Annotated in this window: 48 protein-coding genes (1 of these 48 only partly in view); 25 read left to right on the top strand and 23 right to left on the bottom strand. The window is 62.1% G+C overall.

All coding sequences use genetic code 11. The features are described 5' to 3' along the window. Positions 1–30 precede the first annotated feature (30 nt). Complete coding sequence (locus IB279_RS24680; RefSeq protein WP_034800180.1) at positions 31–852, top strand: lytic transglycosylase domain-containing protein; 822 nt, start codon at positions 31–33, stop codon at positions 850–852. 79 nt (positions 853–931) lie between these two features. Here the strand turns inward: IB279_RS24680 and IB279_RS24675 are convergent, their stop codons facing one another. Continuing rightward, on the bottom strand, positions 932–1,585 hold the full coding sequence (locus IB279_RS24675) for a carbonic anhydrase (RefSeq protein ID WP_034800167.1): 654 nt from the start codon (positions 1,583–1,585) through the stop codon (positions 932–934). Between the two features lie 129 nt (positions 1,586–1,714). After that, a complete protein-coding gene (gene pdxY / locus IB279_RS24670) occupies positions 1,715–2,596 on the bottom strand; it encodes a pyridoxal kinase PdxY (RefSeq protein WP_112773320.1) in 882 nt (293 codons plus the stop codon). A 285-nt stretch (positions 2,597–2,881) separates the two neighbouring features. Between pdxY and IB279_RS24665 the strand changes: the two genes are divergently transcribed. After that, positions 2,882–7,675: an NAD-glutamate dehydrogenase gene (locus IB279_RS24665; protein ID WP_112773318.1), complete on the top strand. Its 4,794-nt coding sequence runs from the start codon at positions 2,882–2,884 to the stop codon at positions 7,673–7,675. 132 nt (positions 7,676–7,807) lie between these two features. After that, positions 7,808–9,235 carry an MFS transporter gene (locus tag IB279_RS24660; protein WP_112773317.1) on the top strand — a complete coding sequence of 476 codons (1,428 nt, stop codon included), beginning with the start codon at positions 7,808–7,810 and terminating at the stop codon, positions 9,233–9,235. Positions 9,236–9,291: 56 nt separating this feature from the next. On the opposite strand, the gene purH is transcribed toward IB279_RS24660, so the two are convergent. The 4 genes from purH to htpX form a co-directional block, all read right to left on the bottom strand. After that, positions 9,292–10,902, bottom strand: coding sequence for a bifunctional phosphoribosylaminoimidazolecarboxamide formyltransferase/IMP cyclohydrolase (purH, locus tag IB279_RS24655; protein WP_060583754.1), 1,611 nt, complete (start codon positions 10,900–10,902; stop codon positions 9,292–9,294). A gap of 223 nt (positions 10,903–11,125) precedes the next feature. Then, positions 11,126–12,811: a heparinase II/III family protein gene (locus IB279_RS24650; RefSeq protein WP_060521510.1), complete on the bottom strand. Its 1,686-nt coding sequence runs from the start codon at positions 12,809–12,811 to the stop codon at positions 11,126–11,128. A 213-nt stretch (positions 12,812–13,024) separates the two neighbouring features. After that, complete coding sequence (locus tag IB279_RS24645; protein ID WP_112773316.1) at positions 13,025–14,437, bottom strand: RsmB/NOP family class I SAM-dependent RNA methyltransferase; 1,413 nt, start codon at positions 14,435–14,437, stop codon at positions 13,025–13,027. Continuing rightward, entirely contained in the window at positions 14,437–15,396 is a 960-nt protein-coding gene (gene htpX / locus IB279_RS24640; RefSeq protein WP_034800156.1) for a zinc metalloprotease HtpX, read from the bottom strand. The genes IB279_RS24645 and htpX overlap by 1 nt, the downstream gene beginning before the upstream one ends. Positions 15,397–15,521: 125 nt before the next feature. On the opposite strand from htpX, the gene IB279_RS24635 reads away from it, so the two are divergent. Next, complete coding sequence (locus IB279_RS24635) at positions 15,522–15,722, top strand: DUF1674 domain-containing protein (RefSeq protein ID WP_034800155.1); 201 nt, start codon at positions 15,522–15,524, stop codon at positions 15,720–15,722. A 124-nt stretch (positions 15,723–15,846) separates the two neighbouring features. Here IB279_RS24635 and acs read toward each other — a convergent pair whose 3' ends face one another. Further along, the gene (gene acs / locus IB279_RS24630; protein WP_060583722.1) at positions 15,847–17,796 is read right to left on the bottom strand and encodes an acetate--CoA ligase; all 1,950 of its coding nucleotides are present in this window, start codon (positions 17,794–17,796) and stop codon (positions 15,847–15,849) included. Positions 17,797–18,023: 227 nt separating this feature from the next. Here acs and IB279_RS24625 point away from each other — a divergent pair, with 227 nt between their 5' ends. Continuing rightward, a complete protein-coding gene (locus IB279_RS24625; RefSeq protein WP_034800153.1) occupies positions 18,024–18,725 on the top strand; it encodes a DUF1013 domain-containing protein in 702 nt (233 codons plus the stop codon). Positions 18,726–18,800: 75 nt separating this feature from the next. Here IB279_RS24625 and IB279_RS24620 read toward each other — a convergent pair whose 3' ends face one another. Further along, positions 18,801–19,187, bottom strand: coding sequence for an ectoine synthase (locus tag IB279_RS24620; protein ID WP_043624205.1), 387 nt, complete (start codon positions 19,185–19,187; stop codon positions 18,801–18,803). A gap of 140 nt (positions 19,188–19,327) precedes the next feature. Here IB279_RS24620 and IB279_RS24615 point away from each other — a divergent pair, with 140 nt between their 5' ends. Next, positions 19,328–20,197 (top strand): LysR substrate-binding domain-containing protein, encoded by an 870-nt coding sequence (locus tag IB279_RS24615; protein WP_210338699.1) that lies wholly within the window; start codon positions 19,328–19,330, stop codon positions 20,195–20,197. Positions 20,198–20,240: 43 nt separating this feature from the next. Here the strand turns inward: IB279_RS24615 and IB279_RS24610 are convergent, their stop codons facing one another. Both IB279_RS24610 and IB279_RS24605 read right to left on the bottom strand, forming a co-directional pair. Continuing rightward, a complete protein-coding gene (locus IB279_RS24610; protein WP_112773167.1) occupies positions 20,241–22,148 on the bottom strand; it encodes a propionyl-CoA synthetase in 1,908 nt (635 codons plus the stop codon). 112 nt (positions 22,149–22,260) lie between these two features. Beyond that, on the bottom strand, positions 22,261–22,920 hold the full coding sequence (locus IB279_RS24605) for a YggS family pyridoxal phosphate-dependent enzyme (RefSeq protein ID WP_060583727.1): 660 nt from the start codon (positions 22,918–22,920) through the stop codon (positions 22,261–22,263). A gap of 223 nt (positions 22,921–23,143) precedes the next feature. Here IB279_RS24605 and leuS point away from each other — a divergent pair, with 223 nt between their 5' ends. Genes leuS through holA form a run of 3 tightly spaced genes read left to right on the top strand, consistent with a single transcriptional unit; the run spans position 23,144 to position 27,328 of the window. After that, complete coding sequence (leuS, locus tag IB279_RS24600) at positions 23,144–25,771, top strand: leucine--tRNA ligase (protein WP_112773166.1); 2,628 nt, start codon at positions 23,144–23,146, stop codon at positions 25,769–25,771. Then, complete coding sequence (gene lptE / locus IB279_RS24595; RefSeq protein WP_034800148.1) at positions 25,758–26,282, top strand: LPS assembly lipoprotein LptE; 525 nt, start codon at positions 25,758–25,760, stop codon at positions 26,280–26,282. Before leuS ends, lptE begins: the two co-directional genes overlap by 14 nt. 11 nt (positions 26,283–26,293) lie before the next feature. Next, complete coding sequence (holA, locus tag IB279_RS24590) at positions 26,294–27,328, top strand: DNA polymerase III subunit delta (RefSeq protein WP_090295177.1); 1,035 nt, start codon at positions 26,294–26,296, stop codon at positions 27,326–27,328. A 208-nt stretch (positions 27,329–27,536) separates the two neighbouring features. On the opposite strand, the gene IB279_RS24585 is transcribed toward holA, so the two are convergent. From IB279_RS24585 to hemE, 8 genes are all read right to left on the bottom strand, one after another. Beyond that, positions 27,537–28,427 carry a ParB/RepB/Spo0J family partition protein gene (locus IB279_RS24585; RefSeq protein WP_192339895.1) on the bottom strand — a complete coding sequence of 297 codons (891 nt, stop codon included), beginning with the start codon at positions 28,425–28,427 and terminating at the stop codon, positions 27,537–27,539. Between the two features lie 35 nt (positions 28,428–28,462). Continuing rightward, the gene (locus tag IB279_RS24580; RefSeq protein WP_060521519.1) at positions 28,463–29,257 is read right to left on the bottom strand and encodes a ParA family protein; all 795 of its coding nucleotides are present in this window, start codon (positions 29,255–29,257) and stop codon (positions 28,463–28,465) included. 14 nt (positions 29,258–29,271) lie between these two features. Further along, positions 29,272–29,913: a 16S rRNA (guanine(527)-N(7))-methyltransferase RsmG gene (gene rsmG / locus IB279_RS24575; protein ID WP_034800144.1), complete on the bottom strand. Its 642-nt coding sequence runs from the start codon at positions 29,911–29,913 to the stop codon at positions 29,272–29,274. Then, on the bottom strand, positions 29,910–31,793 hold the full coding sequence (gene mnmG / locus IB279_RS24570; RefSeq protein WP_112773164.1) for a tRNA uridine-5-carboxymethylaminomethyl(34) synthesis enzyme MnmG: 1,884 nt from the start codon (positions 31,791–31,793) through the stop codon (positions 29,910–29,912). The genes rsmG and mnmG overlap by 4 nt, the downstream gene beginning before the upstream one ends. Positions 31,794–31,883: 90 nt before the next feature. Further along, positions 31,884–33,212 (bottom strand): tRNA uridine-5-carboxymethylaminomethyl(34) synthesis GTPase MnmE, encoded by a 1,329-nt coding sequence (gene mnmE, locus IB279_RS24565; RefSeq protein WP_192339893.1) that lies wholly within the window; start codon positions 33,210–33,212, stop codon positions 31,884–31,886. A 369-nt stretch (positions 33,213–33,581) separates the two neighbouring features. Next, positions 33,582–34,847: a transcription termination factor Rho gene (gene rho / locus IB279_RS24560; protein WP_089044254.1), complete on the bottom strand. Its 1,266-nt coding sequence runs from the start codon at positions 34,845–34,847 to the stop codon at positions 33,582–33,584. A gap of 194 nt (positions 34,848–35,041) precedes the next feature. Beyond that, complete coding sequence (gene hemJ, locus IB279_RS24555) at positions 35,042–35,584, bottom strand: protoporphyrinogen oxidase HemJ (protein WP_089044253.1); 543 nt, start codon at positions 35,582–35,584, stop codon at positions 35,042–35,044. Beyond that, a complete protein-coding gene (hemE, locus tag IB279_RS24550) occupies positions 35,581–36,612 on the bottom strand; it encodes a uroporphyrinogen decarboxylase (RefSeq protein ID WP_112773162.1) in 1,032 nt (343 codons plus the stop codon). Before hemE ends, hemJ begins: the two co-directional genes overlap by 4 nt. Positions 36,613–37,019: 407 nt before the next feature. On the opposite strand from hemE, the gene IB279_RS24545 reads away from it, so the two are divergent. From IB279_RS24545 to dnaQ, 5 genes are read left to right on the top strand one after another with little or no spacing between them, the layout of a single operon-like run. Further along, positions 37,020–37,841 carry a pyruvate, water dikinase regulatory protein gene (locus IB279_RS24545; protein ID WP_034800138.1) on the top strand — a complete coding sequence of 274 codons (822 nt, stop codon included), beginning with the start codon at positions 37,020–37,022 and terminating at the stop codon, positions 37,839–37,841. Between the two features lie 31 nt (positions 37,842–37,872). Beyond that, positions 37,873–38,472 (top strand): Maf-like protein, encoded by a 600-nt coding sequence (locus tag IB279_RS24540; RefSeq protein WP_112773168.1) that lies wholly within the window; start codon positions 37,873–37,875, stop codon positions 38,470–38,472. Continuing rightward, positions 38,465–39,322, top strand: a complete 858-nt coding sequence (locus tag IB279_RS24535; protein WP_112773161.1) for a shikimate dehydrogenase — start codon at positions 38,465–38,467, stop codon at positions 39,320–39,322. The genes IB279_RS24540 and IB279_RS24535 overlap by 8 nt, the downstream gene beginning before the upstream one ends. Then, positions 39,323–39,925 carry a dephospho-CoA kinase gene (coaE, locus tag IB279_RS24530; protein WP_090295168.1) on the top strand — a complete coding sequence of 201 codons (603 nt, stop codon included), beginning with the start codon at positions 39,323–39,325 and terminating at the stop codon, positions 39,923–39,925. Beyond that, the gene (gene dnaQ / locus IB279_RS24525) at positions 39,918–40,622 is read left to right on the top strand and encodes a DNA polymerase III subunit epsilon (protein WP_060521525.1); all 705 of its coding nucleotides are present in this window, start codon (positions 39,918–39,920) and stop codon (positions 40,620–40,622) included. Before coaE ends, dnaQ begins: the two co-directional genes overlap by 8 nt. Positions 40,623–40,684: 62 nt before the next feature. On the opposite strand, the gene secB is transcribed toward dnaQ, so the two are convergent. Next, complete coding sequence (secB, locus tag IB279_RS24520; protein ID WP_060521526.1) at positions 40,685–41,182, bottom strand: protein-export chaperone SecB; 498 nt, start codon at positions 41,180–41,182, stop codon at positions 40,685–40,687. 181 nt (positions 41,183–41,363) lie between these two features. After that, a complete protein-coding gene (locus IB279_RS24515; protein WP_112773159.1) occupies positions 41,364–41,861 on the bottom strand; it encodes an FxsA family protein in 498 nt (165 codons plus the stop codon). A gap of 130 nt (positions 41,862–41,991) precedes the next feature. Here IB279_RS24515 and IB279_RS24510 point away from each other — a divergent pair, with 130 nt between their 5' ends. The 5 genes from IB279_RS24510 to gyrB all read left to right on the top strand — a co-directional run bounded on the left by IB279_RS24510 (position 41,992) and on the right by gyrB (position 47,322). Continuing rightward, the gene (locus IB279_RS24510; protein WP_034800130.1) at positions 41,992–42,696 is read left to right on the top strand and encodes a Tim44/TimA family putative adaptor protein; all 705 of its coding nucleotides are present in this window, start codon (positions 41,992–41,994) and stop codon (positions 42,694–42,696) included. 15 nt (positions 42,697–42,711) lie between these two features. Then, entirely contained in the window at positions 42,712–43,815 is a 1,104-nt protein-coding gene (locus IB279_RS24505) for a murein transglycosylase A (protein WP_090295165.1), read from the top strand. Then, a complete protein-coding gene (locus tag IB279_RS24500) occupies positions 43,808–44,377 on the top strand; it encodes a Smr/MutS family protein (RefSeq protein ID WP_060583750.1) in 570 nt (189 codons plus the stop codon). Before IB279_RS24505 ends, IB279_RS24500 begins: the two co-directional genes overlap by 8 nt. Next, on the top strand, positions 44,374–44,751 hold the full coding sequence (locus tag IB279_RS24495; RefSeq protein WP_034800122.1) for a helix-turn-helix domain-containing protein: 378 nt from the start codon (positions 44,374–44,376) through the stop codon (positions 44,749–44,751). Before IB279_RS24500 ends, IB279_RS24495 begins: the two co-directional genes overlap by 4 nt. Before the next feature lie 135 nt (positions 44,752–44,886). After that, positions 44,887–47,322: a DNA topoisomerase (ATP-hydrolyzing) subunit B gene (gene gyrB / locus IB279_RS24490; protein WP_034800121.1), complete on the top strand. Its 2,436-nt coding sequence runs from the start codon at positions 44,887–44,889 to the stop codon at positions 47,320–47,322. Between the two features lie 64 nt (positions 47,323–47,386). Here gyrB and IB279_RS24485 read toward each other — a convergent pair whose 3' ends face one another. Further along, the gene (locus IB279_RS24485) at positions 47,387–47,983 is read right to left on the bottom strand and encodes a nitroreductase family protein (RefSeq protein WP_192339891.1); all 597 of its coding nucleotides are present in this window, start codon (positions 47,981–47,983) and stop codon (positions 47,387–47,389) included. 246 nt (positions 47,984–48,229) lie between these two features. On the opposite strand from IB279_RS24485, the gene gabD reads away from it, so the two are divergent. Then, complete coding sequence (gabD, locus tag IB279_RS24480; protein WP_064817012.1) at positions 48,230–49,684, top strand: NADP-dependent succinate-semialdehyde dehydrogenase; 1,455 nt, start codon at positions 48,230–48,232, stop codon at positions 49,682–49,684. A 127-nt stretch (positions 49,685–49,811) separates the two neighbouring features. Further along, the gene (locus IB279_RS24475; protein WP_112772872.1) at positions 49,812–50,618 is read left to right on the top strand and encodes an aldolase/citrate lyase family protein; all 807 of its coding nucleotides are present in this window, start codon (positions 49,812–49,814) and stop codon (positions 50,616–50,618) included. Here the strand turns inward: IB279_RS24475 and IB279_RS24470 are convergent. Together IB279_RS24470 and IB279_RS24465 are read right to left on the bottom strand one after the other, a co-directional pair. Continuing rightward, positions 50,612–51,700 (bottom strand): mannitol dehydrogenase family protein, encoded by a 1,089-nt coding sequence (locus IB279_RS24470; RefSeq protein ID WP_192339889.1) that lies wholly within the window; start codon positions 51,698–51,700, stop codon positions 50,612–50,614. The two genes, IB279_RS24475 and IB279_RS24470, sit on opposite strands and share 7 nt — an antisense overlap. Positions 51,701–51,720: 20 nt before the next feature. Then, positions 51,721–52,599 (bottom strand): GntR family transcriptional regulator, encoded by an 879-nt coding sequence (locus IB279_RS24465; protein ID WP_060608961.1) that lies wholly within the window; start codon positions 52,597–52,599, stop codon positions 51,721–51,723. 219 nt (positions 52,600–52,818) lie between these two features. Between IB279_RS24465 and IB279_RS24460 the strand changes: the two genes are divergently transcribed. The 4 genes from IB279_RS24460 to IB279_RS24445 all read left to right on the top strand — a co-directional run. Beyond that, positions 52,819–54,324: a UxaA family hydrolase gene (locus IB279_RS24460; protein ID WP_112772874.1), complete on the top strand. Its 1,506-nt coding sequence runs from the start codon at positions 52,819–52,821 to the stop codon at positions 54,322–54,324. 35 nt (positions 54,325–54,359) lie between these two features. Next, on the top strand, positions 54,360–55,379 hold the full coding sequence (locus tag IB279_RS24455) for an aldo/keto reductase (RefSeq protein WP_112772875.1): 1,020 nt from the start codon (positions 54,360–54,362) through the stop codon (positions 55,377–55,379). 167 nt (positions 55,380–55,546) lie between these two features. Then, positions 55,547–56,536 carry an ABC transporter substrate-binding protein gene (locus IB279_RS24450; protein ID WP_034801640.1) on the top strand — a complete coding sequence of 330 codons (990 nt, stop codon included), beginning with the start codon at positions 55,547–55,549 and terminating at the stop codon, positions 56,534–56,536. 94 nt (positions 56,537–56,630) lie between these two features. After that, positions 56,631–57,349 carry the beginning of a sugar ABC transporter ATP-binding protein gene (locus IB279_RS24445; protein ID WP_034801642.1) on the top strand. It continues 835 nt past the right edge of the window, so the window shows 719 of its 1,554 coding nt (coding positions 1–719); it begins with the start codon at positions 56,631–56,633; its stop codon lies off the right edge, out of view.

Genomic DNA, 57,349 nt, shown 5'->3' with positions numbered 1-57,349 from the left:
AACGAGATTCGGGCTATGACGGGGTATTTCATGCACAGGGCGAAGTGCGCAGCAGTGGGGCTTGCCGCCCTGATTTCGACTGCAGTTTTTCCGGCGGTGGCATCTGCCGCCCAATGCGGCAATGACGGAAGCGGCTTTGAAGCCTGGGTGCAGAACTTCAAGCAGCAGGCCTCCGGCAACGGCATCAGCCCGCAGGTGCTCGACCGTGCACTCTCCGGCGTCTCCTACAACAAGGCGACGATCCGCGCCGACCGCGGCCAGAAGAGCTTCAAGCTGTCGCTCGAGCAGTTCATGCAGAAGCGCGGCGGCCAGGTGATCATTTCCCGCGGCAAGAAGATGAAGCAGCAGAACGCCGCACTCTTTACCAGCATCGAGCGGCGCTACGGCGTGCCGGCTGGCCCGCTGATTGCCATCTGGGGCATGGAAACCGGCTTCGGCGGTTTCATGGGCAAGGAGCACACGCTCTCGGCCGTTTCGACACTGGCCTATGACTGCCGTCGCTCGGACTACTTCACCAACCAGCTCTATGCGGCCCTGCAGCTCGTGCAGCGCGGCGATCTGAGCCCGGATGCGCGTGGCGCCGCCCACGGCGAGATCGGCCAGACCCAGTTCCTGCCCGCCAACGTCCTGAAATACGGCGTCGATGGCGATGGCAACGGCCATGTCGACATGGTTCGCTCCAAGGCCGACGCGCTGGCATCCACCGCCAATTTCCTGCGCGGCCATGGCTGGCAGCCGGGCGCCGGCTATCAGCAGGGTCAGGCGAACTTCGCTGCGATCCAGGGCTGGAACGCCGCAAGCGTCTACCAGCAGGCGATCGCCATCATCGGCGCCGAGATCGACGGTCTCTAGGATTTTCGTCCTTCGGAACGCATAACCAACCAGACAAAGGGCCCGGTTCGAAAGAGCCGGGCCTTTTTTTGCTGACCGATTACATTCCCGGGCGGGAGAAGTCGCCCGTCACCGGGTCCATCACCCAGAGTTCGCCGGTCGAGATGTCGAACCAGGCGCCGTGCAGGTGGAGCTTGCCCTTGGCCTCGAGGATCTGGACGCACGGGAAAGTGCGCAGATTGGCAAGCGAGTTGCGGATCGAAACCCGCTCGAGCGCACGCTGGCGCTCCGCCTGCGTCATCACGTCGTTGCTCTGGATCTGCTCAGCCGCGGGCCTCAGCAGATGCATCCAGCGACCGATGAAATCGCCCGGTGACAGAGGCTCCGCATCGGGATCGAGTGCCGCTTTGATACCACCACAGCGGCCATGGCCCATGACGACGATGTCGCTGACGCGCAGCGACTGCACGGCGAACTCGAGGGCCGCCGAAGTAGAGTGGTAGTGACCATCCGGCTCGTAGGGCGGCATGAGATTGGCGACGTTGCGCACGACGAAGAGTTCGCCCGGGCCGCTGTCGAAGATCGTTTCCGGCGCAGCGCGCGAGTCGCAACAGGCAATCACCATCGTCTTCGGCTTTTGACCGGTTTCCGCCAGCGCCTTGTAGCGTTTCTGCTGCTCGCTGAAGCGACCGTTCATGAAGTTGTGGTAGCCGTTCAGAAGATAGTCCGGAAAACGCTGCTGCTGCTTGTCCATCGATTGCTCCGCTCGTGCTTCAAGGCGGCATGGCCGGCTTTCGCCCACCTGCGCCTCCGTCATGAAAATGATCGCGATCTAAAATTCAATCCACGATGCCATAGGGGTGGCGGTCCGTGAACAGCTTCTTCACTTGCGCCGCATCTGATTCGGATGAACCAGTCGGCGCATCTGCACCATCGCCATTGGCGTCGATAGGCTCGACGCGTCCTGCTCGATGGTCAATTCATCAGCGCCGCGCTTGACGCTCCGCGCGATGATCTCAAATACGCTCGCAGTCGCCATCTGCAAGGCGCGTTCCTCTGAAAGTCCTTCAAGGATCCGGGCGAGAAACACCGCCGCCAACAGGTCGCCCGTACCATTCGGCGGGTTTTCGACTAAACGATGTTCGGCAAGCAGGGCGTGATTGCCCGAGAGAAAGAGATTCCCGGTCCCGCCGCTCATCATCGGCACGGCAGACGTCACCAAAACGCGGGCCGGACCGAGGCCGAGCGCTGCGTCAAGGATCGCCGTGTTCGTCTCCAACGTCGCCCCGGCAAGCCAGGCAAGCTCGTAACGGTTCGGGGTCGCGAGATTTGCAAGCGGCAGCAACCGGTCGCGAATGGCAACCGCCGTGGTTTCCGGCACATAGAGACCGCCAGCATCGCCGATCACTGGGTCGCAGGCGTAGATCAGTTTGGGATTGCGCTCCTTCAGCGTCGTCACCAGCCGGGCCACGCTTTCGGCCTGTCCGGCCGAGCCGAGGTAGCCCGAAAGCACGGCACGCACCTCTCCGGCCCAGGGTGCTGCAATGAGGTCATCGATCACCGACCCGAAATCCTGATCGGAAATGGTGACCCGCGTCGAGCGGCCGTGGCCCGGATGCCAGGGGAGGATGACGGTCGGCAGGGCCCAGACTGGATGCCCCAGAGTTTCAAGCGCGAAGACCACGGCCCTGTTGCCCACCTTGCCGCGCACGACATGGCTAGAGATGACGATGACGGCGCCGGGCAGGGAAGGCATTTCGGGCATCGACCAGTCCAATCCTACGATCTCGAAACTCTGTTCACCCAACTGTCACCCCCCTGTCAACAGACGATGGCAGATAGGCTCCGGAGAAGCCTCTGGCGTTTTCGTGCTTTTTCTTCGATTTTCGAGCAATTTTCGCGAAATTACCTTCGATTTAAATGGATTTAAGCTGTTTTCACGTGAAATTCTCCGATTTTGGGCTCGATTTTGCCGAAATCAGCGTAAAAAGCGGTCGCCATTAGCCATGGTTCTGATAGGGTTTGGCCTATCATGAATGGGAGAGACTTCATGGGCGTGAAATACAATCCGAAGCGGGACAGACACATCGACGCAGCGAAGGCGGCCGCCATCAAACTGGGCGTCGAGGCGCTGGCGCCGGAGATCCTCTTCGGTGGGGCCAGCAACGATGACCTCGATCTCTATTCGGCGGACATGCTGGCGCTGACGGCCGCCCATGCCTATCAGGAACTCGCCCGCTGGGATGGCGGCAAGCCGCAGGTTTCCGTCGAAACCGTCGCCGGTGTAGCACCTGGCGGCACCGAGGTGTCGATCATCGCGGTCACCGAACGCAACATGCCGTTCCTCTATGATTCGGTCATGGGGGAAATCACCAGCACCCACCGTGACATTCACCTCGCGATCCACCCCATCCTGGTCAAGGAACCGGGCAAGCCGGCAAAGCTCTTCGATCCCGAAGATGAAAGCGATCCTTCGCACCGCGTCAGCCACATCCAGATCCATCTGACGAAGCTCGCGCCGGTCGAGGCCGAACAGCTCAGCAACCGCATTCGCGACGTGCTGGAGCAGGTGCACCAGGCTGTGCACGACTGGCCAGCGATGACCGCGCTGCTCGATCATGCGATGCAGGAGCTGGAGGCTTATAACGCCTCGCGCAAGAAGAGCGACCGCGACGAGGCGCTCGCCTTCCTCCGCTGGCTGCGTGACAACAACTTCACCTTCCTCGGCATGCGCGAATACACCTATTCCGGCAAGGGCGGAAAGGCGATGGTCGAGCGCGGCAAGGGCAGGGGCCTCGGCATGCTCTCCAATCCCGATGTGCGCGTGCTGCGCCAGGGCAAGGACGCGGTGCTGACTACGCCTGAAATTCTCGCCTTCCTCGAAAGCCCGGATTTCCTGATCGTCACCAAGGCCAACGTCAAGTCGGTCGTCCATCGCCGCGCCTATATGGATTATATCGGTGTCAAGCGCTTCGACGCCGACGGCAATGTCGCCGGAGAACTGCGCATCGTTGGCCTCTTCACCTCCTCGGCCTATACCCGCCAGGCGGCCGAGATCCCGCTGCTGCGCCACAAGATCGAAAAGATCGTCGATCACTTCGGCTACGATCCGCAGAGCCATTCCGGCAAGATGCTCGACAACACGCTCGAATCCTATCCGCGCGACGATCTCTTCCAGATCGATGTTGGCCTGCTCGCCGCTTTCTGCGAACAGATCAACGAGCTCGGCGACCGGCCGCGCATCCGCGTGCTGCCGCGCATCGACCATTTCGACCGCTTCGTCTCGGTCATCGTCTTCGTGCCGCGCGAACAGTACGATTCGGATGTGCGCGAAAAGATCGGCGACTACCTGAAGACGGTCTATGACGGTCGCGTCTCCGCCTACTACCCGGCCTTCCCGGAAGGGGGCCTTGCCCGCGTCCACTTCATCATCGGCCGCTCCGCCGGCAAGACGCCGCGCATTCCGCAGGCCAAGCTCGAAGAAGCCGTTCGCGGCATCGTCACCCGCTGGATCGACCGGTTCGACCTGCTTGCCCGCAAGGACGGCATCGAGCTCGATGTCGACAATGCCTACCAGTCGTTCTTCACGCCGGCTGAAGCCTATGCCGATCTGGCCGACATCGCCGCCTGCAAGGGCCCGGATCCGATCCGCATCGAGTTCTACCACTATCCGCGCGCCGTCTCGCGGCCGGACACCGCCGAGCTCAAGATCTTCCACGCCAGCGAACCCGTGTCGCTGTCGCGCCGCGTACCTTTGCTTGAAAACCTGGGCTTCCGGGTCATCAGCGAACAGACCTACGACATCGGCGTCAATGCCCATGGCGAAGAGAAGCGCAAGGTCGTGCTGCACGACATGGAGCTGATCCATCGCGATGGCCTTGCGCTGAACCTCGAAAAATCCGGCCCGGCGCTGGAAGAGGCGTTCCTGGCCGCCTGGAACGGCGCGATCGAGGACGACAACTTCAACCGGCTGATCCTGCTTGCGGGCCTCAACGCCCGCGAAGTGACGGTGCTGCGCGCCTATGCCCGCTATCTGCGACAGGCCGGCATCACCTACTCTCAGGGCTATATCGCCGACACGCTGAACAAGTATCCGGCGATTGCCGCCGATATCTTCAAGCTGTTCGTGACCCGGATGGATCCGAAACTCGAGGAAAAGCCGCGCGCCAAGAAGTGCAACGCGCTGCTGTCGGCGATCGAGGACGCGCTCTCGGCCGTGCCGAGCCTCGACGAGGACCGGATTCTGCGACGCTACGTCAACGCGATCGAAGCGACGCTCCGGACCAACTACTTCCAGCATGACGCCGACGGCAAGCCGCGCGCGGTGCTCGCCTTCAAGCTGGACCCGAAGCAGCTCGACGGTCTGCCGGAACCGCATCCGTTCCGCGAAATCTTCGTTTACGGCACCGAGGTCGAAGGCGTGCACCTGCGCTTCGGCAAGGTCGCCCGTGGCGGCCTTCGCTGGTCGGACCGCGCCCAGGACTACCGCACGGAAGTGCTCGGTCTGGTGAAGGCGCAGCAGGTCAAGAATGCTGTTATCGTGCCCGTCGGCGCCAAGGGCGGCTTCTATCCGAAGCTGCTTCCGGTGGGCGGCACCCGCGACGAAATCTTCAAGGCCGGCACCGAAGCCTACAAGACCTTCATCCGCACCCTGCTGTCGGTCACCGACAACATCGTCGGCCAGGATGTCGTACCGCCGGCCGACACGCAGCGCCATGACGGCGACGACCCTTACTTCGTCGTTGCTGCCGACAAGGGCACCGCGACCTTCTCCGACACGGCCAACGGCCTTGCACAGGAAGCGGGCTTCTGGCTCGACGACGCCTTCGCATCGGGCGGTTCCGCCGGCTACGACCACAAGAAGATGGGCATCACCGCCCGCGGCGCCTGGGAGACCGTCAAGCGGCATTTCCGTGAGATGGACACCGACATCCAGACGACGCCCTTCACCGTTGCCGGCGTTGGCGACATGTCGGGCGACGTCTTCGGCAACGGTATGCTTCTGTCCGAGAAGATCCGCCTCATCGCGGCCTTCGATCATCGCGATATCTTCATCGATCCGAATCCGGATATCGATGGGTCCTTTGCCGAGCGCAAGCGCATGTTCGCCCTGCCGCGTTCGAGCTGGCAGGACTATGACCGCAAGACGCTTTCGAACGGCGCGATGATCATCTCGCGTGCCGAGAAGTCGGTGACGTTGACGCCTGAGGCGATGGCCGCCATCGGCCTCGACAAGCAGAAGGCAACGCCCTTCGAGATCATGAACGCGATCCTGAAGAGCCAGGTCGACCTGCTCTGGTTCGGCGGCATCGGCACCTATGTGCGCGGCAGCAACGAAACGGACGCCGAAGTTGGCGATCGCGCCAACGACGCCATTCGCGTGGCAGCCGAAGAGGTCCGCGCCCGTGTCATCGGCGAGGGCGCCAACCTCGGCGTCACCCAGAAGGGCCGCATCGGCTTCGGCCTCAATGGCGGCCGCTGCAACTCGGATGCCATCGACAACTCGGCGGGCGTCAACTCGTCCGACGTCGAGGTCAACATCAAGATCGCGCTGGCTTCCGCCATGCGCGATGGTCGCCTGACCCGTCCGAAGCGCAACACGCTGCTCGCCTCGATGACCGAGGAAGTGGGCCACCTGGTGCTGCGCAACAACTACGAGCAGTCGCTGGCGATCTCTCTAACCGCTATGCAAGGGCTCGGCAACCGCACGACGCTCGGCCGGCTCATGACCCGGCTGGAGGCCGACGGCCATCTCAACCGCAAGGTCGAGACGCTGCCGACCGACCAGGCCATGACCGAGCGTTACCAGGCGGGCAAGCCATTGACCCGCCCGGAGATCGGCGTGCTGCTCTCCTACTCCAAGCTCGTTCTCTTCGATGAGCTGATTGCGAGCGAGCTGCCCGACGATCCGTACTTCACGGCGACGCTCGAGCGTTACTTCCCGGGCAAGATGCGCAAGGCCTATGCCGGCGATATCCACGGTCACCGCCTGCGCCGCGAAATCATCGCGACCATCCTCGCCAACGAGGTCATCAACCGCGGTGGTCCGGCCTTTGTCTCGACCCTGACGGACGCCACCGGCTTCCTCTCGGCCGACGTCGTCAAGGCGGCGGTGCTGGCGCTCGACGGCTTCGACCTGCCGCGGATCTATGACGAGATCGACGCGCTCGACAACAAGATCGGCGGCGGCCTGCAGAACATCCTCTACCAGGAAGTCGGCCGCATCTTCACGCTCGTCACCGAGCGGGCGCTGCGCACCCATGCGGCGACCGGCTCGGTCTCCGAGGCCGTATCGCGCCTCGGCGACGGCCTGCAGAAGCTGCGTGCGACCATGCGCACTGCAGTGTCCGGCGAGAGCGCCGAAGAAGCCCGGTTGAAGACGGCAGCCTTCGTCGAGGGTGGCGTTCCCGCCAAGCTCGCCGAGGAAATCTCGGAACTGGCGCTGATGACGCTGGTGCCCGAGATCATGCAGATTGCCGCAGAAACCGGCGAGACGCTGAGCCGCACGGCGCAAGGTTATTTCGCCGTCACCGACACGCTTCGCATCAACCGTCTGCTGGCGGCATCCGATCGCGTTCCGGCAACCGAGCAGTTCGAGGCCATGGCTCTGTCACGCGCCGTATCCGATATCGCGGCGGCACGCCGGGATATCACCGCGGCAGCCCTGCGCGAGCAGAAGAAGGAGCGCAACCCGGTTGCGGCCTGGGAAGAAAGCGAGCGCGTCCGTGTCGCCCAGGCGACTGGCCAGCTGCGCCTTCTGACCGAGAAGGGTGAAACGACGCTTGCCAAGATCACCGTCGCTGCAGGTCTCCTCAACGACCTGGCACGCGGAAGGGCCAAGTAACGGTACCAAAGAGGATGCGGGCAGTTTTTTCGCCCGCGTCCGGTTCCAGACCTTTTGGAATCGGTTCAATTGAAGATAGGCTGCGCCGCGCGTTCGAGGGGACGCGTGGCGCAGTCGTTTCGGGAGGGGACTTTGCAGATTTCGGCCGGGGGGAATGAAGACCAGCCACGCACGTCCCGTGCGGGCATCGGCGGCTGGATGCTGTTCGACTGGGCCGCGCAGCCCTTCTTCACCGTCATCACCACCTTCATCTTCGGCCCCTATTTCGTATCGCGGCTGACGGAGGACCATGCGGTCGGCCAGGCGATGTGGGGCTACACGCTCACGGTTTCGGGCATCATCATCGCGGTTCTTTCGCCGGTGCTCGGCTCGATCGCCGACGCCACCGGGCCGCGCAAACCCTGGATCGCCTTCTTCGCCGTCATCAAGATCGCATCGCTGGCTATGCTCTGGTTCGCAGCCCCCGGCTCGCCGATCCTCTATCCGGCGATCTTCATGATCCTCGCGACGGTCGCGGCCGAGTTCTCGATCGTCTTCAACGATTCGATGATGCCCCGTCTGGTGCCGGAGAAGGACGTGGGGCGCATTTCCAACATCGCCTGGGGGCTCGGCTATCTCGGCGGCATGATCGTGCTGGTCGCCGTCGTGGCCTTGCTTGCCGGAAGTCCTGAGACCGGCAAGACGGCACTTGGCATCGACCCTCTGTTCGGCCTGGATCCGGCGAAGGGGGAGGATGCACGCATCACCGGCCCGATCTCCGCCGTCTGGTACCTCGTCTTTATCCTGCCGATGTTCCTGTTCACGCCGGATGCCACCAAGGCGGCGATGTCGCTCGGCAAGGCAACCGTCACTGGCCTCAGGGAGCTCAAGGGCACGCTCGTCGAGCTTCGGGAAAGGCGTGGGATCCTGCGCTTCCTGATCGCGCGCATGGTCTTCCAGGACGGCGTCAATGGTCTGCTGGCACTCGGCGGCACCTTCGCGGCCGCGATGTTCGCCTGGCAGACCCTGGAGCTCGGCGTCTACGGCATCATTCTCAACGTCGTCGCGATCGGCGGCTGCCTCTGCGCCAGCTGGCTGGATGCGCACCTTGGCTCCAAGGTGATCGTCACCGCCAGCCTGATCTGCCTGACGATTGCCACGATCGGCATCGTCTCGACGGGCCCCGGCTTCACGCTCTTTGGGCTGCTGCCGCTGTCGATGGAAGATACCGGCGGCCTGTTCGGCACGGCCGCCGAAAAGGCTTACATTCTCTACGGCCTGCTCGTCGGTGTCGCCTTCGGCCCCGTTCAGGCCTCGTCGCGCTCCTACCTCGCCCGCAGCGTCAGCCTCGACGAGGCCGGTCGCTACTTCGGCCTCTATGCGCTGTCCGGCCGGGCCACCTCGTTCCTCGCCCCCGCATCCGTTGCCACGATCACGCTTGCCACCGGCTCGGCACGGATCGGCATGATGGCGCTGATTGCTTTTCTGGTGATCGGCCTGCTGATCCTTCTGCGCACGCCCTATCCGGCCGATGACGGTCGCAAAAAAGCCGCCGCATCCTGGGGAAGCGACGGCTTCTGACTGTTGGGCCTTAGCGGCCAATTCCGGACAGACGCCCAGCGCCCGCCCCGACGATCTTAGTGGCGGAAGTGGCGCATGCCGGTGAAGACCATGGCGACGCCATGCTCGTTCGCAGCCGCAATCACCTCTTCGTCACGCATGGAGCCGCCCGGCTGGATGACGGCCGTAGCACCCGCGGCGATCGCCGAGAGCAGGCCGTCGGCAAACGGCAGGAAGGCTTCGGAGGCAACAGCCGAACCCTTGGTGAGCGGCGTTGCAAGGCCCAGCGCCTTTGCGGCTTCTTCGGCCTTGATCGCGGCGATGCGGGCGGAATCGACACGGCTCATCTGGCCGGCGCCGATGCCGGCCGTCTGGCCGTCCTTGGCATAAACGATCGCATTCGACTTCACGTGCTTGGCCACCTTGAAGGCGAACTTCATGTCTTCGAGTTCCTGGGGCGTCGGCGCGCGCTTGGTGACGACCTTGAGTTCGAGATCCTCGACCATGCCGTTGTCGCGCGTCTGCACGAGCAGGCCGCCCGAGACGGTCTTTGCGGCAAGACCCGGAATGCGCGGATCCGGCAGGCCACCGGTCGCAAGCAGACGCAGGTTCGGCTTGCGGGCAATCACGGCCTTGGCCGCATCGCTGACCGAAGGCGCGATGATCACTTCGGTGAAGAGCTTGACGATCTCTTCGGCCGTCTCCGCATCGAGTTCTTGGTTGAGCGCGATGATGCCGCCGAAAGCCGAGGTGGAATCGCAGGCAAGCGCCCGGCGATAAGCTTCGGCAAGCGTCGCCGCGGTCGCGACGCCGCAAGGGTTGGCATGCTTGATGATCGCGACCGCCGGTGCCTTCTCCGGCAGGAACTCGGCCACCAGCTCGAAGGCGGCATCCGTGTCGTTGATGTTGTTGTAGGAGAGCTGCTTGCCTTGCAGCAGCGTCGCCGTGGCGACACCCGGGCGGTTCTCGCCCGTCAGGTAGAAGCCTGCCTTCTGGTGCGGGTTCTCGCCGTAGCGCATCTCTTCCTTGAGTACGCCGCCGATCACCCGGTGACGCGGCATCGGGGTGTCGAGCGCTTCGGCAAACCAGTTGGAAATGGCCGCGTCATAGGCGGCAGTCCGGGCATAGGCCTTGGCGGCCATCTTCTGGCGGAAGGCATAGGTCGTCTTGCCGGAAGCAAGCTCTTCGAGCAGCACCGGATAGTCGGCCGGATCGGTGACGATCGTCACATAGGCATGGTTCTTGGCCGAGGCGCGGATCATCGCCGGGCCGCCGATATCGATGTTTTCGACCGTCGTCGGGTAGTCGCCGCCCTTGGCCCTGACCTCTTCGAAGGGATAGAGGTTGATGATCGCGAGGTCGATGGCGGTGATGCCGTGCGTCGACATGGCCGCAACGTGATCGGCATCGTCACGGATCGCCAAGAGGCCACCGTGAACGCCCGGATGCAGCGTCTTCACGCGGCCGTCCATGACCTCGGGAAAGCCGGTCAGCTCGGAAACGTCGCTGACCGGCAGGCCAGCCTCGGAGAGTGCCTTGTGGGTCCCGCCCGTCGAAACGAGCCGAATGCCCTTTTCGTTAAGGGCGCGCGCGAGTTCGACGACGCCCGTCTTGTCGGAGACGGAGAGGAGGGCGGTGCGGACCGTAACCTCGTTCGGGGCGGGGATTTTCTTGGAGGCGACAGCCACAACCATGCTCCTTTGGCGGCGCCGGACGCCCCGGGAGGAAGCTCCGGCGGTTGAGATGGCTGCCCGTTAGCATAGCTTGCCGGGCGAAGGAACCTCGCCGGGCCTGAAGATCGCGATGAATCTGGATCGGATCGATCCAAATTCATCAATGCGATCGCTCCTGAAACGCGAACGGAAAACTTGAGGCGCTTTCTTGGGCGTGCCTGTCGTCAAGACAGAAGGCTCAGTTCGCGCGTGAAAACGTCCACTGGATCTCCGGCTGCTGCGCAATTGCAAAGGTCACCGTCAGCTGCTGCGAGGCCCGGATACCCGAAGGATCGGCAAAGAAGATGTCCTCCTCGACGGCAAGGTCACCATCCTGGCAGGCAAACAGCCAGATCTCGCCATCGGGCGCCGTCAAGAAGATCTCGCGGGCGCTGTTCTGGCGAATGGCGACCGCCGGGTGAATGTGGAACCGCGCCACGGCAATCGCGGTATCGCTTGCCTCCGGGTCGCTGCCGTCGGCGCGCGACAGCCGGTCGCGACCGCGGACCATGCGACCGCCGTTCAACACACCGATGCCACGCTCGTGGACCAGGCCGAAGGCGGCAAGATAGCCATCGTGGCTTGCGGTCACCGACTCGAGCCCGCCCGCTTCGTCCTTGCGGGCCGCCGTCACGTGCTTGACGCCCGAAGTCATGATCGGTCCGAGAAAGCGCGATTGCGAGAAGCGCGACGACGACGTGTCGTTGACCGTCACGGTCGAATGGGCAGCCGTCATCCGCGCCATCTGGCGGAATCGCTCCCCGGCAAACTTCGGGGCGCCGGAATTGACGACGAAGCGCGTCTTGCCCGAGGACATTTCGAAGGACAGGCAGCCGGCATGGGCACTGCGCGACAGGTCTACGGAAAGCGGCCGGCCGGTGTCCATGATGACAACGGTGTTTTCCATGGCCATACGTTCGTAGTGGGCATGCGGCAGCGAGCGGAAGGGTTCGCCGGCCGTCTCGTCATAGCGCAGCACCGACGCCAGTTCATGCGCCAGAACCGAGGTAGCACCATTAAACAGCGCGAGTTCGCCGCCCTGGTGCCGGAAGAAGCGCAGGGCCGGGTACATCCGGTCGATGCAGGGAATGAGGCGCGACGGCACGTCATGCCCGAGATTAACGTAGGTCTGGCGGAGTGGCAGCAGATCCAGCAACAGCTCAAGACCCGCGCGCGGACTACGCGAGAAGTGGCTGCCGTCGGGCAGGATCTGGCGGTCGAGTTCGAGATCGAGATGGCGCGATGCCTTGCGGATGGCGCTCGGCGATGCCGGCATGGAGACCGACGCCATGGCAAGCGCAAGCCGCACCCGAAGCCTCTGCTCGCCGTCGCGCACGGTATCGGCGATATGCCTGAGATAGCGCACCTGCAGCGCCAGGCTTTTCAGGAAACGGCGGTAGAAGCCATGCTCGGCATTGCGCAGCACCACCGGCGAATGGGACAGCCAGGCGATGATGCGCTGCGCCATGATATCCGCATCCCAGGCGATGCCGCCAAGATCGCGTCCATGGGTGCCGATCCAGTCGTCGACGATCTGCCGCAGCCGGACGAAACCCGCATCCTCGCGGATCGCCCGCAGGTGCCGCAGCCAGCCGAAGGAATGCAGCCGGGCCGCAAATTCGCGCGACGGCAGATCGATCTCGAACGGCGACTCGCCCTCCGTGTCGAGCACGCGGCCGGCAAGAGGGAAGCGCCCGGCAAGAATTTCTTCCGCGACAAAGGGATCGACGGCCCTCAGATCCGTCGGCGCAACGATCAGGCGATTGGGGGTGGAGCCGGTAAAGCGCAGAGTGGAGACGCGCCCGATCGACAGGCGACGCGACACGCGGCGCCAGCCTTCACGCACATACAGGTAAGAAAGCCTTCGCCTGCCGGAAAACAACATCAACGCCGCCGGTTACCTCATTTCTGGCACGATCACTCACATCATCGGAGCGCGCCAGGACCTCGCGCCAGCGTCCGCATGGTGCCGCGAAGACCATTAAACTTTTATCAATCCTGCCATCTTTGATAGGCTTCCCGGTCGAAAGCGTCAAATGATGCGGTGAAACAGGGCCTTGAGGCCCGGTTCCAGCTGCTGAAAGCTCAGTTTGCGCTGTTATTTGCGCCGAATCACCGCCGCGTAGAAACCATCGAGGCCGCTCGAAAACGGTGCATCGAGCGGCAGCATGGCCGGCGTCGTCCGCATTTCGCCGACCAGCGTGATCGCGTCCTCGAGCCCCGGCCAATCCGCTGCAGAAATCGGAACGCGCTCACAGTTATCGCCCGAACCGATAACCCGGGCAACCACCTCTTCGCCTTCACGCGGGTCGAGGGAGCAATTCGAGAAGACGACGGTGCCACCGGGCTTGACCATCGTCAGCGCATGACGAAGCAGCCGCTCCTGCAGGTCGGCAAGCTTTTCGATGTCTTCCGGTCCCTTGGTCCACAACACATCAGGGTGACGTCGTGTCGTGCCGGTCGAGGAGCAGGGAGCGTCGAGAAGCGCCGCATCGAACAGGGCTTCCGGCTGGAAGTCCGCCATGTTGACTTCCTTGGTCTCGGCCTCGAGCCCCAGCCGCTTGAGATTGCCCTTCAGCCGGCGCAAGCGGCTGCCGGACTGGTCCAGCGCCGTCACTTCGGCGCCGGCAAGAATGAGTTGGGCCGTCTTGCCGCCCGGTGCGGCGCAGAGATCGACGGTCCGCTTGCCCTTGAGGTCGCCAAAGAGCCGCGCAGGGATCGATGCAGCCGCGTCCTGGACCCACCAGCCGCCATCATCGAATCCGGCTAAGGAAGGGATGGAGCCGGAGAATGCGCCGAGCCGCACAGAGCCGGTCGGCAGGACGGTGCCACCAAGCCGCTCGGCCCAAGCCGCAGGCTCGGATTTGACGGAAAGATCGATTGCCGCCGGCGTCAACTGCGCCTCGGCGATCTTCTCGGCCGCCGCTGCGCCGTAGTGGGCAATGAGGCGCTCGAAGAACCATTCCGGCATCGCCGGAATATGGCGCGTGCTTTCGAGAACGGCTTCCTTTTCGCGCGACAGGCGCCGCAGCACGGCGTTCACGAGATTGGCGAAGCGGCGGTTGCGCGGATCGTTCTGCGCCTGTTCGACGGCGAGATCGACGGCGGAATGATCGGGCACGTCGAGATAGAGGATCTGTGCCGCGGCCACGGCAAGCACATGCTCCAGCGCCCGCGCACCCTCCGGTAGGGGCGTCTGCAGCAGCGAATTGATCGCAGCCTGCACGCGCGGGAGATGGCGAAGGGCGGAATTGAGTATTGCCCGGACCAGAGCGCGGTCGGCTTCGTTAAGCTCGCGATAGGCCGGGTTGCCGTGCTCGCTGTCGAGCATGCCGTCGAGCGACGTCTTGCGATCGATGACTGCTGCCAAGATCTTCGCGGCGGCCTGACGAGCCCTCAACCCCGGCTTCTCCGGACCACGAGGCGCCGGAGCGGGCTTCTTCGATTTCGCTGCGCCGCCGTTGCGGTGCGATCGTTTCGGACGTGAATCGTTGTTGTTTTCTGCAGACATCAGGACCAGGGACCTTTGGGCGGTTCGGAACCACCGCGACCCCATCCGGTAGAGGGCACAGAGCGCGATTTGCGCACGGGATTATCAGCACGAACCGGCGGCGTCGAGACCGAAGACATCTCCTGCGCCATCTGCTGCAGGGCCGCGATGCGGTTTTCGGTGTTCGGATGGGTCGAGAACAGGTTGTCCATGCGCTCGCCGGAGAGCGGATTGATGATGAACATATGCGCCGTTGCTGGGTTGCGCTCGGCATCGTCATTGTGGATCTGATGGGCGGCGCCTGCGATTTTCTGCAGCGCCGAAGCGAGCGCCAGGGGCTTGCCGCAAATCTCGGCGCCGCGACGGTCGGCCGAGTATTCGCGCGTCCGGCTGATCGCCATCTGCACCAGCATTGCCGCCATCGGCGCCACGATCATCGCGACAAGCGTGCCGATGAAGCCGAGCGGATTGTTGTTTTCACGGTTGCCGCTGAAGAAGAAGGCAAAGTTGCCGAGCATCGAGATCGCGCCGGCAAGGGTTGCCGTCAGCGTCATCGTCAGCGTATCGCGGTTCTGCACGTGCGCGAGTTCATGCGCCATCACGCCGGCGACCTCGTCATAGTCGAGAGCGTGAAGCAGTCCGGTCGACGCGGCGACCGCGGCATTCTCCGGATTGCGACCGGTGGCAAACGCGTTCGGCTGCGGGCTATCGATCACATAGACGCGCGGCATCGGCAGGCCGGCATTGCGGGCGAGGTCACGCACGATGCCGTAATATTCCGGGGCACTGCGCTCATCGACCTCCTGCGCGCGGTACATGCGCAGCACCATCTTGTCGGAGTTCCAATAGGAGAAGAAGTTCATGCCTGCGGCCATGACGAAGGCGATCATCATGCCGCCCCGTCCGCCAATGGCGAAGCCTACCGCCATGAACAGGGCGGTCATGACTGCAAGCAGCATGGCGGTGCGGACAAGGTTCATCAGGAGGCTCCGGGTCGTCTACGTTTCACGTGAATCAGGGTTCCCGTCCGGGGAACGGCATCCTATATGATGGGTGCAAACACCCAATTCTTCAATATTGATGCTCGAATCCGGATACCGTTCAGATGCAGAACGACAATGACAACGCCGCCGACCGCCCGAAGAAGCCGCTGCCGCCCGCCGCTGTGCGGGCGCTGAAGGAAGCGGAAGAGCGGCGTCAGGCGGAGATCAAGAAGGAACTGCCGCAGGAGATCGGCGGGCGCGGAGGTGAAGATCCAGCCCGCTACGGCGACTGGGAGATCAAGGGTCGGGCGATCGACTTCTAAGTTCAGGTCGGGCGCCTGCGCCTGCAACCTCGATCTGAATCCGGCTCACGAAATGGTTCGACGGCCACCTGGCGACGAGAGGAGAACCGCCGCACGTCCAAGAGACGCGCGGCGGTTTTCAACGTCAGGCCTTGTTCTGGCGGTTCGCGATCAGATCATCGACAACGGCCGGATCGGCGAGCGTCGAGGTATCGCCGAGCGCACCGAAGTCATCCTCGGCGATCTTGCGCAGGATGCGGCGCATGATCTTGCCCGAGCGGGTCTTCGGCAGGCCCGGAGCGAACTGGATCTTGTCCGGCGTCGCGATCGGCCCGATTTCCGAACGGACATGCTTCACCAAGGCGGCGCGCAGTTCGTCGTTGCCGATTTCACCAGCCATCAGCGAAACATAGCAATAGATGCCCTGGCCCTTGATCGGGTGCGGATAGCCGACGACGGCCGCTTCGGAGACGAGATGATGCGACACGAGCGCCGATTCGACTTCGGCCGTACCGAGGCGGTGGCCGGAGACGTTCAAGACATCGTCGACGCGGCCGGTGATCCAGTAGTAGCCGTCCTCATCGCGGCGGCAGCCGTCACCGGTGAAATACTTGCCCTTGTAGGTGGCGAAGTAAGTCTGACCGAAACGCGCATGGTCGCCGTAGATCGTGCGCATCTGGCCCGGCCAGCTGTCGGTGATGCAGAGGTTGCCGTCGGCAGCACCTTCCAGAACATTGCCTTCGTTGTCGACGAGCTGCGGCTGAACTCCGAAGAACGGCCGCGTGGCCGAACCGGGCTTGAGATCGGTCGCACCCGGCAGCGGCGTGATCAGGATGCCGCCGGTCTCGGTCTGCCACCAGGTATCGACGATCGGCGACTTCTGCTCGCCGACGACGTTGTAATACCACTCCCAGGCTTCCGGGTTGATCGGCTCGCCGACCGAACCGAGCAGGCGAAGCGACGAGCGCGAGGCGCGCTTGACGAAGTCGTCGCCGGCGCCCATCAGCGAGCGGATCGCCGTCGGCGCGGTGTAGAAGACGTTGACCTTGTGCTTGTCGACCACTTCCCAGAAACGCCCCGCGTCCGGGAAATTCGGCACACCTTCGAACATCACGGTCGTCGCCGCATTCGCGAGCGGACCATAGACGATATAGGAGTGACCAGTGACCCAGCCGACGTCGGCGGTGCACCAGTAGACCTCGCCATCGCGGTAGTCGAAGACATATTCGTGCGTCATCGACGCATAAACGAGGTAGCCGCCGGTCGTATGCAGCACACCCTTCGGCTTGCCGGTCGAGCCCGAGGTGTAAAGGATGAACAGCGGATCTTCCGCCTTCATCTTCGCCGGCTCGCAATGCGGCTTCACGGTCGCGATTTCCTGGTGGTACCAGAGGTCACGGCCCGGTGCCCAGGCGGTCTTGCCGCCGGTGCGGCGCACGACCAGAACCTTGTTGACGATGACATGCTGCTTGGCCGCGATGTCGATCGCCGTATCGGTGTTTTCCTTGAGCGGGACCGGCTTGCCGCCGCGCACGCCCTCGTCGCAGGTGATGACGAAGGTGGACTCACAGTCGACGATACGGCCGGCAAGTGCGTCCGGCGAGAAGCCGCCGAAGACGACCGAATGGATGGCGCCGATGCGGGCGCACGCGAGCATCGCATAGGATGCTTCCGGGATCATCGGCATATAGATGGTGACGCGGTCGCCCTTCTTGACGCCATGCTTCTTCAAGACGTTGGCAAGGCGGCAGACCTGCTCGTAGAGCTGGTTGTAGGTGATCTTCTTGTCGATATAGGGATTGTCGCCTTCCCAGATGATGGCAGTCTTTTCGCCATGCGTCTTCAGGTGGCGGTCGATACAGTTGTAGGAGACGTTGGTAAGGCCGTCTTCATACCACTTGATCGAGACCTTGCCTTTGAAGGACGTGTTCTTGACCTTGGTATAGGGCTTGAACCAATCGATCCGTTTGCCGTGCTTGCCCCAGAACTTTGCCGGATCGGAAACGCTCTCCTCGTACCACTTCAGGTAAGTGGCGTTATCAAGCAACGTCCGGCTCTTGGCAGACTTCAACACCGGATAGATTTTGGCGGACATATTTTCCTCCCTACGCATTCCTAGTGCGGTTCGCCCCTCCTAGGGCTCCCCCGTTTCGCGCACATTCATAGCAGGTCAAATGCCCGCCGCAATTAGACAAAAGGACATTTGGAACTGAAGAATTGCAATTTCGCGACAACGACGGTATAGAGGCCCACATTTCCCGGAAATCAGTGGTAGACTCCACGGCCCGCGACACCGGCGCGGCGGACAAAAGGACTATATCCATGGCTCAGCAACTGCTTATGCCCAAGGCGACCGCCGTCTGGCTGGTTGACAATACCGCGCTGTCCTTCGACCAGATCGCGCAGTTCTGCAAGCTGCACCCGCTCGAAGTGAAGGCGATCGCCGACGGTGAATCCGCGCAGGGCATCAAGGGCCTCGACCCGATTGCGACCGGTCAGCTTTCGCGCGACGAGATCGCGCGCGCCGAAGGCAACCCCAACCACAAGCTGAAGCTGTCCGAGCCGAAGGTTCGCGTACCTGATAGCAAGCGCAAGGGCCCGCGCTACACCCCGGTTTCCAAGCGCCAGGATCGCCCGAACGCCATTCTGTGGCTGGTTCGCAACCATCCGGAGCTCAAGGACGCGCAGATCTCGCGCCTCGTCGGTACGACCAAGTCGACGATCGAGCAGATCCGTGAGCGCACCCACTGGAACTCCGCCAACCTGACGCCGATGGATCCGGTAACCCTCGGCCTCTGCTCGCAGATCGACCTCGACCTCGAAGTCGAACGCGCTTCCAAGGGCCGTCCGCTGCCGACGGCTGCCGAACTCGGCCAGACACTGGAATCGGCCCAGGAAACCGAAAAGCTGGGCTTCAGCTACGAGCGCGAGGAAGAGAAGGAAATCGACGCCGATGCCGTCTTCGCCAAGCTCAAGTCGCTGAAGTCGGACCGCAAGGACGAGGACGAAGACGATCAGTACTGATCGCCGTCCAGCCCAATGAAAAAAGCCCGGATCGACGATCCGGGCTTTTTTGTTGGTCAGTGCTCAGCAACGTGCTCAGTAGGCCGAACCGGATGGATCATTGAGGTTGTGGCGCTCGGTCCCCTTGAGCGGCGGATTGAAAATGCTGACGAGGATCAGGTCTTCGTCCTTGCCGCCGCGCAAGAAATGCTTGTCGTGCTGGTCGAGCACGTAGATATCGCCCTTGTTGATCGGGAAGACCTTGCCCTGCATGTCCTCGACCTCGCCGTGCCCGGCGATGCAATAGCAGGCCTCGAGATGGTTGCGGTACTCGAGCAGCGATACCGTTCCGGCGCGCACCACCGTGTGGCAGACGGTGAAACCCATACCGTCCCTCTCGGTGAGCAGGCGGTGGCTAGTACCGCTGCCCCACTCGACGAAATGATCAGTTGCTTCGATTTGCTGCAGGCTGCGGACGAACATGGGCCCCTCCATCTGTAAATATTCCTAATATCCGCCAACTGAAAAGCTCTCTCCCGCCTCGGTTGGAAGCCCAGTATCCGTTGACATCGACAGCCGATCAAACGACGATTCCTCAAGGATTTGATGAGGAAAACTTACAGATGATATTGCCCCCACTCGGCATGCTGCGTGCCTTCGAAGCCGCAGCGCGTCTGGCGAGCTTCTCCCGCGCCGGTGACGAACTGCATGTGACGCACGCCGCCATCAGTCACCAGATCCGGCTGCTGGAGGCGTGGTTCGGCCGGCCGCTCTTCATGCGCGAGAAGCGTGGGGTCAGTCTGGCGCCCGAGGCGGAGAACCTATCCGCCGTGTTGACATCGTCATTCGAGCGCATCGCCGCGGAAACGGAGTTGCTGCGGCTGAACGCCAAGGCGCAGTTGAGCGTTGCCTGCATACCCTCGATCGCCACGCGCTGGCTGATCCCGGCACTCGGCGAATTCCTGCAGCGTCACCGCGAGGTGGACGTCAAGGTCGTCTACGCGATGGCCGAACAGCAATTGCGGGAAACCGGCTGCGACGTCCTCATCACGCTCGGCGCCGACAAGAGCGAGGGGACCCGCTCCGATCGGCTGTTCTCCCGCATCAATCGGCCGGTTGCGAGCCCCCGTTATCTCGAGCGGAAAGGCGCGTTGAGGACACCAGAGGCAATCGCTTCTGCCGATCTGCTGCACGACGAAACGACGTCACGCTGGCGCGATTGGCTGGCAAGAGCAGGGCAGGAGACCACGCAGACGTTGCGTGGCCCGGTTTTCCAGGATTTCAATCTTCTGGCGACGGCGGTCATTGCCGGCCATGGCGTGGCGCTTTGCCCGGTCGAAGTCTTCCGCCGCGAAATCGAAAACGGTGACCTGGTGATCCTGTCCGATGTCGCCACCCTGGAGGACGAGAGCTACTTCCTGATCACCAAAGTCACACGCTCGAAGGCGGCAGCCAGTTTCGCCGATTGGTTCGCGGCCGTTGTGCACGCCTAATACGGAATGCACCTCGCAGATTCATGAGCCGGCTTAGCAATCGTTATACACCGATGCCGCGCCCTTGCAGCGCAACGGTGATTTCGTCGAGGATGACTGGATCGTCGATCGTCGCGGGCATCTTCCAGGGCTGGCGGTCAGCGATCTTCTGGATCGTGGCGCGCAGGATCTTGCCCGACCGCGTCTTCGGCAGCCGCTTGACGCAGATCGCCAGGCGGAAGGCGGCAACAGGTCCGATGCGTTCGCGCACGAGGCTGATGACCTCGCGCTCGATCTCCGACGTTTCACGGGAAACATTGGAGTTGATGACGAGGAAGCCGGCCGGTACCTGGCCTTTCAGGTCGTCGGCAATGCCGATCACGGCGCATTCGGCCACATCGGGGTGGCTGGCGCAGACCTCCTCCATCGCTCCGGTGGAGAGGCGATGGCCAGCCACGTTGATGATGTCGTCCGTCCGCGCCATGATGAAGATGTAACCATCCTCATCGAGGTAGCCGGCATCGGCAGTCTTGTAGTAGCCGGGAAACTCGTCGAGATAGGCCGCACGGAACCGATGGTCAGCATTCCAAAGCGTCGGCAGGCAGCCGGGTGGCAGCGGCAGCTTTACCACCACATTGCCGAGCGTACCGGCGCCAACCGGATGTCCGGCATCGTCGAGGATCTGGACGTCGTATCCCGGCAGCGGAACCGCCGGAGAACCGTACTTTACCGGCAGGAGCCCGAGCCCCATCGGATTTCCCGCCACGGGCCATCCCGTTTCCGTCTGCCACCAATGGTCGATGACGGGCACGCCGAGCGCGTTTTCTGCCCATTGGATCGTGTCGGGATCCGCCCGTTCTCCGGCAAGAAACAACGCGCGGAATTTCGACAGGTCGTATCGGCGAACGTGGGAAGCCTCCGGATCTTCCTTGCGGATCGCTCTCAGCGCCGTCGGCGCGGTGAACATCACCACGACGCCGTGTTCGGCAATGATGCGCCAATAGGTGCCTGGATCCGGCGTGCCGACCGGCTTGCCTTCGAACAGGATCGAGGTGCTGCCGTTGAGGAGCGGACCATACACGATATAGGAGTGGCCAACGACCCAGCCGATATCGGACGCAGCCCAGAACACTTCGCCCGGCTGCACGCCGAAGAAATTCTCCATCGACCATTTGAGCGCGACCATGTGGCCGCCATTGTCGCGCACCACGCCCTTGGGCTGGCCGGTCGTGCCCGACGTGTAGAGCACATAGAGCGGATCGGTTGAGGCGACCGGAGTACAGCCGACCTCTTCTCCCGCCTGCTTGGCCGCCGCCAAAGCCGCAGCGAAATCGAGGTCGCGTCCCTCGGTCATGGCGGCTTCCGCCATCTCGCGTTGGAAGACGAGGCAATGGGCCGGCTTGTGGGTCGCGATGTCGAGCGCCGCATCCAGCAGCGGCTTGTAGGCCACGGTGCGCCCAGGTTCGATGCCGCAGCTTGCGGACAAAATGAGCTTGGCCTGGCAATCGTCGATGCGTACGGCGAGCTCGTTGGCGGCAAAACCGCCGAAAACCACGGAATGCACGGCGCCGATGCGCGCAGCCGCCAGCATAGCAACCGCCGCCTGCGGGATCATCGGCATATAGATGATGATCCGGTCGCCCTTGCCGACGCCGAGTTTCCGGTAGACGGCGGCAAGCGCTGCTACATCGCCGAGCAGAGACGCATAGGAGATGCGCTCGACCCGCCCGGTGACGGGACTGTCATAGATGAAGGCGATTTGCTCGCCACGGCCCGCGGCCACATGGCGATCCAGGCAATTGTAGCAGGTATTGGTGATGCCTTCGGCGAACCAGTGCCCATAGATGCCAGCGTCCGCATCAAACGCACGTGCCGGTCTTTCAAACCAGTCGATCGCATTGGCGGCATTTGACCAGAAACTCTGCGGGTCCGATTTCCAGCCCGCGTACACGTCGGCATAGCGACTCGCCATGTCCGTTCCTCCCTGCGCATATTGCCGGACATGTCCGGCCTCCTCGTGCACAAGGATAGGCTAATGAGAGACGAGGGGAACCCCGACGAAAGCGGTATGTGACGAACGGACCTCAGCGCGCGCCGAAAATGGCCGAACCGACGCGAACGCCGGTGGCGCCGAACTGGACGGCCGTCTCGAAGTCGCCTGACATGCCCATCGACAGCTTCTCGAGCTTGCAGGCAGCAGCCAGTTTGGCGAGCAGGGCAAAATGCGGGCCGGGATTTTCTTCCACCGGCGGAATGCACATCAGCCCCTCGATCGAAAGACCCAGCTCGTTGCGGCACAGATCCACGAAGGCAACGGTCTCCTCCGGCGCGATGCCGGCCTTCTGCGGCTCCAGCCCGGTGTTGACCTGGACGTAGAGCCTAAGCGCCCGGCCCTGCCTCTGCATTTCGGCCGCAAGCGCGCGGGCGATCTTCTCGCGATCGACCGTCTCGATGACATCGAACAGCGCGACGGCTTCCGCCGCCTTGTTCGACTGCAGCGGGCCGATCAGGTGCAGTTCGAGACCGGATGTCTCGGCCTTCAGCTCCGGCCACTTGCCCTGCGCTTCCTGCACGCGGTTCTCGCCAAAGACCCGCTGCCCGGCGGCAATCACCGGGCGGATGGCGTCGGCGTCGAAGGTCTTGGAAACAGCGACCAGCGTGACGGCACCCTTGGCGCGACCGGCAGACTTCTCCGCTGCCTGAATCCGGCTCACGACATCCTGCAACCGCTCTTGAACTTCCATGGACCTGCTCTCCGACACGGGATTTCCAAACCACTGACCGAGCGGCTTAGGCAAAGTTGAGCCGATTGCCAAGGCCGCTCCGCCATGGACCGGCTCAAATCCGCCAAAGTGTCGCGGCAAACCCTTCAAAAACTTGACCGTCAGGCGGTTTCGTGGTGAAGGTCACCCCAACTATCATGAGGCGCCACTATGCGCCGCAGAACTTCCGGAACATCGAAAAGACATGTCTAGCGAACGATACAATCCGCGTGATGCCGAGCCCCGTTGGCAGCAGGAATGGGACAAGAACGAGGTCTTCCAGACCGAGAACGACGATCCGCGCGAAAAGTACTATGTGCTCGAGATGTTCCCCTATCCCTCGGGCCGCATCCACATGGGCCACGTGCGCAACTACACCATGGGTGACGTGGTAGCGCGCTACAAGCGCGCCCGCGGCTTCAACGTGCTGCATCCGATGGGTTGGGACGCCTTCGGGATGCCGGCCGAAAACGCCGCCATGGAGCGTGGCGTGCACCCGGCCAGCTGGACCTACCAGAACATCGCCTCGATGAAGGCGCAGCTGAAGGTTATGGGCCTGTCGCTCGACTGGAACCGCGAGTTCGCCACCTGCGACCCCGCCTATTACCAGCGCCAGCAGTACCTGTTCCTGGACTTCCTGGAAAAGGGCCTCGTCTACCGCAAGCAGTCCAAGGTCAACTGGGACCCGGTCGACAACACCGTGCTCGCCAACGAGCAGGTAATCGACGGCCGTGGCTGGCGCTCCGGCGCGCTGGTCGAACAGCGCGAACTGACGCAATGGTTCTTCCGCATCACCGACTTCAGCCAGGAACTGCTCGACGCGCTCGATACGCTGGATCAGTGGCCCGAGAAGGTGCGCCTGATGCAGAAGAACTGGATCGGCCGCTCCGAGGGCCTGTCGCTGCGTTGGGAAATCGTCGAAGGCACCGCCGGCGACGCAACCGAGCTCACCGTCTACACCACCCGTCCGGACACGCTCTTCGGCGCCTCCTTCCTGGCGATCGCCGCCGATCACCCGCTGGCAAGGCAGGTGGCGGCCAGCAACCCTGAGGTCGATGCATTCTGCGAGGAATGCCGCCGCGCCGGTACCTCCCTTGCCGCGCTGGAAACGGCAGAGAAGAAGGGTATCGACACCGGTATCCGTGCCAAGCATCCGCTCGATCCGAGCTGGGAGCTGCCGGTTTATGTCGCCAATTTCGTGCTGATGGACTACGGCACGGGCGCCATCTTCGGCTGCCCCTCCGGCGACCAGCGCGACCTCGACTTCGCGCGCAAATATGACCTGCCGGTCGTTCCCGTCGTCATGCCGAGGGACGGCGATGCCGCGACCTTCGCCATTGGTGACGAGGCCTATATCGGCGACGGCGTGATGATCAACTCGCGCTTCCTCGACGGCCTGTCGACGGAAGACGCTTTCGAGACCGTTGCTTCGAAGCTCGAGAAGGAAATGCTCGACGGTGCGCCGCGTGCCGAGCGCAAGGTCAATTTCCGCCTGCGCGACTGGGGCATCTCGCGCCAGCGCTACTGGGGCTGCCCGATCCCGGTCATCCATTGCGAGGCCTGCGGCGTCGTACCAGTTCCGAAAGCCGACTTGCCGGTCGTGCTGCCGCCGGACGTTACCTTCGACAAGCCGGGCAATCCGCTCGACCGTCACGCCACCTGGCGCCACGTCGCCTGCCCGCACTGCGGCAAGGACGCCCGTCGCGAGACCGACACGATGGACACCTTCGTCGATTCGTCCTGGTATTTCACGCGCTTCACCGCACCCTGGGAAGACAATCCGACCGACCCCAAGGTCGCCAACCACTGGCTGCCGGTCGATCAGTACATTGGCGGTATCGAGCACGCCATCCTGCATCTGCTCTATTCGCGCTTCTTCACCCGCGCGATGAAGGCCACCGGCCATGTTGCCGTCGACGAGCCGTTCAAGGGCCTGTTCACGCAGGGCATGGTCGTGCATGAAACCTATAGCCGCGGCGAAGGCGCCCAGCGCGAATGGGTGACGCCGGCCGAGATCCGCATCGAGGAGATCGATGGACGCCGTAGCGCGACGCTGATCGAAACCGGTGAGGAAGTCACCATCGGCTCGATCGAGAAGATGTCGAAGTCGAAGAAGAACGTCGTCGATCCCGACGACATCATCGCTTCCTATGGCGCTGATACCGCCCGCTTCTTCGTTCTCTCCGATTCGCCGCCGGATCGTGACGTGATCTGGTCGGAAGCCGGTGTCGAAGGATCGCATCGCTTCGTGCAGCGCGTGTGGCGTCTGATCAGCGAAGCGGCCGAGAAGCTGCGGGCAATCGAGGCCGCCCCGGCGCTCGAAGGCGAGGCTCTCGCTGTTTCGCAAGCCGCGCACAAGACGCTGCGCGCGGTCGAGGCCGACTACGACAAGCTTGCCTTCAACAAGGCCGTGGCGCGTATCTACGAGCTCGTGAACACGCTTGCCGCACCGCTGACCCAGGTAGCAGCCGGCAAGGCCGATGCGGCCCTGGCGGGGGCTGTGAAGGATGCGACGACGATCCTGATCAACCTCATCGCACCGATGATGCCGCACCTCGCCGAGGAATGCTGGCGCGAGGTCGGGGGCGAGGGCCTGATTGCGGAACGCGGCTGGCCGGCGTTCAACCCCGCTCTGGTCGTCGAGAACGAAATCACCATGCCGGTGCAGATCAATGGCAAGAAGCGCGCCGATTTGACAATCGCTCGCGATGCGGATCAGAGTGCGATCGAAAGCGCCGTCCTGGCGCTCGATGCCGTCAAGTCCGCGCTCAACGGCAGCAGCCCCAAGAAAATCATCGTCGTGCCCCAGAGGATCGTCAATGTCGTTGTCTGATAGAGCTGGTTTCCGTATCCGGTCGATTCCGGTTCTGGCTGGCGCGCTCATGTTGACCGCGCTCGCCGGCTGCCAGGTCCGGCCGCTCTATTCCGACCCGGTCGGCACCTCGACGGCACTGGCGGCGATCGAGATTTCCGAAGCCACCGACCGTGTCGAGCAGGAAGTGCGTAACGCGCTGATCTTCCTGGCCGCAGGTGGTCAGGGCGAGCCCGTGAATCCGCAGTATCACCTGGCGCTCACCGTCACCCACCGGTCGATGGGCGTGCTCTACGATCAGGCCAAGGACCGCGCCGGCGCCGGTCGTATCGTCGTCAAGGCGGACTACAATCTGACGAAGATCGGTACGGGCGAGACCATCAAGTCCGGCAACCGCACGGCCGTTGCTCTCGTTGACTTCCCGGTCCAGGAATTTGCCAAGGTGCGCGCCGTTCGTGACGGTGAAAACCGCGCAGCCAAGGAACTCGCCGAGCTGATCCGGGCCGACATCGCCGCGGCTCTCAGCCGCTAACGGGTGTCGGCATGAGCGAGGTCAAGTCGCACGAGTTCGACTCCTTTCTCCAGAAGTCAGCCGGAATCTACCGGCTTTTCATCCTCTACGGGCCCGACCGCGGGCTCGTCTCCGAGCGTGCCTCTGCAATCGCCGCCCGTTGCGGCGTGCCGCTCGACGATCCGTTTTCCCTGTTGAAGCTCGATGTCAGTGAACTGACGCAATCGCCCGGGCGGCTGCTCGATGAAGTAAACTCGATCGGCCTCTTCGGTGGAGAAAAGCTCGTCTGGGTCCGTGGCGCGACCAATGAAAAGCCGCTGGTCGATGCGTTGCAGATCCTTTCGTCCGAGCCACCGACCGGAAGCTATGTGATCGTCGAAGCCGGCGACCTCAAGAAGGGGTCCGCACTTCGAAAGATCGGCGAGAGCGCGCGTTCGGTCGCCTGTATCGCCTGCTACAGTGACGACGCGCGCAGCCTGCAGGCGCTGATCGACAAGGAGCTCGGCGACGAGAAGCTGGGCATCAGCACCGCAGCACGGCAACGATTGCTGGAGGCGCTCGGTGGCGACCGCCTGGCCTCACGAAACGAGCTGCGCAAGCTTGCGCTCTACTGCCGTGGCAAGTCCACGGTGGACGAAGAAGACGTGCTCGATATCGTTGGGGATGCCAGCGCCATCTCCGTCGACGATGCCGTCGATGCCGTGCTGAAGGGCGACCTCGATGGATTGCTGCATGCGATGCAGAAGATCACCACATCCAAGACGCCGGCCTTTCTGGTGCTGCAGGCGTGCCTGCGCCAGTTTCAGCAGCTCGATGTGATGCGCGCCGAGATGGATGCAAGCCGCCAGCAGGCGGGGCAAGTGATCGCCACGCTGGGGCGTGGGCTGCACTTTCGCCGCAAGCCGATCGTCGAGGCCGCCTTGAAGCATTGGTCGAGCCCGGCTATCCGCCGCGAGCTCAATCGCCTGCAGACGACCATCTTTCAGAGCCGCAGCCGTGCGAGCCTGGAGGAAAGCCTGGTGCTGCAGAACCTGATGGCGATCGCGGTGCAATCGGCGCGACGCTGACCTGCCTCTGTCGATCCAGTCCCGTTGCCGCAGCCTAGTGTTCGAATTTCGCCAACACGTCTTCAGGCTGCATGAGGGAGATGGGTGGACCTCGCCGTCCGAAATTCAACTGGACGCCAAAAGATCTCATCATATCAAATAATTAGGCGCGCCGCTCGTTGGAGCGACGCGCCATCAATACGCCAAAGCAAAAATACGCACGAGTGGCTTATCGCCGCTCGAGCAGCCGGCAGATTTCTTCCAGTTGATCCAGCGTCGTGTAGGCGATGCGCAAATGACCACCGGATGCCTTGTGGTTCACGGTAACCTCAAGCCCGAGGCTATCCGACAACGTGCGCTCGAGCGCTAGCGTATCGGCATCCTTCTCGTCGCGACGGACGGTCTTGCCGTAATTCGGATCGTTCTGCGCGCGAATATCGTTCTGCGCGATGCGCTCGGCGTCACGCACCGAGAGCCCCTTGGCAATGATCGTCCGGGCGAGGGTAGCCGGATCCGAGGTCGGAATGAGTGCACGGGCATGTCCAGCCGAAAGCGCGCCTTCCGACAACATGTCCCGAACAGGTTCCGGCAGTTTCAAAAGACGCAGGCTATTGGCGACATGGCTTCGGCTCTTGCCGATGATCTCGCCGAGATCGTTCTGCGTATAGCCGTGCTCGGCGATCAACTGCTCGTAGCCAAGCGCTTCGTCGAGCGGATTGAGATCCGAGCGCTGGACGTTTTCGACGATAGCGATTTCAAGCGCCGTGCGATCGTCGACGTCGCGAATGATAACCGGGATTTCGGTGAACCCGGCCAGTTGTGCGGCACGCCAGCGGCGCTCGCCGGCGATGATCTCGTAGCGATCGACGCCGATGGTGCGAGCAACGACAGGCTGGACAATACCATGCTGACGGATCGAATTGGCGAGATCCTGGAGTTCGGCTTCGTCGAACTGACGACGCGGGTTGCGCGGGTTGCGCGATACGAACTCGATCGGCACGCGCCGATCCGGATTGACCGGGGCAGGGGCAGCTGCCCCTGTTTGCAACGGCTGATCCATCTCGCCGATCAACGCGGCCAGTCCGCGACCAAGCCGCCTCTTCGAGCTATCGTCGTTCATATCGTCACCCGAGTTAAATTACGCTACCGAAATGATTATGCCGCTTTGCGCTGACGCTCGCGTTGAATGACTTCGGAGGCCAGTTGCAGATAGGCCTGACTGCCAGCGCACTTCAGATCATAAAGAATGGCCGGCTTGCCATAGGAAGGCGCTTCCGAGACGCGAACATTGCGCGGGATCAGGGTGTGGTAGACCTTGTCGCCGAGATGCGTCCGCACATCGCTAACAACCTGCTGTGCCAGGTTGTTGCGCGAATCGAACATGGTCAGGACGATGCCCTGGATATCCAGGCTCGGATTCACGGTTCGGCGAATCTGATCCACAGTCTCCAGCAGCTGGCTCAGACCCTCGAGCGCGAAGAACTCGCACTGCAGAGGGACAAGCACCGAATGGGCGGCCGCCATCGCGTTCATCGTCAGCAAGTTGAACGATGGTGGGCAATCGACGAGCACGTAGGAGTATTCCATCGCGGCGGGGCTAACCAAGGCCTTGCGTAAACGGAAGACACGATCCGGTTCCTGAGAAATTTCCATCTCGACGCCGAGAAGGTCCATGGTCGATGGAATGATTGAGAGATTCGGAACGGCTGTCTGCTGAGCGATCTCGCCGATCCCGTGCGATCCCATCATCAGCTCATAGGATGACAGGTTCCGATCGCGGCGTTGAATGCCGAGCCCGGTGCTGGCGTTGCCTTGCGGGTCCAGATCAACGATCAGAACGTGTTCGCCGATAGCCGCCAATGCGGTCGCCAAATTGATGGCGGTCGTGGTTTTGCCGACGCCGCCTTTCTGATTTGCGATTGTGATGATCCGGTTTTTGCCACCAAACATGTTTCCGCTCGCGATCACTGGGCCCTGCGCGCCAGATTTGCGATCTCGAGCACGACAGAATCCGGCTCGACCACGCTTGGATGTTTTACCAGATCAAACTGATAGCGGCCAACGGCTTTGTCGATTTCGCGCTGGTAATCCCGCCCTTTGTGGAAGTAGGCGACCGCTTTCTGCTCCTTCGCCGTCATCCATGGCGCAGAATAGTCGAGCAGCAAGGTCAAATCCGCGAGCGCGCGCGCCGAAACCGCGTCCGCGCGGGGAATCAATGCGCCTGCTTCTTCGATTCGAACCGGGTGAACCGAGCCGCGCGCACCCGTTTCGGCCAGGGCGACACGCAGAAAGGCAGCCTTCTTGTTGTTGCTTTCAACGAGATGGACCCAACCGTCGCCAAGTTCGGCGAGATAGATCGCCGTGATGACACCTGGAAAGCCGCCACCGCTGCCGAGATCGACCCAGGTCTTCGGACCGGGCGACAACTGCGCGAGCTGCAAGCTATCGACAATATGCCGGCGCCAAAGATCCTCGATCGTGGACGGCGCAACAAGATTGATCGACTTCGCCCACTTCTGAAAGAGCTTGGCAAAATGCTCCAACCGTTCATTCGTTTCACGTGAAACACGCAGTCCGTTCAACACATCGATTGGACTCGCCTTCATTGTACGCTGGCCTTTTCTTCACGTTCTACGGTTCGGTTCTGTCGCTTCACCCACGCCAGGATCAGCGACGCTGCTGCCGGTGTCATACCGTCGACCTTCATCACGTGAGCCAGATTGCGGGGCGCCTGCTGCTTCAGCTTCTGCTTCAGCTCGTTGGAGAGGCCCGAGAGCATATCGAAGTCGAAGCCATCGGGTATGGCAAGATTTTCCTCGCGCTGAATGCCGGCGATATCCGCTGCCTGACGATCCATATAGACCGCGTAGACCGCATCGATTTCAAGCGCCTCAACGACGCGCGGACCAATCGCCGACAGCTCGGGCCAGATGGGCTGCAAACCGGCAATCGACTGATCGGGATAGGACAGGATCTCGAAAGCAGTGCGCCGTTGGCCATCCTGGTTGAGCTTAAGGCCATGACGGTTACCTTCAGCCGGGGTTACCGAGAGGCCTTTCAACAGGGCACGCCCTTCGTCGAAACGCGCGCGCCAATCAACAAAGCGTTCGCGCCGCGCAGCCGAGATGCAGCCGACCTCCATCGCAAGCGGTGTCAGGCGCGCATCGGCATTGTCGGCCCGCAGCGACAATCGATACTCCGCGCGGGAGGTGAACATGCGATAGGGCTCGGTGATCCCGCGCGACGTCAGGTCGTCGATCATGACACCGATATAGGACTGCGTTCGGCTGAACACGATTTCGGGACGGTTGGTCGCTGCCAAGGCGGCGTTCAAGCCGGCAACAAGACCTTGCGCCCCGGCTTCCTCATAGCCGGTCGTACCGTTGATTTGACCGGCGAGGAAAAGCCCTGGCATCTTGCGGACGGCAAGGGTCGCGTTCAGTTCACGCGGGTCGACGTGATCGTACTCGATGGCATAACCAGGCTGCAGTATCGCGACATTCTCCAATCCTGGGATCGTCTTAATAAAGGCTTCCTGGATGTCAGCCGGCAGCGACGTCGAAATGCCGTTCGGGTAGATCGTATCGTCGTCGAGACCCTCCGGTTCCAGGAAGATCTGGTGGCCATCACGCTCGCCGAATCGTACGATCTTGTCCTCGATGGACGGACAATAGCGCGGTCCGACACCCTCGATCTGTCCCGAGTACATCGCCGACTTGCCGATATTGTCGGTAATAATCTTGTGCGTCTCTTCCGTCGTCCGCGTCACACCGCAATCGATCTGGCGATTCACGATCCCGTCGGTCATGAACGAGAAGGGCACAGGATCTTCGTCTGGACCTTGCCGGCCAACACGCGCCCAGTCGATGGTGCGTCCATCCAGGCGGGCGGGCGTTCCGGTCTTCAGGCGGCCGAGCCGCAACCCAAAACGCAGCAAGGTTCCCGAGAGCCCGACGGACGGTTCCTCACCGACGCGACCGGCCGGTATCTTCTGATCGCCGATATGGATGAGGCCCTTCAAGAACGTGCCCGTCGTCAGAACAACGGAGTTCGCTTGAAAGCGGCGGCCGTCCTTCAGGACGACACCGTGGATGCGGCCTTGCTCTTCCAGAAGGTCGAAGGCATCGCCCTCGATAACGGTCAGATTCTCGATGGCAGCGATCTCCCGCTGCATGGCTTCGCGATAAAGGCGGCGATCGGCTTGCGTACGCGGTCCGCGCACCGCTGGACCCTTGCGACGGTTGAGCAAGCGAAACTGAATACCACCGGCATCAGCGACGCGTCCCATCAAGCCGTCCATCGCGTCGATCTCGCGGACCAGATGTCCTTTTCCCAAGCCGCCGATCGCCGGGTTGCAGGACATAACGCCGATCGTGGATGCCTTGTGCGTGATCAATGCTGTGTTGGCGCCCAGACGCGCAGCCGCAGCCGCGGCTTCGCAGCCGGCATGGCCACCGCCAATGACGATTACGTCAAATTGCATCATTGCCTCTTCTCCGGGGTTGACCCGGCACGAATCGTTTCACGTGAAACACAACGAAGGACTCGCACACGTTGTATTGCACTGGCCTACTGGTTATTTCCCGATACAGAATTCAGAAAATATCACATCGAGAAGGTTCTCAACATCCACGCGGCCGGTTATCCGTCCAATTGCGTCGCCAGCAAGGCGCAACAGTTCCGCGCGTATATCCAGCCCCAAGTCCTGCCTTGCCAAGCTGTCGTCGATCGACCGCTGCGCCTGCCGGAGACTATCGACATGGCGCCGCCGTGAAGGCAGCGACAGCGAGATGCGCCCACTGAGATCCGGTAGGTGCGCCGCGATCGCGTCCAGCAGTCGCTCCATGCCTTCGCCGGTTCTCATCGAGACCAACACATCGGCCGAACCTTCGCGCCAAAGATCACTGCCGCGATCAATTTTGGTTCCAACGCGTAGCACGGGCGCCGCGTCGGATGCGAGGTCGGACGCGATATCAAAACCATCGGGCGTTTCGGCCAACAGCAAGATCAGATCCGCTCGCTCGATAATTTCTCGTGCGCGACGAATACCTTCTTGCTCTACCTTATCGTCGGTTTCCCGCAGCCCCGCAGTATCGTAGAGCTTTACCGAGAATCCGGCTAAGGAAAGATCCACGGAGAGAACGTCGCGGGTCGTACCGGCAATCTCGGTGACGATTGCAATGTCACGCTGGGCCAGTGCATTGAGCAAACTCGACTTGCCGGCGTTCGGCGCGCCGGCGATGACGATCTTCAGGCCGTCGCGGATGATCTCCGCGATCGGCGCATCGGCAATATGTGCTGCTATCTCTTGCGACAGTATGGACATATCCTGCCAGATGCGCTCGCTGACCGAGCCCGGCACGTCGTCTTCATCGGCAAAATCGAGCTCGGCCTCGATCATCGCCCGCGCATGGGTCAAGCGCTTCGCCCAGCCGGCATAGATCTTTGATTGTCCACCGCCGGAGTGTTCGATCGCGAGCCGGCGCTGCATCTCGGTTTCCGCAGCAATCAGGTCGGCGAGACCCTCCACCTCGACCAGGTCGAGCTTGCCGTTCTGGAAGGCGCGACGCGAAAACTCACCGGCTTCCGCATGGCGCAAACCCTCGAGCTTCGAGAGTTCCTCAAGCAAGGCGTTTACTGCCGCCCGACCACCATGGATCTGAAGCTCGGCGCAGTCTTCTCCTGTAAAGGAGGCAGGTCCGCGAAAATAGAGAACAAGGCCGCTGTCGATGACATCACCGTTACGGGACCGAATCGATCTCAATGTCGCCGACCGAGGTGTTGGCACACCACCACACAACGCCTGCAACACCGCTTCGGTGCGGCCGCCGCTGATACGCACGACTGCGACGCCGGCGGGCAGAGATCCGCTGGAAAGCGCATAAATCGTGTGCGTCGCTGTCATGGGCTCACCTGAAAAGACCGCGGACACGCAGGGCGCGTCGATGGTCGATGCAATGGGGATCGTCGAAGTTCCGGACCGGATCGTTCCGCTTCGCGGAGCGCGCTCACGCGGGGCAAACGCTATCTCAATGGGTCGGCGTGCTTATGCCGAAAGAATGCCGAAATTTCAAGGCCTCGCCGCATCCTCGTATTTCACGGTGCGCACGTGTTTCACGTGAATCAGCAGAAACGGTGTCTGTCTGATTGCGGGCCTAGTCGGAGATTGTTGCGAAACCGAATCGAATGACCGGAGAATCCGGCTAAGGTTTTGAAACAAGAAAACCGGCCGACGCGTGGTCGACCGGTCCCGAAGTCGGATGATGAACGCGTCTTACGTGTTCATCGAGTCGAAGAAATCGCCGTTGTTCTTCGTCTGCTTGAGCTTGTCGATGAGGAACTCGATCGCGTCGGTCGTCCCCATCGGCGCCAGAATACGGCGCAGCACAAAGATCTTCTGCAGGTCCTGGCGCGGAACGAGCAGGTCTTCCTTACGCGTACCGGACTTGAGAATGTCCATCGCCGGGAAGATACGCTTGTCGGCCACCTTGCGGTCGAGCACGATTTCCGAGTTACCGGTGCCCTTGAACTCTTCGAAGATGACTTCGTCCATGCGGCTGCCGGTGTCGATCAGCGCTGTCGCGATGATCGTCAACGAGCCGCCTTCTTCGATGTTACGGGCGGCACCGAAGAAGCGCTTCGGGCGCTGCAGAGCATTGGCGTCGACACCACCGGTCAAGACCTTGCCCGATGACGGAACAACGGTGTTGTAGGCGCGGCCGAGGCGGGTGATCGAGTCAAGCAGGATAACGACGTCACGGCCGTGTTCCACGAGGCGCTTGGCCTTTTCGATCACCATCTCGGCGACCTGTACGTGGCGGGTCGCCGGCTCGTCGAAGGTCGAGGACACGACTTCGCCCTTCACCGAGCGCTGCATGTCCGTCACTTCTTCGGGACGTTCGTCGATCAGGAGAACGATCAGGTAGCATTCCGGATGGTTCGCGGTGATCGAATGGGCGATGTTCTGCAGGAGAACAGTCTTACCGGTGCGCGGCGGAGCGACGATGAGGCCGCGCTGGCCTTTGCCGAGCGGCGCAACCAGGTCGATGACCCGGGCCGACAGATCCTTCGAGGTCGGAACGTCGAGTTCCATCTTGAAGCGCTCGTTCGGGTAAAGCGGCGTCAGGTTGTCGAAGTGAACCTTGTGACGGATCTTTTCCGGATCATCGAAGTTGATGGTGTTGACCTTGAGGAGGGCGAAGTAGCGCTCGCCTTCCTTCGGTCCGCGGATCGGACCCTCGACCGTGTCGCCGGTCTTCAGCGAGAAGCGGCGGATCTGGGAGGGCGAGATGTAGATATCGTCCGGACCGGGGAGGTAGTTTGCATTCGCCGAGCGCAGAAAGCCGAAGCCGTCCTGGAGCACTTCAACGACGCCTTCACCGATAATCTCGATATCCTGGGCCGCGAGCATCTTGAGGATTGCGAACATCAGCTCCTGCTTGCGCATCGTGCTGGCGTTCTCCACCTCGAGCTCCTCGGCGAAAGCGAGCAGATCGGTCGGCGTCTTGTTCTTGAGTTCTTGTAGCTTCATTTCAGCCATGAAGGATCCATGTTTGGTATGGGTAGTGGGGAGATGGCGAGTATTCGTTAGGGAGCTGCAGCAGGAAGGGGCAGGCTCTTGTCTTTGTCACAAGCCATGAAGAGGAGATGGCAGAAAATAGCGATTCACGTGAAACCCTGCAAGGGGCTGTCGCAAATTAGAAACGCCTATGACAGGCCGCAAATCGATTAAATTCAGAATGGCTTCACGACGACCATGATGACGATGAGGATCATCAAGAGGGTAGGCGCCTCGTTCATCAACCGCCAATAGCGCGCATCGTGCCTGTTCTCGTCGCGCTGAAAGGCGCGCACAGCACGGCTGAAACGCATGTGGACACCGGTCAGCAGCACCACGAACAGAAGCTTGGCATGCAGCCAGCCACCCTGGAAGCCATAAACGCTCCAGGCCAGATAAAGCCCGAGCACCCAGGAAATCATCATGGCCGGGTTCATGATGACCTTCAGGAGCCGCAACTCCATCATCTTGAAGGTTTCCGACTGGGCGGATCCGGGCTCCGCATCCGTGTGGTAGATGAACAGCCTGGGCATGTAGAGCAACGCCGCCATCCAGGACATCACGGCGATAACATGCAGCGCCTTGATCCAGAGATAGAGATCATCCGGGCGCCAGACGAACAGACCGACGAGAAGCGCCACGAACGCACCAAGCGCGATCGCTGCCCTGAGCCGCGCCCTGTTGCCCGGCGCCCGGTCGGTCTGCTTCTCCGCCATCACCGCGCTCCACGAACCCGGGCAACCAGCGCCGAGACATGATCGGGATCGGCCTGCGGCGTTATGCCATGGCCGAGATTGAAGATCAGCGGACCGTGACCGAGTGCGTCGAGAATGCGGTCAACGCCTTCCTCAAGGGCCACGCCGCCGGCAACGACCCGCATCGGATCGAGATTGCCCTGTATCGGCCCTTCCTTCTGCAGATCCTTCGCAAAGGAAAGCGGAACGGTCCAGTCAAGACCGATCGCGTCAGCACCGGTCGCCTGCCGATATCCGTTCAACAGCTGCCCCGCGCCCTTCGCAAAGGCGATGATCCTTGCCTGCGGCCGCTGCGCCCGAACAGAGGCGATGATCCGCTGCACCGGCTTGACGGCGTAGCGGGCGAATTCCTCCTCACCGAGAACACCTGCCCAGGAATCGAAGATCTGCACCGCATCGGCGCCGGCATCGATCTGTCGCACGAGATATTCAGCCGATACATCCGCCAGAAAGGCGAGCAGATGATCGAAGGCCTCGGGATTGCGATACGCGAAGAGACGGGCGGGGGCCTGGTCCGGCGTCCCCTGGCCGGCGATCATATAGGTCGCAACCGTCCAGGGAGCGCCACAGAAGCCGAGCAGCGTCGTTTCCGAGGGAAGCTCTGCGCGCAACCGCGAAACCGTCTCAAAGACCGGCTGGAGGTGTTCAGAGATGCCCTCAGGCTTCAGGAGACGGATACCATCAGCATCGATCGGGTCCATTCGTGGCCCATGGCCTTCCTCGAAGCGCACGTTGCGTTTCAGCGCATCGGGAATGACCAGGATGTCGGAGAAGAGAATGGCGGCATCGAAAGCGTAGCGACGGATCGGCTGCAACGTGACCTCGACTGCGAGATCGGGCGTGTAGCAAAGATCGAGGAAGCTTCCGGCTACGGCGCGCGTTGTCCTGTACTCGGGCAGGTAGCGTCCCGCCTGGCGCATGAGCCAGATCGGAGGAGGTGACACCGTCTTCCCTGCCAAAACCTCCAGAACCTTTCTGCGTGTTTCGGTCACGGATCGTCTCTCCCAATTTAAAATCAAAGATATTTAGAAGGTTTCTATTTCTTAGAGTCGGTGGGTATCAAGGATTAAAACAACGCACTGACTTGTCCACGACCGGCGGTCACGACGCCCGGCTAAGGGAGAATGAGTCCGATCTCTGGAAAAACAACGTGGTCAATCTCAGAAAGGCATTTTGAATCAGTTCTTTAAGTCGCTTTCGATTTTTGACGCGCCTGTGGAAAAGCAGTTGATATGCGTGACACTTTGTCCGCGCCGTGAGTCTTGTCCACATCCGCCGCGAAACAATGTCCGCCGCAGCCCCAATTGTGAATAACTCGGCTGTTTTCCACTTGCCTGGATCCAGGCCCCGTCGTTAGCTGTGTTTCATCCCGGCTTATCAACAGCACCAGGAGAATTGCGTGGAGAACAAGAAAAACTACTTCCACCTTCACCTGATTTCGGACTCAACGGGCGAGACTCTGATTGCTGCCGGGCGCGCCGCCGCGGCCCAATTTCAAAGCTCGCATGCGCTCGAGCACGTCTATCCGCTGATCCGGAACCGCAAACAGCTGCTACAGGTTCTCGACGCGATCGACGGCGCACCGGGCATCGTTCTCTATACAATCGTCGACCGCGAACTCGCCGACATCATCGATCGCCGTTGCCGCGAGATGGGCGTCCCTTGCGTCTCCGTGCTGGATCCCATCATCGACCTCTTTCAGTCCTATCTGGGATCCCCGTCGCGGCGGAGATCCGGTGCTCAGCATGTGATGGATGCGGAATATTTCGCGCGCATCGACGCGCTCAATTTCACCATGGACCATGACGACGGTCAGCTGCCGGCCGATTTCGACGACGCGGATGTCGTCCTCATTGGCATCAGCCGGACGTCGAAGACGCCGACCAGCATCTATCTCGCCAACCGCGGCATCAAGACAGCGAACATCCCGATCGTCCCCGGCGTACCGTTGCCTGAAAGATTGATGGAAGCGACGAAGCCGCTCGTCGTCGGGTTGATCGCGACGGCCGACCGTATCTCGCAAGTGCGCCAGCACCGGGTGCTCGGAACGACGCAAGGCTTTCACGGCGATGAGTACACCGACAAGGCCTCGATCACCGAGGAACTGAAATATGCCCGGTCGCTCTGTGCGCGCAACAATTGGCCCGTCATCGATGTCACCCGCCGTTCGATAGAGGAAACGGCAGCGGCAATCGTTGCCCTGCGTCCACGTCTGCGTTAGAGCGGATTCGAACAATTCGGGAACTTGAATGATGACATCTTCGCTCCTCCTGGCTTCGGCCAGCCCGTTTCGCCGGGCGCTCCTGGAGAATGCCGGCCTGGTCTTTGAAGCGAAGGCAGCCGAGATCGACGAGCGCGCGCTGGAAAAGCCGCTTGAGGATAAGGGCGCTGCGCCCGAAACCGTTGCGCTCGAACTGGCGGAAGCAAAGGCACGCGATGTCGCCAGGTATTTCGCAAACGCGCTGGTGATCGGTTCCGATCAGACAATGTCATTGGGGTCGCGGGTCTACCACAAGCCGAAGACCATGGCGGAAGCCGCCGCACATCTGCTTTCGCTCTCCGGCCAGACGCACCGCCTGAACAGTGCTGTCGTCCTTTTGCGTGGCGAAGACGTCATCTGGCGCCATGTGTCTTCTGCCCACATGACCGTGCGCCCGCTGACGGCAGATTTCGTCGAGCGTCATCTAGAGCGTGTCGGCGAAAAGGCGCTTTCGAGCGTCGGCGCCTACCAGCTGGAAGGCGAGGGCATCCAGCTCTTCGAAAAGATCGAGGGCGACTACTTCACCATCCTCGGTCTCCCGATGCTGCCGCTGCTTGCCAAACTCCGTGAACTGGGAACGATCGATGCGTGATTCACGTGAAACATTTGTTAACCACGCCTTCGTCACCGGCTATCCGATCAAGCATTCCCGGTCGCCGTTGATCCATGGCTATTGGCTGAAACAGCTCGGTCTGCCCGGCAGCTATCGAGCGCACGAGGTCAAGCCGGAAGAATTCGCCGCCTTCATTGCCAGCCTCAAGGACGGGACATCCGGTTTCTGCGGTGGCAATGTGACCATCCCCCACAAGGAAGTGGCCTGTCGGCTGGTGGATCAGCCGGATGAGCTCAGCCAGGAACTCGGCGCCGCCAACACGCTGTGGGTTCAGGACGGAAAGGTGCATGCCACCAATACCGACGGCCGCGGCTTTGTTGCCAACCTCGACGAGCGGGCGGCCGGCTGGGACCGGACGTCGACGGCAGTCATTCTCGGCGCCGGCGGCGCAAGCCGGGCGATCATCCAGGCTGTTCGTGATCGCGGCATCAAGACGATCCATGTCGTCAATCGCACCGTCGAACGGGCGCAGGAACTTGCCGACCGGTTCGGTCCGGCGGTGGAAGCCCATCCGATGGGCGCACTCAAGGACGTGATGACCGGCGCAGGCCTGTTCATCAATACCACCTCGCTCGGCATGGACGGCAGCAAAGCACCGGCGATCGACTTCGGCGTTATGGCTTCGAGCGCAGTCGTCACGGATATTGTCTATGTTCCGTTGAAGACGCCGATTCTGGCGCAGGCAGAGGTGCAGGGCTTTGCGATCGTCGACGGTTTGGGCATGCTTCTGCACCAGGCGGTGCCCGGCTTCGAACTCTGGTTCGGCTGTCGGCCGACGGTGGACGCCGACCTTCGACAATTGATTATCGACGACATGGACAGGCACTGAATGATTATCCTTGGGCTCACCGGATCGATCGCCATGGGCAAGTCGACGACCGCCCAGATGTTTCGCGACTTCGGCGTGCCGGTGAACGATGCCGACGAGGTCGTGCATCAGCTCTATAGCGGCGAGGCGGTGGCGCCGGTGGAAGGGGCGTTTCCCGGAAGCACGAAAGATGGAAAAGTCGATCGCACCGAACTCTCGCGCCAGCTCATGCAGGCGCCGGAACGGCTGCGCGAGCTTGAGGCGATCGTCCATCCGCTGGTGCGCGGCAAGGAGCAGGAGTTCCTCGCGGAAAACCAGGCCGCCAGCGCGCCCTTCGTCGTCCTCGACATTCCTCTCCTGTTTGAAACGGGTGCGGACAAGCGGGTCGATCGCGTCGTCGTCGTGACCTGTTCGGCCGAGCTGCAGCGCCAAAGGGCGCTGAAGCGCCCAGGAATGACCGAGGAAAAACTTGCGATGATCCTTGCGCGTCAGGTGCCGGACAGCGAAAAGCGTAAACGCGCCGACTACATCATCGATACCAGCGACAGTTTCGACGTCACCCGGGGCCAGGTGAAGGCCGTCGTCGACCAACTCGCAGCCAGCAACGGAGACGCGGATGCGTGAGATCATCTTCGATACGGAAACGACAGGCCTCGACAATCGCGAGGACCGGGTGATCGAAATCGGCGGTGTCGAGCTCGAGAACCAATTTCCGACCGGCCGTACGCTGCACATCTATATCAATCCCGGCAACCGCAAGGTTCACCCGGATGCGCTCGCCATCCACGGGATCACCGACGAGTCCCTGAAGGACAAGCCGCCATTTGCCGATGTGGTCGACCAGATCCTCGAGTTTTTCGGCGACGCCCGTTGGGTCGCTCACAACGCCACCTTCGACATGGGCTTTATCAACGCCGAGTTTGCGCGTCTGGGCATGCCGCCGATCGCCATCGAGCGTGTGACCGACACGCTGGCGCTTGCCCGCCGCAAACACCCGATGGGGCCGAACTCGCTGGACGCGCTTTGCCGTCGCTACGGTATCGACAACTCGCACCGCGCCAAGCACGGCGCGCTTCTCGACTCCGAACTGCTGGCGGAAGTCTACATCGAGATGATCGGCGGCCGTCAGGCAGCACTCGGCCTTGTGTCCAGCAGATCGACCGATCAGGCAATCGAACTCGACGACGCGCCGATCCTTATCGGCCAGCGGCCGCGTCCCTTGCCGAACCGGCTCTCGGAGGCGGACCTGGCCGCCCACGCGGCGTTGATCGCGAAGATCGGCGCCAAGGCGATCTGGGCAAAATACGACCCCCAGGACTAAGGCAGATACGAAAAAGCCCGGCACATTGGCCGGGCCTTTCGTTTCAGCAATCTGAAATTCGATCAGTTTGCGGTTTCGTTCGAAACCTGGGCGCGGACCTTTTCTTCGGCCATGCGCTGAGCGAACATCTGCGCGAAATCGATCGGATCGATCATCAGCGGCGGGAAGCCGCCGTTGCGGGTTGCGTCGGCAACGATCTGACGGGCGAACGGGAACAGCAGGCGCGGGCACTCGATGAAGAGCAGCGGCAGCATGTGCTCCTGCGGGAAGCCGGCAACGCGGAAGACGCCGCCATAGGCGAGCTCGACGTTGAACAGGACGCGGTCGCCGTCCTTGGCTTCTGCGTTCAGCGAGAGCACGACGTCGAAATCGTTCTCTGCGAGCGGGTTGGCATTGACGTTGACGTTGATATTGATCGACGGCGCCTTGTCACGGGCCTGCAGCGAACGCGGCGCGCCCGGGTTTTCGAAGGAAAGGTCCTTGATATACTGGGCGAGGATGTTCAGCGTCGGGCTCTGCTGCGCGCTGCCGTTGCCGTTGGATGCGGTATCAGTCGTCATAAGGGTTCCTCGACAAAAATAGGTGAGGCCATCTAGCATTTCGGCCTAGGGCTTACAACCCTGCGGGCCCGGCGCTTTCCAGCGGGCGCTGGGTTTCTGCTCCAAGCGGAAAGCTGAAAGCATGCTCCGGAATATGGGCGATAGAGTGCCGTTCGCGCATTCTGTCACCGTGGCCTCTTGGCTAGGGCCGGCGGCGATCGCCGACCTGCGGCGGATCCTCCTCGTCCGTTCGCGAGAATTCGCCCTCGTCGAGATCGATGACGCGCGGCGAGGGGCGCGGTTCGTGCGGCCGTGTCCAGCCGGCACCGGATGCCGCGGTCACGATCGTCATTCGCTTGCGCAGGAAACCGGCAACCGCATTTCGAACGAAAGGCAGAAACAGCAGGAGGCCGATCACGTCGCTGACGAAGCCGGGCACCACCAGCAGGATCGCCGCGACGAACAGCAATGCGCCGCCAAGCACCTCCCGGCCCGGGTCGCTGCCGTTGCGCGTGGCGTCCTGCATTCGCCGAATGACGGTAAATCCCTGGACTCTCAGCAGGATAACGCCGACAAATGCACTGGCAAGAACCAGCAGCAACGTCATCAGGAGGCCGATCTCTCGGCCGACGACAACGAAACCGGCGATCTCGGCGAGCGGAAGCCCGAGGATGGCAAGGGGGATAAGAAATGAACGCATCGATGCTGCCCGAAAATGAAACCTGGTGTCACATCCCCGTCTAAGGGTGCGACATCGCCATTTGAATGATCTATCCTTGCGGACTATATGGAATAGCCACGAGAAATTCTAACAGCGGTTCCGGGTGGAAATGGGCTCTTTTGACTTCATCACGTTTTTTTTCCTGATCGCCGCGGTGGTCATTTTCCTCCAACTGCGCAGCGTCTTGGGCCGCCGGACCGGGAGCGAGCGGCCGCCGTTTGATCCGTATTCGCCACGCGACATGAGCCAGGGGCCGGAAAACGGCGACAAGGGCAAGGTCGTGCAGCTGCCGCGCCGCGAGAATGCGGACGAAGAAGCAAACCGCTACGAAATGATCGACGCTTTCGCCAAGACCGGAACGACGCTCAACACCCAGCTGCGGGCGCTGAGCGACGCGGATCAGGGTTTCGATCCCAAGGAATTCGTCAACGGCGCCAAGATGGCCTACGAGATGATCGTCATGGCTTTCGCGGACGGCGACCGAAAGACGCTGAAGAATCTGCTGTCCCGCGAGGTCTATGAGGGCTTCGACGCGGCGATCACCGATCGCGAGCGAAAGGGCGAAGTCGTCAAGTCCACCTTCGTCGGCATCGACAAGGCAGATATCATTCACGCCGAAGTGAAGGACAGCGAAGAGAACATCACCGTTCGCATCGTCAGCCAGCTGATTTCGGCGACCTATGACAAGCAGGGCGGTTTGATCGACGGCGACGCCGAGTCGGTTGCGGAGGTCAACGATCTCTGGACCTTCGCGCGCGACATTCGTTCGCGGGATCCGAACTGGAAGCTGATCGCCACCGAATCCGAAAACTGAGCGGACGCGGTACCGATGTCCTATCGATTTGAGCCAGCCCGTTTCGCCGAGCTTCCGGGCTGGCAGCATGATGATCCGACCGCGGTGATCGAGGCGATGCGTCGCTGTCACCAGCATGTCTCGACGGCCAAACCCTATCGCACGGGTTCTCTCGGGATTTCAGTCGACGATCTTTTGCCGGCCTTCTCCGCCTCGCGGCAGCAGGTTGGTAGCGGAGAGAACGCACGGGCGTTTTTCGAAGCGCATTTCGTCCCCTTCCGGATCGTGCCCGAAACGGGTTCCGGTTTTGTCACGGCCTTTTACGAGCCCGAGATCGATGTCCGCACCGAAGCGGACGAGACCTATCGTTATCCGCTCTACCGCCGACCGGACGATCTGGTCGATGTTCACGATGGCAACCGGCCGGAGGGCATGGATCCCTACTTCGCCTTCGGTCTCTCCGAGGGTGGCCGGATCAGCGAGTATCCGGACAGGCAAGCGATCGAGCAGGGCCATCTGGCCGGCCGCGGCCTGGAGATCGCCTATGCGAAGTCCAAGGTCGAGGTCTTCTTCGTTCATGTGCAGGGTGCCGCACGGCTCCGCTTCCCGGACGGTTCGCGTCGCCGTGTCACTTATTCGGCCAAGACCGGGCACTATTTCTCAGCCGTTGGCAAATTGCTGATCGAGCGCGGCAAGATCGATGCCGCCACCGTTTCGATGATGAGTATTCGCGACTGGCTGGAAGCGCATCCCGAAGAGGTCGATGAGGTTCTCTGGCACAACCGGTCATTCATCTTCTTCCGCGAGGCAGACGTCGAGGACGAGCGGCTGGGGCCGATTGCCGCCGCCAAGGTCTCGCTCGAACCGAACCGCTCATTGGCAGTTGATCGGCTGATCCACACCTTTGGCGTTCCTTTCTTTATCGCGAGCGAGAGCCTGACGCGGCTCGATGACGGAAAACCCTTCCAGCGTCTGATGCTGGCGCTCGATACGGGCTCGGCGATCGTTGGCCCGGCCCGCGGCGATATCTTTACCGGATCCGGTTTCGAGGCCGGTGAGCGGGCCGGAGCGGTTCGCAACGCGGCCGACTTTTACGTCTTCGTTCCCAAGGCGGCCGCGGCCCGTTACGGCCATGGCTAAGGACAAGAAACTCTCGGCCGAGGATCGCATTCTCTGGGGCAAGGTTGCCCGTTCGGCGAGACCGATGGCCGGTCGACTCGCCGACCTGATGGAGATTCTGGCCGAAGACGAACAGGCAAAACCTCCGGAAGAGGCGAAGGGCAAGCAGCGGCCGCACCAGCCGGCAACAGCTCTCGAGCAGCCGGGCATAGCGCTGACGAAGAAGCTCGGCGAAAAAGTGCATCATCCACTGGAGCGGCCGGTCAAGCGCAAGCTGGCAAAGGGGCACCTGGTGCTTGAGGGCCGGATCGACCTGCACGGCATGATCCAGAGCGAAGCGCACGGACTTCTTCTGCAGTTTCTGCTGCGGGCGCACGAGCGGGGGCTGCGACATGTGCTCGTCATTACCGGCAAGGGCACCTCGTTCGGCAGCGACGGCGCCTTGAAGCGGGCGGTGCCACTCTGGTTCTCGCTTCCCGAATTCCGGCCGCTGATTTCGTCCTATGAGCCGGCCGCCCGTAACCATGGCGGCGACGGCGCGCTCTACGTTCGCTTGGCGCGCGTGAGAGGCAGCGCGCTATGACGCCCTTCGGCCAGGCTCTGCGCGACCTCAGGCGCCGCAAGGGCGTGTCGCAGAAGGAGATGGCAAAGGCGATCGGCGTCTCGGCCGCTTATCTCTCAGCGCTCGAGCATGGAAAGCGCGGTGCGCCGAGCTTCGACTTCCTCCAGCGCGTCACCGGTTACTTCAACGTGATCTGGGACGAGGCGGAGGATCTGTTCCGCATTGCCAACGTCTCCTCGCCAAAAACGGTGCTCGACACGTCGGGTCTGACGCCGGAGCACACGGCCTTTGCCAACCGATTGAGCGAACAAATTCGCGCTTTGTCTCCGGAGACGATCCGCAAGCTGCAAGATGTTTTGGAAAAAGCCACATTTCCTGATAATGACAGGGGATGAATGCTTGTTTCCGGCCGCCGCGCGGCGGTCCGGGATTTGGAACCCTGGACAAATTTTCTATAGTCCAAGAGGCGTCCGAGACGTGATTCGCAACGAATCACCATGTCCGAAGAACCTGGAAAGACCCGTAGCTGAATGACCGACAATCCTGAGACCGAAACCGGCGCCAGCGCCGAATATGGTGCCGATTCCATCAAGGTGCTGAAGGGCCTGGATGCCGTACGCAAGCGGCCGGGCATGTATATCGGCGACACCGACGACGGCTCCGGTCTGCACCACATGGTGTACGAGGTGGTGGACAACGCGATCGACGAAGCGCTTGCCGGCCATGCCGACATCGTGACGGTGTCGCTCAATCCGGACGGCTCGGTGACGGTAACCGACAACGGTCGCGGCATCCCGACTGACATCCATAAGGAAGAGGGCGTCTCGGCGGCCGAGGTCATCATGACCCAGCTGCACGCCGGCGGTAAGTTCGACCAGAACTCCTACAAGGTTTCGGGCGGCCTGCACGGCGTCGGCGTGTCGGTGGTCAATGCGCTTTCGGTTTCGCTCAAGCTGAAGATCCGGCGCGCAGGCAAGATTCACGAGATGAGCTTCACCCACGGTGTCGCTGACGGCTCTCTCGCCGTTACCGGCGACGCCGGCGATGAGACCGGGACCGAGGTGACGTTCCTGCCGAGCAGCGAGACCTTCACCAAGACCGAGTTCGACTACAACACGCTCGAGCACCGCTTGCGCGAACTCGCGTTCCTGAATTCAGGCGTTCATATCATCCTCACCGACAAGCGCCATTCGGACATCCGCCAGGACGAGATGATGTACGAGGGCGGTCTTGAGGCCTACGTCGCCTATCTCGACCGCGCGAAGAAGCCGCTGGTACACAAGCCGGTATCGATCCGCGGCGAGAAGGACGGCATCACCGTCGAAGTGGCGATGTGGTGGAACGACAGCTATCACGAAAACGTGCTCTGCTTCACCAACAACATCCCGCAGCGCGACGGCGGCACGCATATGGCGGGCTTCCGTGGCGCGTTGACCCGGCAGGTCACGTCCTATGCCGATACGTCCGGCATTACAAAGAGAGAAAAGGTCACGCTCCAGGGCGAGGACTGCCGCGAAGGCCTGACGGCCGTGCTTTCGGTCAAGGTTCCCGATCCGAAGTTCTCGTCGCAGACCAAGGACAAGCTGGTGTCGTCGGAAGTGCGCCCGGTGGTCGAAAGCCTCGTCAACGAGGCGCTCAGCACCTGGTTCGAAGAACATCCGACCGAAGCCAAGATCCTCGTCGGCAAGGTGGTCGAAGCCGCTGCCGCCCGCGAAGCTGCCCGCAAGGCGCGCGAACTGACGCGCCGCAAGGGCGCGCTCGACATCTCGTCGCTGCCGGGCAAGCTGGCGGACTGCTCCGAGCGTGACCCGGCAAAGTCCGAAGTCTTCCTGGTGGAAGGGGACTCGGCGGGTGGTTCGGCCAAGCAGGGCCGGTCGCGCGAAAACCAGGCGATCCTGCCGCTGCGCGGCAAGATCCTCAACGTCGAGCGCGCGCGCTTCGACAAGATGCTGTCGAGCCAGGAAATCGGTACGCTGATCACCGCGCTCGGCACGTCGATCGGCAAGGACGAGTTCAACGCCGACAAGCTGCGTTACCACAAGATCATCATCATGACGGACGCCGACGTCGACGGCGCCCACATCCGCACCCTGCTGCTCACCTTCTTCTTCCGACAGATGCCGGAACTGATCGAGCGCGGCCACATCTACATCGCCCAGCCGCCGCTCTATAAGGTGACGCGCGGCAAGTCGGCGCAGTATCTGAAGAACGAGCAGGCGCTCGAAGACTACCTGATTTCGATGGGTCTCGAGGAAGCGACGCTGCAGCTTGAATCGGGCGAAGTCCGCGCCGGGCAGGACCTGCGCGAGGTGATCACCGATGCCCTGCGCTTGCGTAACCTCATGAACGGGCTTCACTCGCGCTATAATCGGGCGATCGTCGAGCAGGCGGCCATCGCCGGCGCGCTGAACGTCGAGCTCAACGGCCAGCGCGACGAGTACGAAAAGACCGCCGCCGAGATCGCACGTCGTCTCGACGTGATCGCCGAGGAAACCGAGCGCGGCTGGACCGGCACAGTTACCAGCGAAGGCGGGTTGCGGTTCGAACGCATGGTTCGCGGCGTCAAGGAATTCGCCGTACTCGACATGGCGCTGATCGGTTCGTCCGATGCCCGCTATATCGACCAACTGGCGTCAAAGTTGAAAGAGATCTACTCGGCACCGCCGGTTTTGCGTCGCCGTGACGGCGCGCAGGAGGTCAGCGGCCCGCGTGCGCTTCTCGACGCGATCTTTGCCGCTGGCCGCAAGGGCCTGTCGATGCAGCGCTACAAGGGTCTGGGTGAGATGAACGCCGAGCAGCTCTGGGAAACGACGCTCGATCCGAACGTCCGCTCGCTGCTGCAGGTCCGGGTTACCGACGCCACCGACGCCGACGGCCTGTTCTCGCGTCTGATGGGAGACGAGGTCGAGCCGCGTCGCGAGTTCATTCAGGAAAATGCGCTGAGCGTCGCAAACCTCGACATCTGATCGAGGCCCATGCAGAGACATAAAGAAAATCCCGGCCTCAGAGCCGGGATTTTTCGTTGGCGCTTCATTCGCCCTTGAACTGGCCCTCGAAGGCGAATTCGCCGACCGGCTTGCGTTGGCTCGGGATTTCGCGTGCGCGCAGATCGTCCGGCAACGTCGAGGAATCGGCAAGCCGGCCGATCGCAACGGCGGCTTCGACCCGGTAGTGTTCGGGAACATTCAGGGCGTGCATCGCCTTGTCGCGATCGATACCGGCCATGCCATGGGTGTGCCAGCCCGCGAGCGAGGCCTGCAAAGCGAGGCTGTACCAGGCCGCCCCAGTGTCGAAGGCGTGGGTGTAGGCGTGCCGCATCTCGCCGTTCTGCCCTGCATTATGCGTTCTTGAAATCACGATCAGAAGTGCTGCCGCGTTCTTCGCCCAGCGCTGGTTTCCCTCGTCGAGCGTGTCGAGCAGCACCGGGAAGCGATCTGTGCCGCGGCGCGCATAGACGAAGCGCCAGGGTTGCCGGTTGCTGGCAGACGGCGCCCAACGCGCCGCTTCGAAGAAGGAAAGCAGGGTTTTTTCGTCGATTTCCTCATTGGTGAAGGCGCGGGGCGACCAGCGCTCGATGAACACAGCATCGATCGGATGGTCAGCTTTTCTGTTGTCGGTCGCCGTCATGGACAAGCCTCTTCTCGGTGTCGCGTGAACCTGGGAACGCCGCTGGACCGACTGGTGGCCCATGGTTTGATTCGTTTCGAACGCTACATGAGGACGGATGGCGAAGAAACGGGTTGGATGCATGGAAACGTGAGCGCCCGCGCGCCTTGTGCGCCTCAGGAAATTGCAGAAACGGCGACTCGAGGTCATTGCCGTTTCCAAGAAAAAAGTTGTATAAGTTCTGTAGGATTTGAGAGAGGACGGATCATGTCGTTTAAAGACCCATCATTGTTTCGCCAGGCAGCCCTCGTTGGCGGCGCGTGGATCGAGGCGGACGCGGCAAACGCGATCGAGGTGAACAACCCGGCGACGGGCGAGATCATCGGCCGGGTGCCGAAGCTCGGCGCCAAGGAAACCAGGGCTGCGATCGAGGCCGCGCGCGTGGCCCAGAAGACCTGGGCAGCGCGCACGGCCAAGGACCGCGCCGGCGTGCTGCGCAAGTGGTTCGAGCTGATGATCGAGAACAAGGACGATCTCGGCCGCATCCTGACGCTGGAGCAGGGCAAGCCGCTGGCGGAAGCGACCGGCGAGATCGTCTACGGTGCAAGCTTCGTCGAGTGGTTTGCCGAAGAGGCGCGCCGCATCTATGGCGACCTGATCCCCGGCCACCAGCCCGACAAGCGCATCCTGGTCATGAAGCAGCCGATCGGCGTCGTTGCGGCGATCACGCCCTGGAACTTCCCCAATGCGATGATCACCCGCAAGGCCGGCCCGGCCTTTGCTGCCGGCTGCGCCATGGTGTTGAAGCCGGCTGCCCAGACGCCGTTCTCGGCGATCGCCATTGCGATCCTTGCCGAGCGTGCAGGCCTGCCGAAGGGCCTGTTCAGCGTCATCACCGGTTCTGCCCGCGAGATCGGCGCCGAGATGACCTCGAACCCGGTCGTGCGCAAGCTCACCTTCACCGGCTCGACGGAGGTGGGGGCCGAACTCTATCGCCAGAGTGCCGCCACCATCAAGAAGCTCGGGCTGGAACTCGGCGGCAATGCGCCGTTCATCGTCTTCGACGATGCCGATCTCGATGCCGCAGTCGAAGGCGCGCTGATCGCCAAGTTCCGCAACAACGGCCAGACCTGCGTGTGCGCCAACCGCATCTATGTTCAGGACAAGGTCTATGATGCCTTCTCCGACAAGCTCGCCAAGGCGGTCGCCAAGCTGAAGATCGGCAACGGTCTCGACGAAGGCGTGATCCTTGGCCCGCTGATCGACAAGGCGGCGCTGGAAAAGGTCGAGGAGCACATCGCCGATGCGACGTCGAAGGGCGCACGCGTCATCCAGGGCGGCAAGCGCCACACGCTCGGCGGCACCTTCTATGAGGCGACGGTTCTGGCCGACGTCACCCAGGCGATGGCGGTTGCCCGTGAGGAAACCTTCGGGCCGGTCGCCCCGCTCTTCCGCTTCACCGACGAGGCGGACGTGGTCGAACAGGCAAACGACACCGAATTCGGCCTTGCCTCCTATTTCTACGCCAAGGACCTGGCGCGGGTGTTCCGGGTCGCCGAAGCGCTGGAATACGGCATGGTCGGCGTCAACACCGGCCTGATCTCGACGGCGGAAGCGCCGTTCGGCGGCGTCAAGCTTTCCGGACTTGGCCGCGAGGGCTCGCGCTACGGCATCGAGGAGTTCACCGAGATCAAATACGTCTGCCTCGGCGGCGTTGCGTAAGATACGGTACCCAATCTGAAAAACCGGCCGGAAAGTTCTGGCCGGTTTTTTTCTTTGCCGGTAGAAATCTCGTGATTGCGGGATTGAGGCATCGCTCGTCCCGTCGCATAGCAGGAGGAGACGACCCATGCCGGCACCGAAGAACCCTTTCAAAGCAGCCCTGCGCGAAAACCGCTTCCAGCTTGGGCTCTGGGTGGCGCTAGCCAGCCCCTATGCGGCCGAAGTGGTGTCCGGCAGCGGCTATGACTGGCTGCTCATCGACGGCGAACATGCGCCGAACGATATCCCGCTGCTGTCGGCGCAGTTTCGTGCCGTCTCCGCATCGGCGAGCCACCCGATGGTTCGCCTGCCGGTGGGCGATACCGTGTTGATCAAGCAGATCCTCGATACCGGCGTGCAGACCCTCCTGATCCCGATGGTCGAGAGCCTGGCGCAGGCGCAGCAGTTGGTGCGCGCCACCCGCTATCCGCCCCATGGTATTCGCGGCGTCGGCGCCGCCCTCGGGCGGGCCTCGGAGTTCGGCCGCATCGGCGACTATCTTCAGACCGCCGGCGACGAAATCTGCCTGATCCTGCAGATCGAGAGCCGCGCAGGTCTTGCCGCCATCGACGAGATTGCCGCGCTCGATGGCGTCGACGGCCTCTTCATCGGCCCCTCCGATCTGGCCGCCGACATGGGTTACCTCGGCAAGCCGGGTCATCCGGAGGTGCGCGCGGCGATCGCCGACGCGTTCGAGCGCATCAAGAGGGCCGGCAAGGCGCGGGGCATCATGACGCTCGATCTCGAGCAGGCGCGAGACTATCGCGAGATGGGCGCCGATTTCATGGCGATCGGCACGGATGTCACCTCGCTCGTGCGCGAGACGACGGCATTACGCCAGGAGTTTCTCGGTGAGGCGACGTCGGTTCCGAAAAAGCAGGAATCCGGCTACTGATCGCAGATTGCCTGGAGCTCGGGCATGGCTACGCCGGGGCTCCAACGCCGCAAATCGACGATCCGCCGTTCGATCTTTTCGCGATGATGATTGGCGATATCGCCTAGGCGGTGGTTGAGGAACGGGTTTCTGAAGCGTTCCAGCGTCGCGGTCACGTAGTCTGCCGCTTCGCTCTCCAGGCCTTTTGCGGCAAAGGCGGGCATCACTTCGGATTGGTAGATTTTGTCCAAGTGCGCGGCAATGCCGGGGTCGGCCAGGATTTCCCGAACGGTCTCGTTCTGGTCGCGACCTTGCCTAAGCCAGAGCTCTGCGAGTACCGTGTGGCCGAGATTGAGAATGTGAAGCTTCAGCTTCTCGTAAGGCGTCAGGTCATCCACGAGCTTCACGCACGGATGGATGCAAGGGAGCCGCAGGCCGGACTGGTTTTCGATCGCCCAGAGCGCATAAGGTTCGGCAATTGCACCGGCAGGCTCGAGCGGCTCGGAGACGATGCGGTCGACCAGCGTGTTGGCCCAGACGACATCCTTGTCCAGCCAGTCGATAAAGGCGCTGTTTCCCATCCGCTCCGCCGCGAGCCGCAGCATCAGCGCCTTCAACACGTCGCCGTTGCGCGACACGAGCTCGCAAGGAAGAATCGTCAGCGTGCGTCGCGCCGCGTCGAAACGCGCCTTCAAGAGCAGGAGCAGCTTACCCGGAAAGGAAAGCGGAATGTCGGTTATCAGGTCGTTGTCGCCGACCTGGTAACCCGTATCGCCGGTGTTGGAGATCAGGATTTCGGCTTCCTCGGCGATAATCGCCCGGATCTCGCCCCAGTTTTGAGCGGTCGAAAGCGCGCGCGCCACGCTTGTCACTTGCTGCGTCGCGTCGATCGTCTCGCCTTCCTGGATGCCACGGATGATGACGGGAAAGCCTTCCGGCCGGGCAAGGGCTGCAAGGCGTCCAGACCGTTCGCTCGACCCTGTCGTTTGCACGATGGTGATCGGACCGGGCGCTTCCCCCTTCGTCAACGCTTCGCTGATGAAGAGACCGGCATGCGCCTGAAGAAAGCGGCTTGTCCCGAATTGCACGATCGGCGTCGGCATGCATAGGCTCCGATAGCTGGCTATGGAATGGATTGGAGAAGGGTTTCGCGAGCGGACTGAAGGTGTCGCCGGCAGGCCTGTTCCGCCTTGGCCGGGTCGTGCGAACGCAGTGCTTCGATATAGGCGAGGTGTTCTTCGAGCGCGCGGGCGTTGCGCTGGCGGGCATTCGTCTTGTTCCACTGGTAGTGATAGTGGAAGACGATCGCGATGATGTCGTAGAAATCGACGATGAACCGGTTGCTCGATGCCTTGTGCACCAGCAGGTGAAACTGCTCGTCGAGCTCGGAGAACTCCCGGTAGCGATTGTCGATGTCGGCTAGGATGTCCCGGTGCAGAGCCTCGATCTCCCGAAGCTCTTCCCAGGCCGGATGGTTGTCGGGCAAAGAGACGAAGCGCGCGGCCGAGCGCAGTTCGAACATCTCGCGCACTTCCGTCAGTTCCAGCGCGAATTCGCGGGTGAAACCCTTGAGGATCCAATGGCTGTTCGGCCGCTTCTCGATCAGGCCGAAGCGGCTGAAGCGGATCAGGAATTCACGCACGCTGGTCGTGCCGGTTCCAATGTCGCGCGCCAGTTCCAGTTCGTTGATCTGCATGCCCGGTTCGGCGCCGCCGGCGAGAATCCGGCGCATGAAGCTGCGCTCGATGATCTCGGCGAGTGAATCCGTCTCTTCCGTCGGAAAATAATCGTCGGGCCGGGGTTGTCGCAGCACGCTCTTTTTGCGCTTGTCCCAGGCAATCAGCTGCAGTTCCTCGAAGCGGCTGAGGATCGCGCGCACCGTCGTCCGGCTGACGCCGAGCATCTGTCCGAGTTCTGGCTCGGAGGGCAGCGAGGATGTGTCCGCCAGCAACTTCAGGCAGCGGTTATAGGCATCCTTGAAGACGGTGTTCTGCTTTGCCATGGGCGACGTCCGGATCGTTCGAAGTTTTCTGCGCTTACGCGGAAGGCTCCTCTATCCCGTCGCTCCGGTTTTGTCTGCGTCTGTCATCCACATCTGTTCCTCTCAAGTCGCTCCGGGGGGTCTCGGCCGTGCCGCCGATGTTTTCGCTATAATACCCATTGACGGCTATCTGTCTATTGTAGATAAAAGACAGAACGAAAATCATTTGGGAGAAACCGGGTGTCTGCGCCGTCCACCATCCTGCTCGCACCGGAGGACAATGTCGTCGTGGCGACGCTGGCGATTGCCGCTGGCGACGCCCTGCCGAACAATGTTCATGCAGCAGCGAAAGTCGATGCCGGCCACAAGATCGCGATCCGCCCGATCCGCGCCGGCGAGCCGGTCGTGAAATACGCCCAGGCGATCGGCCGGGCGACCGCCGATATCGCGCCGGGCGACCACGTGCACTCCCACAACCTCGCCTTCGACAAGGATCGCTTGGCGATCAGCCCACAGGGGGTGCCGGAAGCGGCAAGCGATGCCGACAAGGCCCGCACCTTCATGGGCTATCGAAGAGGTGATGGCCGGGCAGCGACGCGCAACTACATCGGTGTCGTCGCCAGCGTGAACTGTTCCACCACGGTCTGTCGCGCCATCGCCGAGGAGGCGAACAGGCGCATTCTCCCGAGATATGAGGGTATCGACGGTTTCGTGCCGATCGTGCACGATCAGGGCTGTGGCATGTCCTCGACCGGCGACGGCATGGCCAATCTGCACCGCACGCTCGCCGGCTACGCCCGCCATGTCAATTTCGGCGGCGTTCTGATGGTCGGCCTCGGCTGCGAGGTCAACCAGTTGACGCTCTATGGTCAGAGCGGCGCCGGCGCGGAGAAACGTCATTTCAACATCCAGGAAGCCGGCGGCTCGCGTCGTTCCGTTGAAAAGGCGCTGGGGATTCTCGAGGAAATCGCGGCCGAAGTCGGCAAGGAACGCCGTATTGCGATCCCGGTCAGCGAGATCATCGTCGGTTTGCAATGTGGCGGTTCAGATGGGCTTTCGGGCATCACCGCAAATCCGGCGCTGGGTGCTGCGGTCGATATCCTTGCCGCGGCCGGCGGCACGGCGATCCTCTCCGAGACTTCGGAAATCTATGGCGCCGAGCACCTGTTGCGCAGCCGTGCAGTCAACGAAGCAGTGGCGCTGAAACTTGATGGGCTGATTGCCTGGTGGGAGAGCTATGTGGCGATGCATGGCGCCTCGCTCGACAACAATCCTTCGCCGGGCAACAAACGTGGTGGCCTGACCACGATCCTCGAAAAATCGCTCGGCGCCGTCGCCAAGGGCGGCCGCTCGCCGCTGAACGCGGTCTACCGTTATGCCGAACGCGTCACCGAGCACGGGCTCGTCTTCATGGATACACCTGGCTACGACCCGGTATCGGCCACTGGCCAGGTCGCCGGCGGCGCCAATGTCATTGCCTTTACCACCGGTCGCGGCAGCTGTTTCGGCTGTCGGCCCGCGCCGTCGATCAAGCTTACCAGCAACACGGCGCTCTACCGGGCGATGGAAGAGGACATGGATATCGATTGCGGCGTGATCGCTTCGGGGGAGGCGAGCATTGCCGGGCTTGGCCGCGAGATCTTCGATCTGATCATCGAGACCGCTTCGGGCCGCAAGACCAAGAGCGAGCTTTTCGGCTACGGCGATAATGAGTTCGTGCCCTGGCATCTGGGCGCAACGCTCTAAGTACGTAAGGCATCCTGGGAGGAGGAAACGGGGAAATGCAGACGAGACGGATCGGTCGAACCGACCTATCGGTGACCGAGTTTAGCTTCGGCGCCGCCGGTCTCGGCGGCCTCTACCGCGAATGCACCCGCGAGTCGGCGATGGCGACCCTGGACGCTGCCTGGCAGTCGGGCATGCGCTACTTCGACGTTGCGCCGTTCTACGGCCTCGGCCTTGCCGAGCGCCGCGTCGGCGACTTCCTGCGCGATAAGCCGCGCGACCAGTTCGTGCTCTCCACCAAGGTCGGCCGTCTCCTGCATCCGGTGCCGCAAGACAAGGTGCCGGACTATTCCTATGTGAAGCCGCTCAATTTCGACGTCACCTACGACTACAGCTATGACGGCATCATGCGCTCGGTCGAGTTCAGCTACGCCAGGCTCGGGCTCAACCGCATCGATATCCTCTATGTGCATGATATCGGCGTCTATACCCATGGCGCCGCCCGCAATGCGATCTATCTGCGGCAGTTGCTGGAGGGCGGCCTCAAGGCGTTGGAGGAGCTGAAATCCTCGGGAACGATTGCGGCCTATGGTCTTGGCGTCAACGAGGTGCCGGTCTGTCTCGACGTCCTGCGTCATGCCGATCTCGACTGCATCCTGCTCGCCGGGCGTTACACCTTGCTCGACCGGTCGGCTGTCGCCGAACTGCTGCCGCTCTGCGAGAAGAAGCAGACTTCGCTCGTCGTCGGCGGGGTCTTCAATTCGGGCATCCTGGCGACGGGACCGGTCGAAGGCGCGCATTTCGACTACATGCCGGCAACGGAAGATATCCGGCAAAAGGTCGGTGCCATGGACGCGGTCGCCCGCGGCATGAACGTGCCGCTTGCCGCACCCGCCATGCAGTTTCCGCTCGCCAGTCCGCAGGTCGCCTCGGTGCTGCTCGGCACCGCCAAGCCGCAGAGCCTGGCGCGGAACATGGCGCTCGTCGAGCACCGGTTTTCCGCCGCCGATTTCGCCGCCTTCGAGCCGTTCACACTGGTCGCACCGGAGCTCGGGGACGAGCCGGTTCGGGTTTAACGGACGGCACTAAAGCGCCGTCTGAAATGCTGTTCCGGCAGCTTGCCAAGCCGGGATTGTCGTATTAGCATTCCAATATGTTTTTTATCGATAAAAGGTCGATAAGCCAGCACCTGCGATCGATCTCCAAGAAGTGGAACACGGTGCACCAAGAGGAGAAACCTGGGATGAGCATTCTGAAAAGCAGCCTTACCCGTCGCGCCTTTACCGCCTTGGCCGGCGCCGCGATGATCGCCGGCATGTCGCCGGTCGCCTCCTTCGCACAGGACGTAACGATCCCGATCATCGTCAAGGATACCACGTCCTTCTACTGGCAGATCGTGCTCGCCGGCGCCCGCGCCGCCGGCAAGGATCTCGGCGTCAACGTGCCGGAGCTCGGCGCCCAATCCGAATCCGATATCAACGGCCAGATCAGCATTCTCGAGAACGCGGTTGCGGGCGCGCCGGCTGCCGTCGTCATTTCGCCGACGGAATTCAAGGCGCTCGGCAAGCCGATCGATGAGGCGGCAAAGGCCGTTCCGATCATCGGCATCGACTCCGGTGCCGACTCCAAGGCCTTCTCGTCGTTCCTCACCACCGACAACGTCCAGGGCGGCCGCATTGCTGCCGATGGTCTCGCTGCGGCGGTCAAGGAAATGAGCGGCAAGGAAGAGGGTGAGATCGCCATCATCACCAGCCTTCCGGGCGTCGGCTCGCTCGACCAGCGCCGCGAAGGCTTCCTCGATCAGGTCAAGACCAAGTATCCGGGCTTCAAGGTCGTCGTCGACAAATATGCCGACGGCCAGGCGACCACCGGCCTCAACATCATGACCGACCTGATCACCGCCAATCCCAACCTTGTCGGCGTCTTCGCGTCCAACCTGATCATGGCTCAGGGTGTCGGCCAGGCAATTGCCGAAAACAAGCTCGGCGACAAGATCAAGGTGATCGGCTTCGACAGCGACGACAAGACGGTCGGCTTCCTCAAGGAAGGCGTTCTGGCCGGTCTCGTCGTTCAGGATCCCTATCGCATGGGTTATGATGGCGTGAAGACGGCGCTCGCGGTCTCGAAGAAGGAGAAGGTCGAGGCGAATGTCGATACCGGCGCCAATCTGGTGACCAAGGCCAACATGGCCGAGCCGAAGATCGACGCTCTCTTGAACCCGAAGGTCAAGTGACGACGGCTGCGGTGGGCGTTGAGCCCGCCGCACCCGCTTGCGGCCGGAACGAGGACCGGCCGCAAGCGATCTCTGCGATGGGAGGAATGCGCAGATGACCGATTTGCAAGAGGCACGCGACGGGAGGACCGAAGGACTGCATGTGGCGACACGCCATCCGGTTCCGAAAGGCGAGCCTATCCTGGAGCTGCGCGCCCTGCAGAAGAAGTATGGTGCCGTCGAAGCCTTGAAGCCGGCGTCGCTGACCTTTCTTTCCGGTGAAGTTCACGCGATCGTCGGTGAGAACGGGGCCGGCAAGTCGACGCTGATCAAGCTTCTGACCGGCGTCATCAAGCGCACGTCCGGTGAAATCTTCTGGTGCGGAAAACCCGTTCAGCTTGGCACGCCGCAGGAGGCGATTGAGCGCGGTATCAATGCCGTGCACCAGGAGGTCGTACTTTGCGCGCACCTGTCGGTCGCGGCCAATATGTTTCTCGGCGACGAGATCAATCGCAACGGCCTGATGCGCAAGCGCGCCATGACCGATGCGGCACAAAGCGTGCTGGATGATCTCGGCTTTAACCTGCCGGCCGGTGCCGTGCTTGGTAGCCTGACGATCGGCCAGCAGCAGCTTGTCGCCACGGCACGCGCGGCCATGCGCGGCACGCAGTTTCTGATCTTCGATGAGCCGACCGCCTATCTCACCCGCCAGGAATCGGCACAGCTCTTCCGGTTGATCCGAAGGCTGCAGGCCGAAGGCGTGACGATCGTCTATATCAGCCATCGCATGGAGGAAGTGTTCGAGCTTGCCGACCGTGTCTCGGTGCTGCGTGA

Origin of the sequence: Ensifer sp. ENS06, assembly GCF_014852205.1 — a bacterium.
GTDB classification, from domain to species: Bacteria; Pseudomonadota; Alphaproteobacteria; order Rhizobiales; family Rhizobiaceae; genus Ensifer; species Ensifer adhaerens.
Note: the sequence above shows the minus strand (reverse complement) of the source record. Positions and strands in the feature narration are given on the sequence as shown.

What these genes read in the sequence shown, in the direction of transcription:
- IB279_RS24580 (WP_060521519.1), bottom strand. Translation starts at nt 29,257, where the DNA reads ATGTTTGGTGGCAAAAACCGGATCATCACAATCGCAAATCAGAAAGGC.
- secB (WP_060521526.1), bottom strand. Translation starts at nt 41,182, where the DNA reads ATGACGACTGATACCGCATCCAACGGCAACGGCAGCGCGCAGCAGAGC.
- IB279_RS24605 (WP_060583727.1), bottom strand. Translation starts at nt 22,920, where the DNA reads ATGGAAGTTCAAGAGCGGTTGCAGGATGTCGTGAGCCGGATTCAGGCA.
- IB279_RS24675 (WP_034800167.1), bottom strand. Translation starts at nt 1,585, where the DNA reads ATGGACAAGCAGCAGCAGCGTTTTCCGGACTATCTTCTGAACGGCTAC.
- pdxY (WP_112773320.1), bottom strand. Translation starts at nt 2,596, where the DNA reads ATGCCCGAAATGCCTTCCCTGCCCGGCGCCGTCATCGTCATCTCTAGC.
- IB279_RS24615 (WP_210338699.1), top strand. Translation starts at nt 19,328, where the DNA reads ATGATATTGCCCCCACTCGGCATGCTGCGTGCCTTCGAAGCCGCAGCG.
- mnmG (WP_112773164.1), bottom strand. Translation starts at nt 31,793, where the DNA reads ATGATGCAATTTGACGTAATCGTCATTGGCGGTGGCCATGCCGGCTGC.
- IB279_RS24535 (WP_112773161.1), top strand. Translation starts at nt 38,465, where the DNA reads ATGCGTGATTCACGTGAAACATTTGTTAACCACGCCTTCGTCACCGGC.
- IB279_RS24650 (WP_060521510.1), bottom strand. Translation starts at nt 12,811, where the DNA reads ATGTTGTTTTCCGGCAGGCGAAGGCTTTCTTACCTGTATGTGCGTGAA.
- IB279_RS24505 (WP_090295165.1), top strand. Translation starts at nt 42,712, where the DNA reads ATGTCCTATCGATTTGAGCCAGCCCGTTTCGCCGAGCTTCCGGGCTGG.
- IB279_RS24540 (WP_112773168.1), top strand. Translation starts at nt 37,873, where the DNA reads ATGACATCTTCGCTCCTCCTGGCTTCGGCCAGCCCGTTTCGCCGGGCG.
- IB279_RS24645 (WP_112773316.1), bottom strand. Translation starts at nt 14,437, where the DNA reads ATGTCTGCAGAAAACAACAACGATTCACGTCCGAAACGATCGCACCGC.
- IB279_RS24510 (WP_034800130.1), top strand. Translation starts at nt 41,992, where the DNA reads ATGGGCTCTTTTGACTTCATCACGTTTTTTTTCCTGATCGCCGCGGTG.
- htpX (WP_034800156.1), bottom strand. Translation starts at nt 15,396, where the DNA reads ATGAACCTTGTCCGCACCGCCATGCTGCTTGCAGTCATGACCGCCCTG.
- IB279_RS24625 (WP_034800153.1), top strand. Translation starts at nt 18,024, where the DNA reads ATGGCTCAGCAACTGCTTATGCCCAAGGCGACCGCCGTCTGGCTGGTT.
- rsmG (WP_034800144.1), bottom strand. Translation starts at nt 29,913, where the DNA reads ATGAAGGCGAGTCCAATCGATGTGTTGAACGGACTGCGTGTTTCACGT.
- rho (WP_089044254.1), bottom strand. Translation starts at nt 34,847, where the DNA reads ATGGCTGAAATGAAGCTACAAGAACTCAAGAACAAGACGCCGACCGAT.
- dnaQ (WP_060521525.1), top strand. Translation starts at nt 39,918, where the DNA reads ATGCGTGAGATCATCTTCGATACGGAAACGACAGGCCTCGACAATCGC.
- IB279_RS24465 (WP_060608961.1), bottom strand. Translation starts at nt 52,599, where the DNA reads ATGGCAAAGCAGAACACCGTCTTCAAGGATGCCTATAACCGCTGCCTG.
- IB279_RS24620 (WP_043624205.1), bottom strand. Translation starts at nt 19,187, where the DNA reads ATGTTCGTCCGCAGCCTGCAGCAAATCGAAGCAACTGATCATTTCGTC.
- IB279_RS24475 (WP_112772872.1), top strand. Translation starts at nt 49,812, where the DNA reads ATGCCGGCACCGAAGAACCCTTTCAAAGCAGCCCTGCGCGAAAACCGC.
- IB279_RS24635 (WP_034800155.1), top strand. Translation starts at nt 15,522, where the DNA reads ATGCAGAACGACAATGACAACGCCGCCGACCGCCCGAAGAAGCCGCTG.
- IB279_RS24680 (WP_034800180.1), top strand. Translation starts at nt 31, where the DNA reads ATGCACAGGGCGAAGTGCGCAGCAGTGGGGCTTGCCGCCCTGATTTCG.
- lptE (WP_034800148.1), top strand. Translation starts at nt 25,758, where the DNA reads ATGTCGTTGTCTGATAGAGCTGGTTTCCGTATCCGGTCGATTCCGGTT.
- gabD (WP_064817012.1), top strand. Translation starts at nt 48,230, where the DNA reads ATGTCGTTTAAAGACCCATCATTGTTTCGCCAGGCAGCCCTCGTTGGC.
- IB279_RS24500 (WP_060583750.1), top strand. Translation starts at nt 43,808, where the DNA reads ATGGCTAAGGACAAGAAACTCTCGGCCGAGGATCGCATTCTCTGGGGC.
- leuS (WP_112773166.1), top strand. Translation starts at nt 23,144, where the DNA reads ATGTCTAGCGAACGATACAATCCGCGTGATGCCGAGCCCCGTTGGCAG.
- IB279_RS24665 (WP_112773318.1), top strand. Translation starts at nt 2,882, where the DNA reads ATGGGCGTGAAATACAATCCGAAGCGGGACAGACACATCGACGCAGCG.
- IB279_RS24485 (WP_192339891.1), bottom strand. Translation starts at nt 47,983, where the DNA reads ATGACGGCGACCGACAACAGAAAAGCTGACCATCCGATCGATGCTGTG.
- IB279_RS24450 (WP_034801640.1), top strand. Translation starts at nt 55,547, where the DNA reads ATGAGCATTCTGAAAAGCAGCCTTACCCGTCGCGCCTTTACCGCCTTG.
- IB279_RS24610 (WP_112773167.1), bottom strand. Translation starts at nt 22,148, where the DNA reads ATGGCGAGTCGCTATGCCGACGTGTACGCGGGCTGGAAATCGGACCCG.
- coaE (WP_090295168.1), top strand. Translation starts at nt 39,323, where the DNA reads ATGATTATCCTTGGGCTCACCGGATCGATCGCCATGGGCAAGTCGACG.
- acs (WP_060583722.1), bottom strand. Translation starts at nt 17,796, where the DNA reads ATGTCCGCCAAAATCTATCCGGTGTTGAAGTCTGCCAAGAGCCGGACG.
- IB279_RS24585 (WP_192339895.1), bottom strand. Translation starts at nt 28,427, where the DNA reads ATGAACGACGATAGCTCGAAGAGGCGGCTTGGTCGCGGACTGGCCGCG.
- holA (WP_090295177.1), top strand. Translation starts at nt 26,294, where the DNA reads ATGAGCGAGGTCAAGTCGCACGAGTTCGACTCCTTTCTCCAGAAGTCA.
- IB279_RS24495 (WP_034800122.1), top strand. Translation starts at nt 44,374, where the DNA reads ATGACGCCCTTCGGCCAGGCTCTGCGCGACCTCAGGCGCCGCAAGGGC.
- IB279_RS24470 (WP_192339889.1), bottom strand. Translation starts at nt 51,700, where the DNA reads ATGCCGACGCCGATCGTGCAATTCGGGACAAGCCGCTTTCTTCAGGCG.
- IB279_RS24515 (WP_112773159.1), bottom strand. Translation starts at nt 41,861, where the DNA reads ATGCGTTCATTTCTTATCCCCCTTGCCATCCTCGGGCTTCCGCTCGCC.
- gyrB (WP_034800121.1), top strand. Translation starts at nt 44,887, where the DNA reads ATGACCGACAATCCTGAGACCGAAACCGGCGCCAGCGCCGAATATGGT.
- mnmE (WP_192339893.1), bottom strand. Translation starts at nt 33,212, where the DNA reads ATGACAGCGACGCACACGATTTATGCGCTTTCCAGCGGATCTCTGCCC.
- IB279_RS24455 (WP_112772875.1), top strand. Translation starts at nt 54,360, where the DNA reads ATGCAGACGAGACGGATCGGTCGAACCGACCTATCGGTGACCGAGTTT.